45 protein-coding genes (1 of these 45 running past the window's edge) are annotated in these 56,279 nt (G+C 62.5%); 11 read left to right on the top strand and 34 right to left on the bottom strand.

The window, feature by feature from the left end:
• Positions 1-127: 127 nt before the first annotated feature.
• On the bottom strand, positions 128-667 hold the full coding sequence (locus tag C5J26_RS27315; protein ID WP_105404618.1) for a DUF2937 family protein: 540 nt from the start codon (positions 665-667) through the stop codon (positions 128-130).
• 39 nt (positions 668-706) lie between these two features.
• Positions 707-1,936, bottom strand: a complete 1,230-nt coding sequence (locus C5J26_RS27310) for an FAD-dependent oxidoreductase (protein WP_245441294.1) — start codon at positions 1,934-1,936, stop codon at positions 707-709.
• Between the two features lie 133 nt (positions 1,937-2,069).
• Here C5J26_RS27310 and dxr point away from each other — a divergent pair, with 133 nt between their 5' ends.
• Positions 2,070-3,257, top strand: a complete 1,188-nt coding sequence (dxr, locus tag C5J26_RS27305; protein ID WP_105404616.1) for a 1-deoxy-D-xylulose-5-phosphate reductoisomerase — start codon at positions 2,070-2,072, stop codon at positions 3,255-3,257.
• A gap of 241 nt (positions 3,258-3,498) precedes the next feature.
• On the opposite strand, the gene hemA is transcribed toward dxr, so the two are convergent.
• The 4 genes from hemA to C5J26_RS27285 form a co-directional block, all read right to left on the bottom strand.
• A complete protein-coding gene (gene hemA, locus C5J26_RS27300; protein ID WP_046637191.1) occupies positions 3,499-4,713 on the bottom strand; it encodes a 5-aminolevulinate synthase in 1,215 nt (404 codons plus the stop codon).
• A 226-nt stretch (positions 4,714-4,939) separates the two neighbouring features.
• The gene (locus C5J26_RS27295; protein WP_105404615.1) at positions 4,940-5,737 is read right to left on the bottom strand and encodes a xanthine dehydrogenase family protein subunit M; all 798 of its coding nucleotides are present in this window, start codon (positions 5,735-5,737) and stop codon (positions 4,940-4,942) included.
• Between the two features lie 11 nt (positions 5,738-5,748).
• Positions 5,749-8,094 (bottom strand): xanthine dehydrogenase family protein molybdopterin-binding subunit, encoded by a 2,346-nt coding sequence (locus C5J26_RS27290; protein ID WP_105404614.1) that lies wholly within the window; start codon positions 8,092-8,094, stop codon positions 5,749-5,751.
• A 120-nt stretch (positions 8,095-8,214) separates the two neighbouring features.
• Complete coding sequence (locus C5J26_RS27285; RefSeq protein WP_105404613.1) at positions 8,215-8,703, bottom strand: (2Fe-2S)-binding protein; 489 nt, start codon at positions 8,701-8,703, stop codon at positions 8,215-8,217.
• Between the two features lie 313 nt (positions 8,704-9,016).
• Here C5J26_RS27285 and C5J26_RS27280 point away from each other — a divergent pair, with 313 nt between their 5' ends.
• The 6 genes from C5J26_RS27280 to C5J26_RS27255 all read left to right on the top strand — a co-directional run bounded on the left by C5J26_RS27280 (position 9,017) and on the right by C5J26_RS27255 (position 19,435).
• Positions 9,017-9,280 (top strand): glycine zipper domain-containing protein, encoded by a 264-nt coding sequence (locus tag C5J26_RS27280; RefSeq protein WP_007759184.1) that lies wholly within the window; start codon positions 9,017-9,019, stop codon positions 9,278-9,280.
• A gap of 168 nt (positions 9,281-9,448) precedes the next feature.
• Positions 9,449-11,374: an autotransporter assembly complex family protein gene (locus tag C5J26_RS27275; protein WP_371681956.1), complete on the top strand. Its 1,926-nt coding sequence runs from the start codon at positions 9,449-9,451 to the stop codon at positions 11,372-11,374.
• 27 nt (positions 11,375-11,401) lie between these two features.
• Entirely contained in the window at positions 11,402-15,901 is a 4,500-nt protein-coding gene (locus C5J26_RS27270) for a translocation/assembly module TamB domain-containing protein (RefSeq protein WP_105404611.1), read from the top strand.
• Positions 15,902-15,945: 44 nt separating this feature from the next.
• Positions 15,946-16,875, top strand: a complete 930-nt coding sequence (gene rocF, locus C5J26_RS27265; protein WP_105404610.1) for an arginase — start codon at positions 15,946-15,948, stop codon at positions 16,873-16,875.
• Between the two features lie 293 nt (positions 16,876-17,168).
• Entirely contained in the window at positions 17,169-18,956 is a 1,788-nt protein-coding gene (locus tag C5J26_RS27260) for a methyl-accepting chemotaxis protein (protein WP_105404609.1), read from the top strand.
• On the top strand, positions 18,956-19,435 hold the full coding sequence (locus C5J26_RS27255) for a chemotaxis protein CheW (protein ID WP_105404608.1): 480 nt from the start codon (positions 18,956-18,958) through the stop codon (positions 19,433-19,435). The genes C5J26_RS27260 and C5J26_RS27255 overlap by 1 nt, the downstream gene beginning before the upstream one ends.
• Positions 19,436-19,567: 132 nt before the next feature.
• On the opposite strand, the gene C5J26_RS27250 is transcribed toward C5J26_RS27255, so the two are convergent.
• The 14 genes from C5J26_RS27250 to C5J26_RS27175 all read right to left on the bottom strand — a co-directional run bounded on the left by C5J26_RS27250 (position 19,568) and on the right by C5J26_RS27175 (position 36,059).
• Positions 19,568-20,617, bottom strand: coding sequence for an aldo/keto reductase (locus C5J26_RS27250; protein ID WP_105404607.1), 1,050 nt, complete (start codon positions 20,615-20,617; stop codon positions 19,568-19,570).
• Positions 20,618-20,855: 238 nt separating this feature from the next.
• Positions 20,856-22,514: an OFA family MFS transporter gene (locus C5J26_RS27245; protein WP_105404606.1), complete on the bottom strand. Its 1,659-nt coding sequence runs from the start codon at positions 22,512-22,514 to the stop codon at positions 20,856-20,858.
• A 72-nt stretch (positions 22,515-22,586) separates the two neighbouring features.
• Positions 22,587-22,946 (bottom strand): formate dehydrogenase subunit delta, encoded by a 360-nt coding sequence (locus C5J26_RS27240; RefSeq protein ID WP_105404605.1) that lies wholly within the window; start codon positions 22,944-22,946, stop codon positions 22,587-22,589.
• Positions 22,936-23,763 (bottom strand): formate dehydrogenase accessory sulfurtransferase FdhD, encoded by an 828-nt coding sequence (gene fdhD, locus C5J26_RS27235; protein WP_105404604.1) that lies wholly within the window; start codon positions 23,761-23,763, stop codon positions 22,936-22,938. Before fdhD ends, C5J26_RS27240 begins: the two co-directional genes overlap by 11 nt.
• Before the next feature lie 223 nt (positions 23,764-23,986).
• Positions 23,987-26,866, bottom strand: a complete 2,880-nt coding sequence (gene fdhF / locus C5J26_RS27225; RefSeq protein WP_105404603.1) for a formate dehydrogenase subunit alpha — start codon at positions 26,864-26,866, stop codon at positions 23,987-23,989.
• A gap of 249 nt (positions 26,867-27,115) precedes the next feature.
• Positions 27,116-28,672 (bottom strand): NADH-quinone oxidoreductase subunit NuoF, encoded by a 1,557-nt coding sequence (locus tag C5J26_RS27215; RefSeq protein ID WP_105404602.1) that lies wholly within the window; start codon positions 28,670-28,672, stop codon positions 27,116-27,118.
• Complete coding sequence (locus C5J26_RS27210; RefSeq protein ID WP_105404601.1) at positions 28,669-29,148, bottom strand: formate dehydrogenase subunit gamma; 480 nt, start codon at positions 29,146-29,148, stop codon at positions 28,669-28,671. Before C5J26_RS27210 ends, C5J26_RS27215 begins: the two co-directional genes overlap by 4 nt.
• Before the next feature lie 183 nt (positions 29,149-29,331).
• Positions 29,332-30,225 (bottom strand): LysR family transcriptional regulator, encoded by an 894-nt coding sequence (locus C5J26_RS27205; RefSeq protein ID WP_105404600.1) that lies wholly within the window; start codon positions 30,223-30,225, stop codon positions 29,332-29,334.
• Positions 30,226-30,376: 151 nt separating this feature from the next.
• On the bottom strand, positions 30,377-30,784 hold the full coding sequence (locus tag C5J26_RS27200; protein ID WP_105404599.1) for a F0F1 ATP synthase subunit epsilon: 408 nt from the start codon (positions 30,782-30,784) through the stop codon (positions 30,377-30,379).
• Between the two features lie 171 nt (positions 30,785-30,955).
• Complete coding sequence (atpD, locus tag C5J26_RS27195; RefSeq protein WP_038590763.1) at positions 30,956-32,386, bottom strand: F0F1 ATP synthase subunit beta; 1,431 nt, start codon at positions 32,384-32,386, stop codon at positions 30,956-30,958.
• A 23-nt stretch (positions 32,387-32,409) separates the two neighbouring features.
• On the bottom strand, positions 32,410-33,288 hold the full coding sequence (locus C5J26_RS27190; RefSeq protein WP_038590766.1) for a F0F1 ATP synthase subunit gamma: 879 nt from the start codon (positions 33,286-33,288) through the stop codon (positions 32,410-32,412).
• 30 nt (positions 33,289-33,318) lie between these two features.
• Positions 33,319-34,848, bottom strand: a complete 1,530-nt coding sequence (atpA, locus tag C5J26_RS27185) for a F0F1 ATP synthase subunit alpha (RefSeq protein WP_105404598.1) — start codon at positions 34,846-34,848, stop codon at positions 33,319-33,321.
• Positions 34,848-35,414, bottom strand: a complete 567-nt coding sequence (locus tag C5J26_RS27180) for a F0F1 ATP synthase subunit delta (RefSeq protein ID WP_080955209.1) — start codon at positions 35,412-35,414, stop codon at positions 34,848-34,850. Before C5J26_RS27180 ends, atpA begins: the two co-directional genes overlap by 1 nt.
• A 261-nt stretch (positions 35,415-35,675) precedes the next feature.
• The gene (locus tag C5J26_RS27175) at positions 35,676-36,059 is read right to left on the bottom strand and encodes a DUF4345 domain-containing protein (protein WP_105404597.1); all 384 of its coding nucleotides are present in this window, start codon (positions 36,057-36,059) and stop codon (positions 35,676-35,678) included.
• 341 nt (positions 36,060-36,400) lie between these two features.
• Between C5J26_RS27175 and C5J26_RS27170 the strand changes: the two genes are divergently transcribed.
• A complete protein-coding gene (locus C5J26_RS27170; protein ID WP_245441293.1) occupies positions 36,401-37,327 on the top strand; it encodes a nucleotidyltransferase domain-containing protein in 927 nt (308 codons plus the stop codon).
• A 34-nt stretch (positions 37,328-37,361) separates the two neighbouring features.
• Here the strand turns inward: C5J26_RS27170 and C5J26_RS27165 are convergent, their stop codons facing one another.
• From C5J26_RS27165 to C5J26_RS27150, 4 genes are read right to left on the bottom strand one after another with little or no spacing between them, the layout of a single operon-like run.
• A complete protein-coding gene (locus C5J26_RS27165) occupies positions 37,362-39,584 on the bottom strand; it encodes a primosomal protein N' (RefSeq protein WP_105404595.1) in 2,223 nt (740 codons plus the stop codon).
• Positions 39,585-39,632: 48 nt separating this feature from the next.
• Positions 39,633-40,769, bottom strand: coding sequence for an AAA family ATPase (locus C5J26_RS27160; protein WP_105404594.1), 1,137 nt, complete (start codon positions 40,767-40,769; stop codon positions 39,633-39,635).
• A gap of 41 nt (positions 40,770-40,810) precedes the next feature.
• On the bottom strand, positions 40,811-41,248 hold the full coding sequence (locus C5J26_RS27155) for a GNAT family N-acetyltransferase (RefSeq protein ID WP_105404593.1): 438 nt from the start codon (positions 41,246-41,248) through the stop codon (positions 40,811-40,813).
• Between the two features lie 35 nt (positions 41,249-41,283).
• Positions 41,284-42,213 carry a GNAT family N-acetyltransferase gene (locus tag C5J26_RS27150; RefSeq protein ID WP_105404592.1) on the bottom strand — a complete coding sequence of 310 codons (930 nt, stop codon included), beginning with the start codon at positions 42,211-42,213 and terminating at the stop codon, positions 41,284-41,286.
• Positions 42,214-42,365: 152 nt separating this feature from the next.
• On the opposite strand from C5J26_RS27150, the gene C5J26_RS27145 reads away from it, so the two are divergent.
• Both C5J26_RS27145 and C5J26_RS27140 read left to right on the top strand, forming a co-directional pair.
• Positions 42,366-43,301: a tyrosine recombinase XerC gene (locus tag C5J26_RS27145; protein ID WP_046605268.1), complete on the top strand. Its 936-nt coding sequence runs from the start codon at positions 42,366-42,368 to the stop codon at positions 43,299-43,301.
• Between the two features lie 97 nt (positions 43,302-43,398).
• On the top strand, positions 43,399-44,478 hold the full coding sequence (locus C5J26_RS27140; protein WP_105404591.1) for a TraB/GumN family protein: 1,080 nt from the start codon (positions 43,399-43,401) through the stop codon (positions 44,476-44,478).
• Positions 44,479-44,491: 13 nt separating this feature from the next.
• On the opposite strand, the gene C5J26_RS27135 is transcribed toward C5J26_RS27140, so the two are convergent.
• Positions 44,492-44,983: a cytochrome b gene (locus C5J26_RS27135; RefSeq protein ID WP_105404590.1), complete on the bottom strand. Its 492-nt coding sequence runs from the start codon at positions 44,981-44,983 to the stop codon at positions 44,492-44,494.
• A 235-nt stretch (positions 44,984-45,218) separates the two neighbouring features.
• On the opposite strand from C5J26_RS27135, the gene C5J26_RS27130 reads away from it, so the two are divergent.
• Positions 45,219-45,611: a GFA family protein gene (locus tag C5J26_RS27130; protein ID WP_105404589.1), complete on the top strand. Its 393-nt coding sequence runs from the start codon at positions 45,219-45,221 to the stop codon at positions 45,609-45,611.
• Between the two features lie 76 nt (positions 45,612-45,687).
• Here the strand turns inward: C5J26_RS27130 and lpdA are convergent, their stop codons facing one another.
• From lpdA to mdh, 9 genes are all read right to left on the bottom strand, one after another.
• A complete protein-coding gene (gene lpdA, locus C5J26_RS27125) occupies positions 45,688-47,094 on the bottom strand; it encodes a dihydrolipoyl dehydrogenase (RefSeq protein ID WP_105404588.1) in 1,407 nt (468 codons plus the stop codon).
• Between the two features lie 25 nt (positions 47,095-47,119).
• Positions 47,120-47,872 carry an SDR family oxidoreductase gene (locus C5J26_RS27120; RefSeq protein WP_105404626.1) on the bottom strand — a complete coding sequence of 251 codons (753 nt, stop codon included), beginning with the start codon at positions 47,870-47,872 and terminating at the stop codon, positions 47,120-47,122.
• A complete protein-coding gene (locus C5J26_RS27115) occupies positions 47,869-48,312 on the bottom strand; it encodes a hypothetical protein (protein WP_172746107.1) in 444 nt (147 codons plus the stop codon). Before C5J26_RS27115 ends, C5J26_RS27120 begins: the two co-directional genes overlap by 4 nt.
• A 61-nt stretch (positions 48,313-48,373) precedes the next feature.
• Positions 48,374-48,790: an MAPEG family protein gene (locus C5J26_RS27110; RefSeq protein ID WP_105404586.1), complete on the bottom strand. Its 417-nt coding sequence runs from the start codon at positions 48,788-48,790 to the stop codon at positions 48,374-48,376.
• Between the two features lie 15 nt (positions 48,791-48,805).
• Positions 48,806-50,062 (bottom strand): 2-oxoglutarate dehydrogenase complex dihydrolipoyllysine-residue succinyltransferase, encoded by a 1,257-nt coding sequence (gene odhB / locus C5J26_RS27105; RefSeq protein ID WP_105404585.1) that lies wholly within the window; start codon positions 50,060-50,062, stop codon positions 48,806-48,808.
• A gap of 57 nt (positions 50,063-50,119) precedes the next feature.
• Positions 50,120-53,116 carry a 2-oxoglutarate dehydrogenase E1 component gene (locus C5J26_RS27100; RefSeq protein ID WP_105404625.1) on the bottom strand — a complete coding sequence of 999 codons (2,997 nt, stop codon included), beginning with the start codon at positions 53,114-53,116 and terminating at the stop codon, positions 50,120-50,122.
• A 238-nt stretch (positions 53,117-53,354) separates the two neighbouring features.
• On the bottom strand, positions 53,355-54,260 hold the full coding sequence (gene sucD / locus C5J26_RS27095; protein WP_105404584.1) for a succinate--CoA ligase subunit alpha: 906 nt from the start codon (positions 54,258-54,260) through the stop codon (positions 53,355-53,357).
• Between the two features lie 19 nt (positions 54,261-54,279).
• Positions 54,280-55,473: an ADP-forming succinate--CoA ligase subunit beta gene (gene sucC / locus C5J26_RS27090; RefSeq protein WP_046665079.1), complete on the bottom strand. Its 1,194-nt coding sequence runs from the start codon at positions 55,471-55,473 to the stop codon at positions 54,280-54,282.
• A gap of 36 nt (positions 55,474-55,509) precedes the next feature.
• Positions 55,510-56,279 carry the 3' portion of a malate dehydrogenase gene (mdh, locus tag C5J26_RS27085; RefSeq protein ID WP_007757753.1) on the bottom strand. It continues 193 nt past the right edge of the window, so only the last 770 of its 963 coding nucleotides appear in the window; its start codon lies beyond the right edge, outside the window — the gene reads right to left on this strand; it ends in the stop codon at positions 55,510-55,512.

Here is a 56,279-nt window from a genome sequence, read left to right as displayed (position 1 = left end):
CGCAACGAACTTGAGACGCTCGTCCATACGGTTGCACTCCTGCCAAGGCACCTTCGCTCTCCTCGCAAAGGCAAAAAGTGTAACCATGTCTCCGGTATGAAATGTCACCCTTCTCTCGGGAAGGGCATTATCGGGCAATCGTCGACGTCTGGTCCATCCGTTTCGGCCGCCTTACCGTGCGAACGACGCCGCGGCGGGCTGCTCCTAGCAGCGCTGCAATCAGCCAGCCGCAGAAGAGCCCACCTGCGGCCCAGGTGAGGCCTGCGAAATCGACCGGCACACCCGGCACGAAATCGCGCCAGGCATTCGCAAACGTCGTCGAATCGGGATTGCGCATCACCACGAACGGCTTGGTGAACGGCGGCGCCAGGGTCAGCTCTTTCTGTTGCTCGGCGAGCATCTCGTAACGCGAAAAGGTCCGCCGCATCGCTTCGCCCTGATTGCGCAGGAAGGGCTGCGGCGAGGCGGAATAGATGTTGAGCGCCTCCTGGCGGTCGAGGCCGTTGTGATTGGCCTGGGCGTCGAATTCCGAGATCATGATCTTGAGCTCGTCGAGCGCGCCGCCGATCCGCTGGCGGTATTGCTGCGCGAATTCCGGTGCCTGGGAAAAGAAGACCCCGCCCAGCAGCGCCATTGCCATCGTCAGCATTCTTCCGAGCATGAGCATGGCAAACCTCTTGTTTTGCCGATCAACGACGCCGGGTCGTCAAAGGTTGCCTTGTCTTGCCCGCACATGCTCCATGCGGAAACCGAGCCCGATCAGCCGGCCGGCCAGATGGGCGAGCAGCGGAAAGCGGGCAATGCCCCGGATGAAGACCGGCGGCCCCTTGCGCTTCCGGTCGTCTCCCTCATCGGTGCGACGGCTGCTCCTCATCATCAGCTGCAGCTTCTGCGTCGCCCTGGTCGGAAACCCGCGGCGCTTTTCGACGGCGGCGAGGTCCGCGTCGTTCAGACGCTGCTCAAGCAGCGGTGCGGCGAGGATATTGGCGGCCGCCACCGCATCCTGGATCGCCAGGTTGACGCCGACGCCGCCGATCGGCGACATCGCATGCGCCGCGTCGCCGATGCAGATCAACCCCGTCCGCCACCACTGCTTCAGCCGGTCGATGCGCACCGTCAGCAGGTTGGTGTCGTCGAAACTGCGGATCTCCTGCATGCGCTCGGCCGGCAGCGGTGAAACGCCGATCACCATCTGCCGAAAAGCCTCGATACCCTTCTTGCGGATGTCGGCGAATGTGGTGCGGCGGATCACATACCCGCATTGCCAATAGTCGCCGCGGTCGATCAGCACGAAACCCTGCCGCGGTCCGGCATGGCCCATCACCTCGTTCGGATCGCCCTTCTGTTTCGACAGCTTCATCCAGACGACTTCGCTCGGCATGCCGAAACTCTCGACATCGAGACCGGCCTTTTCCCGCACGATCGAATTGCGGCCGTCGGCACCGACGACAAGCGTCGAGCGGATGGCGAGCTCTCCTTCCGGCGTCTCCAGCAGGAGACCAGAGATTACCCCTTGATCCTCCAACACGTCCGTGACCTGCGCCTGCATGATCAGCCGGAAATTCGGATAATTTTGCGCCTTTTCAGCGAGAAAGCTCAGAAAGTCCCATTGCGGCATGAAAGCGATGAAGCGGTGCCTGACCGGCAGCCGCGAAAAATCCGCGATGGTAATCGTCTTCCCGCCCATTTCGGCCGAAAGCCTTGCCGCCCGCGTGTGCGGCAGCTTCAGAAATTCGTCGATCAGGCCGAGCTCGTGCATCACCTCCAGCGTCGAGGGATGGATCGTGTCGCCGCGGAAATCGCGCAGAAAATCGGCGTGCTTCTCGACGACGATGACATCTATGCCGGCGCGCGCCAGCAGGAGGCCGAGCATCAGCCCCGCCGGGCCGGCGCCGGCGATCACGCAAGTCGTCTGGATTTCACGGTGTTCGCTCATCGTCCCACTTCGCGCAAAGATCATCCGTCGTGCAAGCTGCACTTGGTCGCAGCCGGGCCGAATTCAAGCCCGCTCTTGTGAGCCGTGGCTTTCGCTTGTAGACCAACGGCAGCTTTAGGAAATGGAAGACAGCATGGCCGAAACCGGCAAGCGCCGCATCAGCATCCTCGGTTCCACCGGCTCGATCGGCGTCAATACGTTGGATGTGGTGAACCAGCTCGGCGGCCGCGAAGCCTTCGAGGTCGTCGCCATCACCGGCAACAGCAATATCGCGCTTCTGGCAGACCAGGCGAAGGCATGCGGTGCAAAACTGGCCGTCACCGCCGATGACCGCCAGTATGCGGCACTGAAAGACGCGCTTTCTGGCAGCGGCATCGAGGTCGCCGCCGGCCGCGAGGCGCTGATCGAGGCGGGTGCGCGTCCGTCCGACTGGGTCATGGCGGCGATCGTCGGCACCGCCGGGCTTGCCCCGACGCTGGCCGCCGCCGAACGTGGCGCCGATATCGCGCTCGCCAACAAGGAATGCCTGGTCTCGGCCGGCGAACTGTTCGTCAGGGCGGTCACCGAGGGCGGCGGGCGGCTGATCCCGGTCGACAGCGAACACAGCGCCATCTTCCAGTCGCTCGAAGACGACCAGCACCACGCGGTCGAGCGCATCGTGCTCACCGCCTCCGGTGGTCCTTTCCGCACCTGGACTCGCGAGCAGATGGCCGGCGTTACCGCGGATATCGCGCGCGCCCATCCCAACTGGTCGATGGGCCTGAAAATCTCGATCGGCAGCGCCTCGATGTTCAACAAGGCGCTGGAGATGATCGAGGCGAAACATCTCTTTAATCTGCGGCCGGACCAGATCGAGGTGATCGTCCATCCGCAATCGGTCATTCATTCCATGGTCGGGTACAGGGACGGGTCGGTGCTGGCGCAGCTCGGCTGTCCCGACATGCGCACCGCGATCGGTTATGCGCTGACCTATCCGAACCGTCCGGAGCTCGATGTCGAGCGGCTGGATTTCGCAAAGCTCGCAAGGCTGGATTTCGAGGCCCCTGACGAGGTCCGTTTCCCGGCGCTGAGGCTGGCGCGCACGGCTCTTGAACGCGGCGGGGTACAGGGCGCCGTGATGAACGCTGCCGAAGAGATCGCCTTCCACGCCTTCTGCGCCGGCCGCATCGGTTTTCTCAACATGGCGGATATCGCCGAAAAGGTAATGGACGACATGGCGGGCCATCCGCCCGCAGCGACGATGGATGAGGTTTTCGCGGCGGATGCCGAGGCAAGGCGTCGTGCCGGAGAGATTATTGCTCAGAGGGAAATGGCTGCTTAGGGCGGTATTGGGCTTGGTTGCCCACGAACATCCCCTCACTTGCGATTTCTAACACTTAGCTTCGCTAAGATGTTGAAATCACTTTCTCTCCCGCAGGGGGAGAGATAAGGGTGCCGCGCCGCCGCAGCCTGCCTCTCCCCTTGCGGGAGAGGTTACAAAATCACGATCTTAGTGAAGCTAAGTCGTAGATTTTGTTGGTGAGGGGGTAGGCCGCCTCTTCAGGTGATGGGGCAAGCCGTCGTCAAGCCACGTGCCGCGCCAGCGCGCAGCGCGACCAGAGCTGGTGCAGCGAGCCGACTAGGTGTTCGATGTCCGCATCGCTATGCAGCGGCGTCGGGGTGATACGCAGGCGTTCGGTCTTGCGCGGCACGGTCGGATAGTTGATCGGCTGCACATAGACACCGCAGGTATCGAGCAGGATATCCGAGATCCATTTGCACTTGGCCGCATCGCCGACCATGACCGGCACGATATGGCTCGGGTTGTGCATGTGCGGAATACCCTGTTGATCCAGCATCGTGCGCAGCTTGCGGACACGGTCCTGATGGCGGACCCGCTCGAAAGGGCTTGCCTTCAGGTGCCGGATCGAGGCGATCGCCCCGGCTGCCAGCGTCGGCGGCAGTGCCGTCGTGAAGATGAAGCCCGAGGCAAAGGAACGGATGAAATCACAGAGCGCGGTCGACGCGGCGATATAACCGCCCATCACGCCGAAGGACTTGCCGAGCGTGCCTTCGATGATCGTCAGACGGTCCATCAGGCCTTCGCGTTCGGCGATGCCACCGCCCCGCGGGCCGTACATGCCGACCGCATGCACTTCATCGAGATAGGTCATCGCGCCGTATTTGTCGGCGAGGTCGCAGATTTCCTTGATCGGCGAAATGTCGCCGTCCATCGAATAGATGCTCTCGAAGGCGATCAGCTTCGGCGCGTTCGGATCGGCTGCCGCCAGCTTTGCCTCGAGGTCGTTGAGGTCGTTGTGCTTCCAGATCACCCGTTCGCACTTGGCATAACGAATGCCCTCGATCATCGAGGCGTGGTTCAGCGCGTCGGAGAAAATGATCAAGCCGGGGATCTTCTGGCCAAGCGTACCGAGCGTTGCCCAGTTCGACATATAGCCGGAATTGAAGATCAGCGCCGCTTCCTTGCCGTGCAGGTCCGCGAGTTCCTGCTCGAGAACCACGTGGTAGTGCGTCGTGCCAGAAATATTCCGGGTGCCTCCCGCACCCGCGCCACAGTGATCGATGGCTTCTTTCATTGCCTCGATCACGGCGGGGTGCTGCCCCATGCCGAGATAGTCGTTCGAACACCAGACGGTCACTTCCTTCGGGCCATCGGGAGTATGGCGCGTGGCGCGGGGAAAATTGCCGCGATGCCTCTCCAGATCGGCGAACACCCGGTACCGGCCTTCGCCGTGAAGACCGTCCAGTTCGCTCTTGAAAAATGCCTCGAAGTCCATGCTCACACTCCAGAACCTGCCTTGGTTTTGATTTCAGCCGCGCTTTTCGTCAACCCCGGACAAAGCGAATAGAACCAACCTGCGGCAAAAGGCCCCCTTTTTTTGAATTATTCCAATAAAAAGGTAAGCGATATCGAAAATGTGAGAATTGATCCAAGTCAAGCAGCAGGAAAGAAGAGCGGCCCTCGCCGCTCTTCCCGGCCTTTTCCGGTGATCCCGATTCGCCTCAGCCCGCAGAGATGACCGCCCTTTTCGCCATGACCTTGACCAGATTGGCGCGGTATTCCGCGTTCGCGTGCATGTCCGACATCAGGTTGGAGGCATCGACCGCGACACTGCCCAGCGCATCCGCCGACCAGTTGGAGGCCAGCGCCTGCTCGAAGCCGGGATGGCGGAAGACGCCGGATGAGCCGGCGCCGGTCACGGCCACGCGCACGCCGCCGGCGGTCTTGGCCACGAACACGCCGGTCATCGCAAAACGCGAGGCCGGGTTGTTGAACTTGGCATAGCCCGCCTTTTCCGGCGCCTCGAAGGTCACTGACGTCACCATCTCGCCCTCCTCCAGCACGGTCTCGAAAAGACCGGTGAAGAAATCATCCGCCGTGATCGAACGCCGGTCGGTGACGATGGTCGCGCCGAGCCCGAGTAGGCCGGCGGGATAATCCGCCGCCGGGTCGTTATTGGCGATCGAACCGCCGATCGTGCCCATGTGGCGCACATGCGGGTCACCGATATGTCCGGCGAGCTTGCAGATCGCCGGACATATGGCGGCAAGCTCCCGCGAAGCCGCCACATCCGCATGCGGCGTGGCAGCCCCGATCGTCACCTTGTGTCCGTCGATCGAAATCCCGCGCAGCATCGGGATATGGCGAAGGTCGATCAGGTCGCTCGGTGCGGCGAGCCGCTGTTTCATGGTCGCAATCAAGGTCATGCCGCCGGAAAGGTATTTGCCCTCCTCGTTGGCGGACTTGAGCTTGACGGCATCTTCCACCGAGGATGCACGATGATAGCTGGTAGCATACATGTCTTTTCTCCTCAGTGAGCCGCGTGCAATGCCTGCCAGACCTTCATCGGGGTCGCCGGCATGGTGAGCTTGTTATGGCCGATCGCATCGGTGATGGCGTTGATGAGCGCCGGCGGCGAACCGATGGCACCTGCCTCGCCGCAGCCCTTGATCCCGAGCGGATTGCTCGGGCAAGGCGTGTTCTGATGCGAAAGTTTAAACGAGGGCAGGTCGTCGGCGCGCGGCATGGCATAGTCCATATAGCTTGCCGTCAGCAGTTGGCCGTTCGCATCATATTGCACGTTCTCGAGCAGCGCCTGGCCGATGCCTTGGGCAATGCCGCCATGCACCTGGCCCTCGACGATCATCGGGTTGATGATGTTGCCGAAATCGTCGGCCGCGACAAACTGGACGATGTCCGTCTCGCCGGTATCCGGATCGATCTCCACCTCGGCAATGTAGCAGCCGGCCGGAAAGGTGAAGTTGGAAGGGTCGTAGAAGGCGGTTTCCTTCAAACCCGGCTCCATGCCCGAAGGCAGGTTGTGGGCGGTGTAGGAGGCGAGCGCCACCTGGAACCACGGCACCGACTTGTCGGTGCCTGCGACCTTCAGCTCGCCGTTCTCGATGACGATATCCTCCTCGGAGGCTTCCATCAGATGCGCGGCGATCTTCTTCGCCTTGGCCTCGACCTTGTCGAGCGCCTTGACGACCGCCGACATGCCGACCGCGCCGGAGCGCGAGCCGTAGGTGCCCATGCCCATCTGCACCTTGTCGGTATCGCCATGGACGATGCTGATGCTTTCGATCGGCACGCCGAGACGGCCGGCGACAAGCTGCGCGAAGGTCGTTTCATGGCCCTGGCCATGGCTGTGCGATCCGGTCAGCACTTCGATCGTCCCGACCGCGTTGACCCGCACTTCGGCGGATTCCCAGAGGCCAACGCCGGCGCCAAGCGAACCGACCGCAGCCGACGGCGCGATACCGCAGGCCTCGATATAGCAGCTCATGCCGATGCCGCGTTTCTTGCCCCTGGCTTCCGATTGCGACCGCCGGGCGGCAAAACCTGCCCAGTCGGCGGCCTGCATCGCCGCATTCAGCGAAGCTTCGTAATCGCCCGCGTCGTAATTCATGATGACGGGCGTCTGGTAGGGGAAGGAGCGGATGAAATTCGTCCGGCGCAGTTCCGCCGGCGAGACGCCGAGTTCGCGGGCCGCCGTCTCCATTGTCCGTTCCAGCAGATAGGTCGCTTCCGGACGGCCGGCGCCGCGATAGGCGTCAACCGGCACCGTATTGGTATAGACGGTGCGGACATTGGCGTGGATCGCCGGGATCGCATACTGGCCGGACAGCAGCGTCGCATAGAGATAGGTCGGCACGGCCGAGGAGAACAGCGACATATAGGCGCCAAGGTTGGCGATCGTATCGACCTTCAACGCCGTGATGCGGTTATTCGCGTCGAAGGCCATCTTCACCTTCGAGACATGGTCGCGGCCATGCGCGTCGGTGAGGAAGGCCTCGGTGCGGTCCGATGTCCATTTCACCGGCACACCGGTCTTCTTCGAGGCCCAGAGACAGATGATCTCTTCCGGGTAGATATAGATTTTCGAGCCGAAGCCACCGCCGACATCCGGCGCGATGACGCGCAGCTTGTTTTCCGGCGCGACATTATAGAAGGCGCTCATCACCAGTCGCGCCACATGCGGGTTCTGGCTGGTCGTGTAGCAGGTATAGTGATCTTCCGCCGTGTCGTAGATGCCAAGCGTGGCGCGCGGCTCCATCGGGTTCGGCGACAGGCGGTTGTTGAGGATCTCGATTTCGGTGACATGCGCAGCCGCCGCAATCGCCTTGTCCACGGCGTCAGGTTCGCCGATCTGCCAATCGAAGATCAGGTTGCCGGGCGCTTCCGGATGGATTTGCGGCGCGCCGGAGGCGAGTGCTGCAACGGCCTCGGTCACCACCGGGAGCTGTTCGTAATCGATGACCACGGCTTCCGCAGCATCGCGGGCCTCGCCGGAGGTATCGGCGACGACGATGGCGATCGCGTCGCCCACATAACGCACGGTATCGACCGCGAGTGGATGCCAGGCGCCCATCTTCATCGGCGACCCGTCCTTGGAATGGATCATCCAGCCGCAGATGAGATTGCCGATGCCGTCCGCCTGAAGCTGCTTGCCGTCGAGCACGTCGATGACGCCCGGCATGGCCTTCGCCGCGGTCGCGTCGATATCGCCGATTTTCGCATGCGCATAGGGACTGCGGACGAAACAGGCATATTTCATGCCCGGTACGGTCATGTCGTCCGTGTAACGGCCCTTGCCGGTCAAGAAGCGTTTGTCTTCCTTGCGGGTAACGCGTGCACCGATTCCTTCAACACCCATGTTCATCTCCTCCCGAGATGGTGATTAAGTGAGTAGTGATTAGGAATTAGTCGGTAGTAAGGAGTTCAAAACCAAAGCGGCGCGTGAACCACTGCTCACTAACGACTACTCACTACTCACCTATTCAGCGGCCTGACGGCCCGTTGCCATTTCGGCATCGGCGGCAAGGATCGCCTTGACGATGTTGTGGTAGCCGGTGCACCGACAGATATTGCCCTCGAGCCCGGCGCGGACCGTCTCTTCGGTCAGCGTCCCGCCTTCGCGGTTGATCAGGTCAACGGCCGTCATCACCATGCCGGGCGTACAGAAGCCGCATTGCAGGCCATGATGCTCCTTGAATGCGGCTTGAACCGGATGCAATTCGCCCTGGCCGGCGAGGCCCTCGATCGTCGTGATCGACGAACCGGATGCCTGCACCGCCAGGATCGAACAGCTCTTCACCGAATGGCCGTCCATATGAACGACGCAGGCGCCGCACTGGGTCGTATCGCAGCCGACATGCGTTCCCGTCAGACCAAGTTTTTCGCGGATGAAATGCACGAGCAGGGTGCGGTCCTCGCACTCGCCGCTCATAGCGCGGCCGTTCACGGTCAGCGTCACTTTCGTCATATGATCCTCCTCGTATCCCTCCCGGACACGCCCATCATCATTTGCTTTTTTACCTAAGGGATCAACCGCTACTTTCTAGGGAAACGGCAATATTTTGGTCGGCAGCCAGACGAGCGGCCGCCCTTCGCTTCCGTCGAATACCGAGTAACTATCGGCAAACCAAAACAAAAATCGGTGCCCAAAATATTGAGCTCATATGGACTCTTGTTCGCCGCGACCTATTGTTCCCATTGATGGCTGTTGAATTGACCCGCGGAAACGTTCGGAGTCTGCGAGACAGCCGGGCAAGATGAAGAACAAATAGGAGGATCTCATGAAGAAGGCCTTGGTGCTTTTGATGGTTGGCGCTTCGCTCGCGAGCTGCACGGCAACTGAACAGGGCGCCGGCATCGGCGCAGCATCCGGCGCCGTGATCGGCGGCCTGGCTACCGGCAACGTCCGCGGCGCCGCCGTTGGCGCTGCGATCGGCGGCGTTTCCGGTGCCTTGATCGGCTCCGTCGCCGAACAGCCGGGACAGTGCTACTACCGCGACCGTTATGGCCGCCGCTATATCGACAGCTGCCCGCGCCGTTACTGATAAACGCGTGGATTGCAGGAAAAACTGTGGCCCCGGAGCACACTCCGGGGCTTTTTCTTTCATGAAATCATCACGAAGGGGTACCCGGCTTCCTCTTTTGCAGTTAGATAGTCCGCTTCGTCGGATGCTATGAAGGCTTCCAGCCGGGGGATCCACAGCAGTTTGCGTATGCGGAACGAAAACACTGGGCGGACAGAAAAGCGGAGGTTGAGGGGGGCAGGCACGGCCACGATGCTCGCCGCTGCACTTCTCGTTTCCCCGCCGCTTTCCGGCAACGCCTACGCTTTCAAACTCTTCGGCATTACCCTGTTCGGCGACGACGAAGACAAGGTCGAGATCATCGATCCCGTCCGTTACGACGCGACGCTCGAAGCCGGCAATGCGGACAAGGACCTCAAGAAGCGTCTCGAATCCGCCGCCTCCCTGATCACCGACGAAAAGCAGCCGGTCTCCGGCGATCTCGGCGTCATCATCAAGGCGCGCGAAGACCGCGACCGGCTCGTCGCCGTGCTCTACGAAGAGGCCCGTTACGGCGGCACCGTGCATATCTCCGTCGCCGGAACCGATATCGACCGCCTGCCGCCCAACCCTGCATTCGACCACGCGGCACCCGTGCCGGTCACGGTCCGCGTCGATCCCGGTCCGGTTTTCAAACTCGGCTCGGTCCGTTTCGAGGGGGACGCCGTCGGCCGCGATCCGGAAAAATACGATCTCGTCGCCGGCGGCGCGGCGGGTTCGCGGCTGATCCTGAAGGCCAGCCAGCAGCTTCTCGTCGATTTGAAGGACGAGGGCCGCCCGCTCGCAAAGCTGACGGAGCGGCAGGTGACGGCCGATCACCGCACCAACACGATCAACGTGGTGCTCGGTGCGATCGGCGGCCCTGTTGCCCCGTTCGGAGCTGTCGCGGTGAAGGGATCGCGCACCGTCGATGCCACCTTCATCAGCCGTTATTCGCGGCTCGACAAACATGGACAATATTCGCCCGGACAATTGAAGAAGGCGAACGACCGCCTGCGCGAACTCGGGGTCTTCTCGAGCGTGACGATCCACGAGGCGGACAAGCTGGCACCGGACGGTTCGTTGCCGCTGACGATCGAGGTGTCGGAAGGCAAGCATCGCTATTTCGGCTTCGGCGCCGAATATTCCTCGATCGATGGCGCCGGCCTCGAAGGATACTGGGGCCACCGCAACCTCTTCGGGGAAGCCGAATCGCTTCGGATCGAAGGCAAAGTGTCCGGTATCGGCGCCACCACCGACGTCACCACGTTCGATTATTCCGCCGGGATCATCTTTACCAAGCCTGGCGCTTTTGTGCCCGAAGCGACCTTCGAATCCCGTCTGGAGGCGAAGAGTGAAACGCCTGACGTCTACGAGGCGCAAACCATCATCTATTCGGCCGGCATCACCTACGAGCTGAACGAGACGGACAAGCTCAAGGGCGGCGGAGAGATCGCCTATATCGACGCCGACGATGCGTTCGGCAACAACCAGTACCTCACGCTCAGCCTGCCGGTCAGCTTCGAGCGCGATGCGCGGGACAACAAGCTCGACCCGACCAAGGGATATTACGCGACCCTATCCGCCAAGCCGAGCTACGAACTGATGGACGGCACGATCTTCTCGTCGTTCGAGGGCTCGATCTCCGGTTATCTCGGCCTCGGGCAGGAGGACAACATCGTCCTCGCCGCCCGTCTGGCCGCCGGAACGCTGGTCGGCGGAAGCGACCTTGAAAGAATCCCGGCGACACGCAGATTCTTCGCCGGCGGCGGCGGATCGGTGCGCGGTTACGCCTATCGGGAAATCTCGCCCTATAACAGCGCCGATGAAGCCACGGGCGGGCGCTCTTATACGCTGGGATCTTTCGAAGTGAGGGTAAAAGTGTCAGAAAACATAGGCATTGTACCTTTCGTCGACATTGGTACGGTATCGACCGGAATCGTGCCCGATTTTTCTGATATACGTGCTGGTGCAGGGATTGGCGTGCGATATGCCACGCCTTTTGGACCGCTCAGACTGGACGTTGCAATTCCCTTGCAGCGCTATGACGGCGGTAGCCAGTACGGTATCTATGCGGGCATAGGACAGGCATTCTGAAAGGCAGTGAAGGGTAGCGTTTAAGGCATGATGCTGATGGTACGCCTGTTGAAATGGGTCTTGAAGGCTGCGCTTGGCGTGGTCGCGATCCTGTTCGTCATGGCCTTGGGCGTCTTCCTTTTCGTCGCCCTCACCCCGGTCGGCGGACGCGTCGCCGCGGACCGCATTTCCGCCATCGTCTCCACGCCTGACCGCGGCATCTCCTTCACGCGCCCGGAAGGCCTTCTGACCGGCGACCTGCGTATCGATGCCCTTACGCTGTCCGACGATGCAGGCCCCTATGCCCAGATCGGCGGCATCAAGATCGACTGGTCGCCGACATCCCTGGTGACCGGGGTCTTCCGCGCCGAGCACATTTCGGCCGACACCGTCAATTTCATCCGTGCGCCGCGGCCGCCGAAAGCGCCCGCCCCGACACAGACGGCATCGACGGGCTCCTCCGGATCGCCCTTGCCGGTCGGCATCCGCGTTGCGCAGATCGACCTGCCGGACATCAATCTCTCCCAGGCATTTTCGGGACGGGACTTCTCCCTTTCGGTGAAGGGATCGATCGACGCGACCGGACCCGACATTTCGCTCGACCTGCAGGCGACCCGCAAGGACGAGCCGGATGCCAGGGCATCTGCCGATGTGGTCTACGCTCCGTCCGAAAATCGCCTGACCCTCAAGGCTGCCGTGTCCGAGCCGCAGGGCGGCCTGCTCGCCCGCCTTTTGCGTCTGCCCGGCACTCCGGCAGTCGAACTGGCGCTCGATGGCGAAGGACCTCTGTCCGATTGGGCCGGCAAGTTGCAGGGCAGCGTCGGCGGCACTCCCGTGATCGCGGTCAACGGCAAACACCTGCTGGTCGAAAACGGCAGGCACAGGGTGGAGGTGACCGGCGGCGGCCAGCTGTCGACGCTTCTTCCGCCCGCCTTTCGTCCGCTGTTCGGCGGCACGACGGATATCAACATCGCCGCGATCTATGCGCCCTCCGGCCGCGTGGATATCGAACGCGGCGATCTCACCTCCGGCGCCGTGAAGATTGCCGCCAAGGGGGCATGGGACCCGACGGGCGACAACAGCCTCACCGCCAGCCTCAACGGCGTGAAGGGCCCCGTCGACTTCGTCTGGCCGATCAGCGGTCAGAAGAGCCGCTTCTCCTTCGAAAGCATCAATTTCACGCTGACCGGAGCATCCACCTCGGCGCGCTTCAACGCGACGGCGGCACTCAGCGCCGCCGAACTGCCGCAGGGGCGCTTCGGCCAGATCCGTCTGCAGGCGGAAAGCGAAGATCTCAACCTCATCAGCCGCTCGGGCAGCATCCGCAGCCGTTTCACCGTCGCCCGCACGGATTTCGCCAATGACGATCTCGACCGGGTGATCCGCGGGCCGGTGACCTTGGATGCGCCGCTTAGGCTCGCACCACCGGCGATCGGCCTGGATGCGGCGACCTTCGACAGCGGCAACGTCAACGGTACGCTTTCCGGCGCCTATGACATGTCCAAACAGGCGGTCACCGGCAATTTCCGGGTTTTCGCCAATCCCGCCGTCCTGCCGCCAGGACTGGTTTCGAAGTTCGAGGGCAAGCTTTCCGCCGAAGGCTACGTCAACATGGTGAACGGCGGTCGCGTCAGCCTCGAGAACTTCGTGATGCGCTCGAACGCCATCGAAGCGCACGGCAACATGCTGCTCGACAATCGGACCGTCACCGGGCGCCTGGCCGGCCGCGTGCCGGATCTGAAGCGTTGGCTGCCGGAAGCCGAGGGGGCTGCCGGTTTCGACATCTCCGCCAAGGGGCCGCTCGCCGCAATGGGCGTCAGGGCGGTGCTCAATTCCGCCGACGCGCGACTGGTCGGCCGCAAGCTCCAGGACATGAGCTTCATCCTGGAAGGCACCGCCGATCCGAACGCACCCAAGGGCAAGCTGACCGGCACCGGTTCGCTCGACGGCCAGCCGATCCGTGTCAATGCCGACGTCGCCTCCGTCCAGGGCCGCACCAGCGCGCCGGCGATCACCGCCCAGATCGGCCCGAACAAGTTGACCGGCGCCTTGAACTTCTCTCCCGCCTTCCTGCCGGAAGGCCAGCTCACGTTCGATTTCCCGGATGTCTCCCTGCTTGCAGCACTTGCGGCCCAGCAGGCCCAGGGCGACCTGAAGGGGACAGTGATGTTCAGCAATACCGGCGGCAAGGCCGGCGCCGTGATCCGGGCTTCCGGCAAGGCGCTTCGCCGCGGAACGATCGAGATCGCCCAGCCGAATATCGATCTCGCCATTGCCGACATCAAGGCGATTGCGGCCGAGGGTACGGTCCGCGCCACGCGCATCGGCGCCGGCTCGGTCGGCATCAACGACGTCAACCTCGGCGTCAGCCAGGGCGGCAACCGGACCAACTTCAATCTCGCCGCCCAGTATGACAACGCCCCCCTCACGGCGGTCGGCGATATCCAGGCCGGCGCCGATATCTCGGTCGGCATCGAGAGCTTCGCAGCGGCACCGCGCAGCATCCCGGTCCGGCTTGCTGCCCCGACCCGCGTCGCGGTCGCCAATGGCGGTGCGCGTCTTGCCGACCTCACCATCGCAACCGGGTCCGGCAGCGTCACCGTCAACGGCACGGCTGGCTCGGCGCTGGACTTGACCGCCAATATCAGGGCGCTGCCCGCCAATCTCATCAACGCGTTCGTCCCCGCGATCAACGCTGCCGGCATGATATCCGGCACGATCAACGCCACCGGCGCCGCGTCTGCCCCTGCCATACGTTACGATTTAGAATGGAGTGATGCACAGCTTCGCCAGTCGCGCGATGCTGGCATCAGTCCGTTTCGAGTCCAAGCAAGCGGCAGCTTCGCCAACGGAACAGTCACGTTAGACAAGACCCGCCTGACGGGCTCCGGCGGCCTCGATCTCTCGGCTGCCGGCAAGGTCATCCTGAAGGACGGCATTCCCGCCCTCGATATCAACGCCCGCGCCAATGCCGTGCCCGCCAGCCTGGTCAACGCGTTTGCGCCGAGCCTCGGCGCCCGCGGCACGATTTCCGGCACGGTTACCGCGACGGGAACGCCGCAAGCCCCCGCTGTCCGTTATGATCTGCGCTGGGCCGATGCAGGCGTTGCGCAGACCGCCTCCGCCGGGGTCGCGGCTTTCAACATCACCGCCGGTGGCACGTTTCAGAACGGCACCGTCACCCTCGACACCCGCCTTTCGGGCGGCGGCGGCGTCTCGTTGTCCGGCGGCGGCTCCATCTCGCTTGCAGGCGAAAAGCCGCTCAATCTGAAATTCAGCGGGAAACTGCCCTTCTCGATCCTCGCCGGACAGATGGCCGCGCAAGGCTTCGTCCTGGAAGGCACCGGCAATGTCGACCTCGCGATCGGCGGCACGGCGGCAGCGCCGGCGATCACCGGCACGGCATCCTCGTCCGGCGCGAGGCTGGTGGATGTCCGTCGTAATCTCGCCCTGACGGACCTTGCCGCCAATGTCGCCTTCGATGGCAAAAGCGCCAATATCTCCAGGCTTACGGGCAAGCTCTCGGGTGGTGGCACGGTTTCGGTCCAGGGCTCGGTCGGCATCACGCCGGGCTCCGGCTTCCCGGCCGACCTCAGGATCACTCTGGCTCAGGCAGCCTATGCCGATGGCGCGCTTTTCGCCGCTACCGCCGACGGCGCCCTGACCATCACCGGCCCTCTGACCTCAGGCCCCGTCCTCGGAGGCCGCGTAACACTGACCAAGGCGGCGATCACCGTGCCCGCCCGCCTGCCGACATCGCTTTCCGCCATCGATATCCGCCACCGCAACGCACCACCCGACGTGCTGCGGCAGATGGAAAAGATGCGGCCGAAGAGCGCCAGCGGCGCCTCGAACCCGATCGCGCTCAACCTTCAGATCAGCGCACCGAACGGCATCTTCGTTCGCGGGCGAGGCATCGACGCCGAACTCGGCGGCGAGCTGACCGTGACGGGCACGGCGATCGCACCGGTCGTCGCCGGCGGCTTCGAGATGCGCCGCGGCCGTATCGTGATCCTCGCCAAACGGATGGATTTCACCGATGGCGACATAACCTTCGGCGGCGGCCTGATCCCGGTTCTCAACATGGAGGCGAACACGACCTCCGCCGCCACGACGATCACCGTGAAAGTCACGGGCGTCGCCAACGATCCGACGATCGCCTTCTCCTCCTCGCCCGCCCTGCCCCAGGACGAGGTTCTGGCGCGGCTGATCTTCGGCCAGTCGATGTCGCGGCTGTCGCCGCTGCAGATCGCCCAGCTGGCCGACGCCGTCGCCCAGCTCGCAGGCGGGGGCTCCACATCGCTGCTTGAAACGCTGCGCAACAATCTCGGTGTCGACGATCTCGACATCAACACCGATGCGACCGGCCAGACCACCGTGTCGGTCGGCCGCTATATCAACAACCGCACCTATATCCAGGTCGAGCAGGGCGGCGAGAGCGGCGCGGAAGCGACGATCAACCTCGATGTCGGCCGCGGTGTGAAGCTCAAGGCCGGCGCCGGCACCGAAGGTGGCAAAGCCGGCATCTTTTATGAGCGCGAATACTGATCTCGCATATTTCGTTTCATTCCTGCTTGCTCGGGAGAAAAAGCATGACCTCCAAAGACATCACATTGATCGGCGTTCCTCTGGAAGAGGGCTCCGGTCGCGGCGGCTGCGCGATGGGTCCGGCGGCCTTCAGGCTTGCCGGCATCGTCAAGGCGCTGGAGGGCCTCGGTTTCCGGGTCGTCGACAATGGCGACCTGCGCCCGGAACCGGCAGCTGACCTGCCGGAGAGAAACGACGCGAAGAACCTGCCGATCGTCGCTGCGTTCACGCGCGCTCTCGAAACCCGGACCTATGAAATGGCCAAGGCCGGCACCATTCCGGTGATCATGGGCGGCGACCACGCCCTTTCCATGGGCAGCGTGCCTGGCATGGCGCGTTACGCTGCCGAGATCGGCCGGCCGCTCTTCGTTCTCTGGCTCGATGCCCATACGGATTTCAACACGCCCGAGACATCGCCCTCCGGCAACATCCATGGCATGCCGGTCGCCTTCTTTACCGGCCAGGCGGAATTTGCACCTATCCTCGACAGCGCCCGGCCTAAGGTCGATCCCAAAAACGTCTTCCAGATCGGCATCCGCTCGGTCGACGAGATCGAGCGGAAGCTCATCGCCGATCACGGCGTCAACGTCTTCGACATGCGCGCCATAGACGAGCACGGGATCGCCGCGATCATGCGCCAGGTGATCGCGGCGGTGAACGCCGCCAATGGCCTCCTGCATGTGAGCCTCGACGTCGATTTCCTGGACCCGGACATAGCGCCGGGCGTCGGTACCACCGTGCCCGGCGGCGCGACCTTCCGCGAGGCGCACCTGATCATGGAAATGCTCCACGATACCGGGCTCGTCGCGTCGCTCGATCTCGTCGAGCTTAATCCGTTCCTCGACGATCGCGGCAAGAGCGCCCGGATCATGGTGGAACTGGCGGCAAGCCTTTTCGGCCGGCGTGTTCTGGATCGTCCAACTCGCTCTGCATAATCAGAGGCAAGTCTACATCTGAAATAAATCAGACAGTTACTCGCGACAAATCTCAATATAAGTTTTTAGTATAGAAAATAAACGAAGATCTACTTACCGCTGAGAAATTTGACAATAGACAAGTGGATACGTATTTTCCACAATTTTGCGAGAACAGAACTATTGACCTTCCGTTAATTCCTCAATGCTATTTTTAGCAAGACTCAGTGTCCCGGCGGCGAGATGGTTATCTCGTTAGGCTGTTGGCAAATTGAGCCAGTTCGGGAACCTACAGACGGGGGCACGCAAGCCAGATGTCCATACTTTCACTTCCAGGCGCTGACGCGAAAGCAGTACTTGCTGCACTCAGCAAGTCGCAGGCCATTATCGAGTTTGATCTATCCGGAAAGGTTCTCACGGCCAACGAGAACTTCTGCAAGACGCTTGGCTACACTCTTTCCGAAATCGTCGGCAAGCATCACAGCATGTTTTGCGACCCGGATTACGTGAAGTCGCAAGCCTACAGGGATTTCTGGGCGAACCTCGGCAGCGGCAAATTTGATGCTGCCGCCTACAAGCGCATTGGCAAGGGTGGCCGCGAGATCTGGATCCAGGCCTCCTACAATCCGGTGACTTCAGGCGGCAAGCCTTACAAGGTGGTCAAGTTCGCAACTGACATCACCGCCGCAAAGCTCAAATCCGCCGATGACGAAGGCAAGATCAACGCCATCTCGCGCACTCAGGCCATCATCGAGTTCACGCCCGGTGGCGACGTCCTGACCGCCAACGAAAATTTCCTCGCCTGCCTCGGTTATCAGCTTTCGGAAATCACCGGCAAACATCACAGCATGTTCTGCGAACCGTCGTTCCGTGACAGCGCCGAATACCCGCAATTCTGGAAGAAGCTTGCCGGCGGCGAAGCGATTGCCGCCGAGTTCAAGCGCATCGGCAAGGGCGGCAAGGCAGTCTGGATCCAGGCCTCCTACAATCCGATCTTCGACGCCGACGGCCGGGTCTTCAAGGTGGTCAAGTTTGCAACCGACATCACCGAACGTGTCCGCGCCGTCGATGACATCGCCGATGGCCTGACGTCTCTTTCGAACGGCGACCTGACGTTCCGGATCGAAGTGCCCTTCATTTCGACACTCGAACAGATCCGCGTCGATTTCAACGAAGCCATCGGAAAACTGGCCGGGGCCATGCGCACCGTCGGCGAGAACGCCGAGGGGATTGCAGGAGGCTCCAACGAGATCCGCCAGGCTTCCGACAGCCTTGCCAAACGCACCGAGCAGCAGGCGGCGGCAGTCGAGGAGACCGCCGCGGCGCTTGAAGAGATCAGCCGTACCGTCATCGACAGCGCCAAGCGCGCGGAAGAAGCCGGTGGTCTGGTCTCGCATGCGAAAAAAAGCGCCGAACATTCCGGCGCCGTGGTCCGCAACGCGGTAAACGCGATGGGCCAGATCGAGACGTCATCCCGGGAAATCTCCAATATCATCGGCGTGATTGACGAGATCGCCTTCCAGACGAACCTGCTGGCGCTGAATGCGGGTGTCGAGGCGGCACGCGCCGGCGAAGCGGGCAAGGGCTTTGCGGTCGTCGCCCAGGAAGTCCGCGAACTGGCGCAACGTTCCGCCAGTGCGGCCAAGGAGATCAAGACGCTGATCTCGACCTCCTCCGAACAGGTCAAGCGTGGCGTCGCGCTCGTCGGCGAAACCGGCAAGGCGCTCGATGAGATCATGTCCCAGGTGGACGAGATCAACGGCAATGTCGCAGCGATCGTCGAGGCTGCCCGCGAGCAATCCACGGGAATCAAGGAGATCAGCAAGGCCGTGAACTCGATGGACCAGAACACGCAGCAGAATGCTGCGATGGTCGAGGAAACAAGCGCCGCCAGCCACAACCTGGCACGCGAAGCCGAAACACTGCGCGATCTCCTGTCACGATTTAGATTTGCGCAACATTCTTCGCATAAGATTGCAATAGCGCGACCTGATGCACGACCCGTTGCATCGCCGGCACGCAAACTCATGGCAACGGTCGCGCGGACCACAACGGGTGCCGCCGCTGCCGCTCAGGCAACGGATAGTTGGGAAGAATTCTGATGGCTACGACGATCAACTCCACAAGCTACAGCGGCGAAACGCTGGAAATCATCGCCTTCCGTCTTCATGACCAGGAGTTCTGCGTCAAGACGACGACGATCCGCGAAATCCGCGGATGGGCGCCTTCGACGCCGATCCCGCACGCTCCGGCCGACGTCATCGGCGTCATGAACCTTCGCGGTTCGGTAATCCCGATCATCGACCTTGCCTACAAGCTTGGCATGAAGAGCACGGTTGCCAACGAGCGCAGTGCCATCGTCGTCGCCGAAGTCCACAACATGGTCATCGGCATGCTCGTTGACCGCGTCTCGGACATCCTGACGATTCCCTCGAGCCAGGTTCAGCCGGTTCCGGAAATCTCCGCGTCCTTCGACAAGTCCTTCTCCGAAGGCATCATCGCCAACGAGAACGGCATGATCTGCTTCCTGAACCTCGCCAAGATGTTCAAGGGCACCGAAGCCGACGAGCTGGCTGCCTGATTTGCGATAGCGCAGGCCAAGAAAGACCTGCGCATCCGACCTCAAGGCCAAGGCGGTTGGCTGGAAAGACCACTAAGCCGCTATTCGATTATGAAGCCCGCAGCGTTGAATCGCCGCGGGCTTTTTTCATGATTATTCCTTTGGCTCGAACGGAGCCGGACGGCGCCCGGCACCTTGACGGACGAGCATCCAACCCGGATATTCCGGAGCAAGTGCGCTGACCTCGTCGAGTTTTGCCATGTCCTCGGTGTCGAGCTTCAGCTTCACGGCCTTCAGATTTTCCTCGAGCTGCTCCAACCGCTTGGCGCCGATGATGACGCTCGTCACGAACGGTTTGGCGAGGATATAGGCCAGCGCCACTTCCGCGACGCTCGCACCGTGCCTGGCGCCGACCTCGCGCATGGCCGCGACGCAGGCCCAGGCGCGATCCTTGTCGACCGGCGGGAAATCGAAGTTGGCGCGGCGGCCTTCCCCGCTGCCCGGAGCGCCCGGACCGTATTTGCCGGAAAGCAGCCCGCCGGCGAGCGGCGACCAGACCATCAGGCCGAGCTTCTCTTCCTGCATCAGCGGCACGATATCGCGCTCGAGGTCGCGGCCGGCGATCGAATAATAGGCCTGCACCGTCTCGAAGCGGGCATAACCCTTGCGTTCGGAAATCCCGAGCGCCTTCGCCATCCGCCAGGCAGCCCAGTTGGAGAGCCCGATGTAACGCACCAGGCCGCGCGATACGAGATCGTCGAGCGCCCGCAACGTCTCGTCGATCGGCGTTACCGTGTCGGTGCCATGGATCTGGTAGAGATCGATATGGTCCATCTGCAGTCGTTCGAGGCTCTGCTCGACGGAATCCATGATGTGGCCGCGGGAGGCGCCGCGGTCGTTCGGCTTGTCGCCCATCTGGCCATAAAATTTCGTGGCGATGACCACGTCCTTGCGCGGCACGCCGACATTCTTGATCGCCTGGCCGAGGATGCGCTCGGATCTACCCTCGGAATAGACATTGGCGGTATCTATGAAATTGACACCCGCGGCCAGCGAGCGCTCGACGATCTTGTCGGCGGCGTCCTGATCGAGACCGGCGACGGCACTCCAGACGGCGCCCGTCTGGTTCTCGCCGAAGGTCATCGTGCCGAGGCAGAGTTCGGAGACGAAAAGACCGGTATTGCCCAATTGATTGTAGCGCATGGAGAGCTCCCGTGTGCACTGAAGATATGAAGCGATATAAGCAGTCGTTCGGAGCCGGATCGGGCACGCGGGCGCGTGCGTCCCGCAAGAGAAAGCGGCTTCGGGCTCCGCAACGCAATCTAGTCCGGATTCCCACGACGTCAATCGGAGCCGCCTCCGTTTTTATCCTCACATTTCCGTGCGAGACAAAAAAAAGGGCGGCACCGCCGCCCTCCGTTAGTCATTCCTGTCGACTATGTCAGCCGAACAGAACCAGACTGCTCCTCAGCGTCACCCAGACGCCCCAGAGAAGCGGGATGCCGACCACGGCCCAGGCGACCGCCGCCTTGGCGTCGAGACCGCCCGTGCCGATGCCGAAGGAACCCGTCGGACCGGCATTCGCGGCGGCTGTCTTTGCCTGCAGCGAAGCGACTTCATGGTCCGACATGAACCACTTGTCGGCAAGCGGACGCACCAGCGCGTTGGCGATCAGACCCAGCACCAGCATGCCGGCGAGGATGTACATCGTGCCGGTATAGAGCGCCGGCCCGGCCGGCACGCCGGCGGTGAGCTGGGCTTCGCGGATATAGTTGACCACGACGGGACCGAGAATGCCGGCCGTCGCCCAGGCCGTCAGAAGACGACCGTGGATCGCACCGACGAACTGGGTGCCGAAGATATCCGCGAGATAGGCAGGGATGGTCGCAAAACCACCTCCATACATGGACAGGATGATGCCGAAGGCGAGCACGAAGAGCGCCTTGTTGCCCATGTCGGCAAGCGTCGGAGCGAGTGCGTAGAGCACGATGCCGAGCACGAAGAACGTATAGTATGTGTTCTTGCGGCCGATCTTGTCGGAGAGCGACGCCCAGAAGAAACGCCCGCCGATATTGAAGAGCGACAGGAGACCCGCAAAACCGGCGGCGATCGTGGCGATCTGTCCCTTCTGGCCCGCATCGAGCTGCGAGAAGGTCAGGTTCGGCAGGCCGATCAGCGATCCGGCGAAGATTTCCTGCAGCATTGGCGAGGCCATGCCGATAACCCCGATGCCAGCCGAAACGTTCAGGCAAAGCACCGCCCAGATCAGCCAGAACTGCTTGGTCTTGTGTGCGTCGCGCAGGTGGACGTGCTTGGTGGTGATCATTGTCGTCTTGGAGACCGGGGGTGTCCAGCCTTCCGGACGCCAGCCGGCCGGCGGAATGCGGTAGCCGAAGGCGCCGCCCATCATGAAGCCGAAATAGATCACCGCCATACAGATGAAGGTCTGCCACACGCCGACCGAAGTATCGGTCTTGAAATAGTTCATCAACAGGTTGGCGAGCGGGGCACCGATCATCGCACCTCCGCCGAAGCCCATGATGGCCATGCCCGTCGCCATGCCGCGGCGGTCGGGGAACCATTTGATCAGCGTCGAGACCGGCGAAATATAGCCGAGGCCGAGGCCGACACCGCCAATCACGCCGGCGCCGATCCACATCAGCCACAGCTGGTGGGTCATGACGCCGATTGCCGCGACGATAATGCCGCCGCACCAGCAGCAGGCCGAGACGAAGCCGGCCTTGCGCGGGCCGACCCGTTCCAGCCAGCCGCCCCAGATTGCCGCCGAGCAACCAAGCAGCACGAAAAACAGCGTGTAGATCCAGCCGAGGTCCGCGACACGCCAGTTGCAGCTTGTCGTGAACAGAGCCGAGATGAGGTTGAGGCTGGTGCAGGACGGGTCCTGAGTGGTACCCAAGGCACGGGACAGCGGCAGCCAGAAGACGCTGAAGCCGTAAGCCATGCCGATGCAAAGATGAATGGCCAAAGCTGCCGGCGGCACGAGCCAGCGATTGAAACCTGGTTTTGCGATAATACGTTCCCTATCGAGGAGCCCGACATTGCCTGTCAGGCCCTCGTCCGTCGTTCCTGCAATTGCCATTTAAAATATCCTCCCTCGGATGATGGCTAGGCTCTATTCCTCCTCCGGCCCCTCACCTGCCGGATGGATGAATCATGCGGCGCTTTCCGGAACGCTCGGTTCCGACAACGATTCTCCTTCGGCGGGACCTTTGCCGCCCGGCGCCCCCTGCCTCGCATCCTGGCCAACACCAACGCCCGATCCAACCTTGGCTTCCGGCCGGCGGATCAGCGTCGAGGCCTCGACGACGAGCGGCAGCAATCTCGCTCCGCCATTGTCGAGATGCTCGAAAAGGTGGCGCCGCATGCGGGGCTCCCAGAACTTGTTGATATGCGTCGCGACGCCCTCGGCGCGTACCTTTTCCGGCTGCGACAGGAAGAAGGTGGCGATCTGGTTGGCCATCCGGACCAGTTTGTCGAGCACGAGTTGCTCGGGGCTTTGGTCATGCGACATCGGCGACAACTCCAGTGACTATGCGATCGGTACGCGTAAAGATTTCGAAATCCTCGCCGCGGGTCAGCGCGATCAAGGTCATGCCCGCCGTTTCCGCCGTGCGGATTGCAAGTGCCGTCGGCGCGGAAATGGCGATCAGCACCGAACTTCCGAGGATCGCCGTCTTCTGCACCATCTCGACGGAGATGCGGCTGGTGACGACCACGACGCCCTCAGAACCCTTGAGGCCCTTGGCGATGACCGCTCCGGCGAGCTTGTCGAGCGCATTGTGGCGGCCGACATCCTCGCGGACGGCAACCAGCCCCTTGCCTGGGACGACAAAGCCGGCGCCATGAACCGCATGGGTTTGCCGATGCAGCGGCTGCGCACTGTTGAGCGCCGCGACGGCTTCACTCACTTCTTTGGCGCTGAGAGCCATCGTCACCGCGGAAACATCCGGCACCGGGCGCATGGCCTGCTCGATCGACTCGATTCCGCAAAGCCCGCAGCCGACCGGCCCCGCCATATGCCGCCGGCGGGCGCGCAGCGCATCTTCCTTATCCTCGGCAAGCGTCACCTGCACATCGAGACCGGCACCCTCCTCGACGACGGCGATACTCTCGATCTCCACCATCGAGGTTATGATGCCTTCCGTCAGGCTGAAGCCTACCGCGAAATCCTCGAGATCGGCAGGCGTGCCCATCATCACCGCATGAGTGGAACCGCCATAGGAAAAGGCGATCGGCACCTCCTCCGGCACCACCCGCGAGCCGGCGCGGACCACGCCGTTGCGGCGGGCGATCTCGGGGGCTGTGGCGGTGGTGTTGAATAAGGTCATCGGACGTCGGGGCAGGAACACCCCCCTCTGCCCTGCCGGGCATCTCCCCCACAAGGGGGGAGATCGGATGTGGCGATGCCCAGCCCACCATCAACGTAATCGAGTGAGCAAACGTATTTCCAATGCTGAAGAATACCGGCGGCGCGTCTTGCCGATCTCCCCCCTTGTGGGGGAGATGCCGGCAGGCAGAGGGGGGTAACGCGAAGCACGCCAGGCAATTGCATCACTCAGCCGCCTCCAGCTTCCCCGCAATCCGCCGAGACCGTCGCGACAGTTCGTCATAGTCGCTCTGCCACTCGGTCGGGCCGTTGGAGGGCGATACCTGCACCGCCGTCACCTTGTATTCCGGGCAGTTGGTCGCCCAGTCGGAGAAGTCGGTGGTGATGACGTTCGCCTGCGTGTTCGGGTGGTGGAAGGTCGTATAGACCACGCCCGGCGCGACGCGATCGGTGATCAGCGCGCGCAGCGTCGTATCGCCCGAACGGCTGGCGAGCTTGATCCAGTCGCCTTCCTTGATGCCGCGCTGTTCGGCATCGTGCGGATGGATTTCCAGCCGGTCTTCCGCATGCCATGTGACGTTCTCGGTACGCCGCGTCTGGGCACCGACATTGTATTGGGAAAGGATGCGGCCGGTGGTGAGCAATAGCGGGAACCGCGGGCCGGTGCGTTCGTCGGTCGCGACATATTCGGTGCGGATGAACTTGCCCTTGCCGCGCACGAAACCGTCGACATGCATGATCGGCGAGCCCACCGGATGCGCCTCGTTGCAAGGCCACTGAACCGAACCCATCTTGTCGAGATAGTCGTAGGAAACCAGAGCGAAGCTCGGCGTCGACACGGCGATCTCATCCATGATCTGAGATGGATGCGCATAGTTCCAGGCAAGCCCCATCGCCTGGGCGAGCTTCTGGGTGACTTCCCAGTCGGCATAACCGTTCTTCGGGCTCATCACCTTGCGGACGCGGTTGATGCGGCGCTCGGCATTGGTGAACGTGCCGTCCTTTTCGAGGAAAGTCGAACCCGGCAGGAAGACATGCGCGTAATTGGCAGTTTCGTTCAGGAAGAGATCGTGGACGACGACGCATTCCATCGCAGCGAGGCCGGCAGAAACATGCTTGGTGTCCGGGTCGGACTGGAGAATATCCTCGCCCTGGATGTAGATGCCCTTGAACGTGCCCTCGACGGCCGCATCCAGCATGTTCGGGATGCGCAGGCCCGGTTCGTTGTTGAGCGTCACACCCCACAGTTTTTCGAACGTGTCGCGGGTCGCATCGTCCGAGATATGGCGATAGCCCGGCAGTTCGTGCGGGAACGAACCCATGTCGCAGGCGCCCTGGACATTGTTCTGACCGCGCAGCGGGTTCACGCCAACGCCCGGACGACCGAGATTGCCGGTCACCATCGCAAGGTTGGCGATCGCCATGACCGTGGTCGAACCCTGGCTGTGCTCGGTGACGCCGAGACCGTAATAGATCGCCCCGTTGCTACCCTTGGCGTAAAGCCGGGCAGCACCGCGCACGAGATCCGCCGGCACGCCGGTATATTTCTCGGTCGCCTCCGGGCTGTGTGCGTTTTCCGAAACGAAACCGGCCCAGTCCTCGAACTCGGACCAGTCGCAGCGCTCGCGGATGAACTTTTCGTCGAACAGGCCTTCGGTGACGATGACATGCGCCAGCGCCGTCAGCACGGCTACGTTGGTGCCCGGCTGCAGCGGCAGGTGATAGTCAGCCTCCACATGCGGCGTGCGGACGAGATCGATGCGGCGCGGATCGATGACGATCAGTTTTGCACCCTGGCGCAAGCGCTTCTTCAAGCGCGAACCGAACACCGGATGGCCGTCGGTCGGGTTGGCGCCGATGACGATGACGACATCCGTATGCTCGACCGAGTCGAAATTCTGGGTGCCGGCCGAGGTGCCGAAGGCCTGGCCGAGGCCGTAACCGGTCGGCGAGTGGCAGACGCGGGCGCAGGTATCGACATTGTTGTTGCCGAAACCGGCGCGGATCAGCTTCTGGACGAGGAAAGTCTCCTCGTTGGTGCAGCGCGACGAGGTGATGCCGCCGATTGATTCACGACCGTACTGATACTGGATGCGCCGGAACTCGGAGGCAACGTGCGAAAAGGCCTCTTCCCAGGTCACTTCCCGCCACGGATCGGAGATTTTCTCGCGGATCATCGGGTTGAGGATGCGATCCTTGTGGGTTGCATAGCCATAGGCAAAACGGCCCTTGACGCAGGAATGGCCACGGTTCGCCTGCCCGTCCTTCCAGGGCACCATGCGCACAAGCTCTTCGCCGCGCATTTCCGCCTTGAAGGAGCAGCCGACGCCGCAATAGGCGCAGGTGGTGACTTCCGAATGTTCCGGCTGGCCGATCGCGATCACCGACTTTTCGGTGAGCGTCGCCGTCGGGCAGGCCTGCACGCAGGCGCCGCAGGAAACGCATTCGGAATCGAGGAAAAGTTCATGGGCACCGGGCGAAACCCGGCTTTCGAACCCGCGGCCCTCGATCGTCAGCGCGAACGTGCCCTGCACTTCTTCGCAGGCACGGACGCAGCGCGAGCAGACGATGCATTTCGACGGGTCGTAGGTGAAATAAGGGTTCGACTCGTCCTTCGGCATCCACTTGGCGTTGATCGCACCATCGTTGCGAGCCTTGACGTGATTGTCGCCCTCGTAGCCGTAACGCACATCGCGAAGGCCCACTGCGCCGGCCATGTCCTGCAATTCGCAGTCACCGTTGGCGGCGCAGGTGAGACAGTCGAGCGGGTGGTCAGAGATATAGAGCTCCATGACCCCCTTGCGGATGTCCTTCAGCCGGCCGGTCTGCGTGTGCACGACCATGCCCGGCATGACCGGCGTGGTGCACGAGGCAGGTGTTCCATTGCGGCCTTCGATCTCCACGAGGCACAGGCGGCAGGAGCCGAAGGCGTCGACCATGTCGGTGGCGCAGAGTTTCGGAACCTTGATGCCGGCCTCCATCGAGGCGCGCATGATCGAGGTGCCCTCCGGCACAGTGATGGCTCGGCCGTCGATCGTCAGGGTGACCTGCGCTTCCGAGCGCGAGGCCGGCGTGCCGTAGTCGATTTCATGAACGAGGGACATCGTGTGTCTCCTTGCTAGAAAGAATAAATGTAGGAGCAAGATCGCCCCCCTCTGGCCTGCCGGCCATCTCCCCCACGGGTGGGGAGATTACAAAAGGCAGAACCGTCGCTCCAAAAGAACCGGAGCAGAGGATGTGACGCACAACTGAAAGCGGTGAGCGCGCGCCCAGCCGATCTCCCCACCTGTGGGGGAGATGGCCGGCAGGCCAGAGGGGGGCGACTTGCGCCGACGCAAAGATAGGAGCGTCCATCATTCCGCCGCCTCCACCATCGGTGCCGGAGAAAAGTCCTCCGGAAAGTGGTTCATCGCGCTCATCACCGGATAGGGCGTAAACCCGCCGAGCGCGCAGAGGGAGCCGAACTTCATCGTGTTGCAGAGGTCGGCGAGCAGCACCTTGTTCTTCTCCGGCTCGATGCCCTGGGCGATCTTGTCGGCCGTTTCGACGCCGCGGGTCGAACCGATGCGGCAGGGCGTGCACTTGCCGCAGCTTTCGATGGCGCAGAACTCCATCGCGAACCGCGCCTGCTTCAGCATGTCGGCGCTATCGTCGAACACGGTGATGCCAGCATGGCCGATCAGACCGTCCCGGGCCGCGAAGGCTTCGTAGTCGAACGGCGTATCGAACAGCGCGCGCGGGAAATAGGCGCCAAGCGGCCCGCCCACCTGAACCGCCTTCACCGGCCGGCCGGTTGCCGTGCCGCCGCCGATATGATCGACGATCTCGCCGAGCGACAGGCCGAAGGCCGTCTCGTACAGCCCGCCGTATTTGACATTGCCGGCAATCTGGATCGGGATCGTCCCGCGCGACCGGCCCATGCCGAAGTTTTTGTAGAACTCGGCGCCGCGATCCATGATCACAGGCACGGACGCAAGCGAGATGACGTTGTTGACGACCGTCGGGCGGCCGAGAAAACCCTGCAGCGCCGGCAGCGGCGGCTTGGCGCGCACGATGCCGCGCTTGCCTTCGAGCGAATTCAGCAGCGAGGTCTCCTCGCCGCAGACATAGGCGCCGGCGCCGGAGCGAATCTCCATGTCGAAGGCATGCGCCGAGCCCAACACCGACGGCCCGAGGATGCCGGCGGCGCGGGCGATCTCGACGGCTTCCCTCATCGTCGCGATGGCGTGCGGATATTCCGAGCGGGTATAGACATAACCCTTGGTGGCGCCCGTCGCGATGCCGGCAATGATCATGCCTTCGATCAGCACGAAGGGATCGCCTTCCATGATCATCCGGTCCGCAAACGTGGCGCTGTCGCCCTCATCCGCATTGCAGACGATGTATTTTTGGCTGGCCTCCGCATCCATCACCGTCTTCCACTTGATGCCGGTCGGGAAGCCGGCGCCGCCGCGGCCGCGAAGACCACTGTCGGTGACCTGAGCGACGATCTCGGCCCGGCTCATGGCGATCGCGTTCTCAAGACCCTTCAGACCCTGATGGTGGCGATAGTCGTCGAGCGACAGCGGATCGGTGACGCCGCAACGGGAGAAGGTCAGCCGCGTCTGCTGGCGCAGGAATGGAATGTCCTCGGTCGGCCCGAGATGCAAAGCATGCTGTCCACCGTCTACAAAGCCGGCATCGAACAATCCCTTCACGTCGCCGGCCTTGACCGGCCCATAGGCGATACGCCCGTGTTCGGTACTCACCTCGACCAATGGCTCCAGCCACAACATGCCGCGCGAGCCGTTGCGCACGACTTTCGCATCGAGGCCGCGGGCTGCGATCTCCTGGGTAATCGCGTTTGCCACCTTTTCGGCTCCGAGAGCGAGCGCTGCGGCATCGCGCGGCACGTAGATCGTCACCGTCATCGGCTTAGCCCCGCAACGATTTCGGAAAGACAGTGTTCGTCGACGCGGCCGTAGACCTCGCCGTCAAGCATCGCGGCCGGCGCGCAGGCACAGAGCCCGAGACAGTACACGGCTTCCAGCGTCACCGCGCCGTCGAGCGTCGTCTGGTGGAAGTCGATCCCGAGAAGCTGCCGGGCGCGGTCCGCAATGCGGTCGCTGCCCATCGACTGGCAGGCTTCGGCGCGACAGAGCTTTAGCACATGCCGGCCGGCCGGGTGGTCGCGGAATTCGTGATAGAAGGTGACGACGCCATGTACTTCGGCGCGCGACAGGTTGAGTTCGCTGGCGATAACCGGCTTCACCTCCTCCGGCACATAACCGAACTCCGCCTGGATCGCATGCAGGATCGGCAGCATCGGCCCTTCCAGATGCTTCAGATCCCTGATGATCTGAAGCGACCGCTCGGTGAGCTCACCGGCGGAAATTCGCATATTCATAGTCTGTAGCCTCCCAGCTGATCCGTTTCCGTTTTCGGGGCATCGACGCCGCTACGGCCGTATTGGGATCAGAAAGCCGACGAAGTTGTCCGACAATCGTACTTCGCCTACTGGGAATGGAATGTCGCAACCAGTGTCGCAACCGTCAATAAAGGAGATCGGTTACGCGATAGAAAAAAGCTATCAAGCCATGGCAGCGGGAGTGAGGCTGCGAGCCTCGTGCAGCAGGGCCGACACCAGCGGCGTAAACGGCTCGCGGTGTGTCGCAACAAGCCCGACGATATGTGTGGCTTCCGGATCAACGATCGGGATCGTCCTGATTTCTTTTGTAAAGCCGAATGAACGCGCCACGTTGCGCGGCATGATGCTCGCCCAGCGCCCGGTCCCCACATGCGATAGAAGCACAACCATCGAGTTCGATTCGAGCATCGGCTTCACAGTCACCCCCGCTTCCGCGAGGTGCTGGTTGATGATCCGGCGGTTCTGCATGTCCGGCGTCAATAGACAGAGCCTAAGATCGGCCATCTCTTTCCAGGTAACGCTTTCCCGGTCCGCATAGGGCGCCCCTTCGGCGGTCACCAGATTGTAGCGCTCCGCATAGAGCGGCACGCTCGTCACCCGCCCCAGCGGCTCGTTGTCGAGATAGGTAATGCCCGCGTCGATTTCGAAATTGTCGAGCTGCGAAAGCACCTGCAGCGAATTGCGCGAAACGACGGAAAACGTGACCTCCGGATGCTTGGCCTGGAAGGGTTCCGTCAATCTGGGGATCATCGCCAGTGCCGTCGGGATCGACGCCAGTCTTATATGGCCGACAAGACCCTTGCGGGCGGCGCGCATTTCCTCGCGCATGGTGCGCGCATCGCCAACGATGCGTTTTGCCCATTCCAGCACCCGCTGGCCCTCCGGCGTCAGGCCCTGATAGCGGGAGCCGCGCACCACGAGCTGCACGCCGAGGCTCTCCTCGAGCTGGCGGATGGCGGCCGAAAGCGATGGCTGCGAGATGCCGCATTCCTCCGCCGCCCGGCCGAAATGGCCTTCTCGCGCCAGGGCAATGAAAAATTCCAGCTTGTCGATCATCGCGTTCCTCCGCCGACAAGGGCTAACAAGATGGCGCGGGACATACAAGCAGTCATCCGGCCATGACGATAACCAGGGGGGGCCGACCACCGTCCAAAGAAAAAGGCGGCCTTTCGGACCGCCTCGATCTTTCGCAGAGAATTTTGGAAACTCAGGCCGGATTGACGACGCCGTTGAGATGGGTCAATTCCGCCAGGAACTGCTCGAGCTTGGTCTTGTGCTCGTCGTTCTGCGCATGGTTGATCTCGGACTGCGTCGTCTCGATCCGCTTCTGCAGCGTCGCGTGGGTCAGCTCGCTCGCCGGAACCGCAGATTCGGCAAGCAGCGTGCAGCCGGTCGGCAGGATGTCGGCAAAACCGCCGAACACGACGTATTTGGTGACCTGGCCCGAGGCAAGCTTCACCGAAACCACACCCGGCTTGATGGTCGTCATCGTCGGCGCGTGATTGGCAAGCACCGTCATTTCGCCAAGCGTCGCCGGGATCACCACTTCGGTGACCTTTTCCGAGACGAGCAGGCGCTCGGGCGAAACCAGTTCAAAGTTGAAAGCCTCGGCCATGAAGGTCCACTTCCTCAAAGCAATTCCAGCAAAAGTGCAGAGCGGTTTTGCGTCCGGGATTGCGAAAAACTAAATCACCAGGGCATCGAGGCAATTCCTTGCCGAGAAGCCCGCGTGTTTTATGCGGGAAAGGCGCGCCGGAGAAGTTCCCGCGCGCCATCTCGTTCAGGATCAGGCGGCTTCGGCCAGCTTCTTGGCCTTTTCGACGGCTTCTTCGATCGAGCCGACCATGTAGAAGGCAGCTTCCGGAAGATGGTCGTAGTCGCCGTTGACGAGGCCCTTGAAGCCCTTGATCGTGTCTTCGAGTGCGACCAGCTTGCCCGGCGAACCGGTGAAGACTTCTGCGACGAAGAACGGCTGGGACAGGAAGCGCTCGATCTTGCGGGCGCGCTGGACGGTCATCTTGTCCTCTTCGGACAGTTCGTCCATGCCGAGGATGGCGATGATGTCCTGCAGCGACTTGTAGCGCTGCAGGGTCGTCTGCACCTTGCGGGCGATATCATAGTGCTCTTCGCCGACGACCAGCGGGTCGAGCATGCGCGAGGTGGAGTCGAGCGGGTCGACGGCCGGGTAGATGCCCTTTTCGGCGATCGAACGCGACAGAACGGTCGTTGCGTCCAAGTGGGCGAACGAGGTTGCCGGCGCCGGGTCGGTCAAGTCGTCGGCGGGAACGTAGATAGCCTGAACCGAGGTGATCGAGCCCTTGGTCGTGGTGGTGATGCGTTCCTGCATCTGGCCCATGTCGGTGGCAAGCGTCGGCTGATAGCCCACGGCCGAAGGGATGCGGCCGAGCAGAGCCGACACTTCCGAACCTGCCTGGGTAAAGCGGAAGATGTTGTCGACGAAGAACAGAACGTCCTGGCCCTTGTCGCGGAAATCTTCAGCGATGGTGAGACCGGTCAGAGCCACGCGAGCGCGGGCGCCCGGCGGTTCGTTCATCTGGCCGTAGACGAGCGCGGCCTTGGAGCCTTCGCCGCCGCCATGCTTGTTGACGCCCGATTCGATCATTTCGTGGTAAAGGTCGTTGCCTTCGCGGGTACGCTCACCGACGCCTGCGAACACGGAGTAACCGCCGTGTGCCTTCGCGACGTTGTTGATGAGTTCCATGATCAGAACCGTCTTGCCGACGCCTGCACCGCCGAAGAGGCCGATCTTGCCGCCCTTTGCGTAAGGCGCGAGAAGGTCGACGACCTTGATGCCGGTGACCAGGATCTGGCCTTCGGTCGACTGATCGACGTAGGAAGGCGCTTCCTGGTGGATGGCGCGCTTGCCGGAGGTGACCAGCGGACCGGCTTCGTCCACCGGCTCGCCGATGACGTTCATGATGCGGCCGAGCGTTTCCGGACCGACCGGAACGGTAATCGGGGCGCCGGTATCCGTGACGTGCTGACCACGAACCAGACCTTCGGTCGAGTCCATTGCAATGGTGCGGACGGCGCTTTCGCCGAGGTGCTGCGCGACTTCGAGAACGAGGCGGTTGCCGTTGTTGTCGGTTTCAAGCGCGTTCAGGATCGCCGGCAGTTCGCCGTCGAAAGTGACGTCGACGACAGCGCCGATAACCTGGGTCACCTTGCCGAGGGACGTGCCCGTTGCGGTAGCCATGATTCTTACCCTCTTTCTTTACCTCAGAGCGCTTCCGCGCCCGAAATGATTTCGATAAGTTCCTTGGTGATCTGTGCCTGGCGCTGACGGTTGTAGGAGAGCGTCAGCTTGTTGATCATGTCACCGGCATTGCGCGTCGCGTTGTCCATTGCGGACATCTGCGCGCCATAGAAGGAAGCGTTGTTTTCGAGCAGAGCCCGGAAGATCTGGACTGCGACGTTCTTCGGCAGCAGGTCTTCGAGGATTTCCTCTTCGCTCGGCTCGTATTCGTAGAGCGCCGAGGAGGCATCAGCAGCCTGCGTCGCATCGAACTTGGCCGGGATGATCTGCGAGGCGGTCGCCACCTGCGAGATCACCGACTGGAAGCGTGCGTAGAACAGCGTCGCGATGTCGAATTCGCCGGCATTGTAGAGCGCGAGCACCTTGTGTGCCACCTCGTCGGCCTGGGCGAAACCGAGCTGCTTGATTTCGCGGAACGTCACGTAGTCGACGATGTTGTCCTTGAACGTGCGGCGCAGGATGTCGTTGCCCTTGCGGCCGACGGTGATGATCTTCACCGTCTTGCCCTGGGCAAGCAGCTTCAGCGCGTGATCGCGGGCGAGACGGATGATCGAGGAGTTGAAGCCCCCGGCCAGACCGCGTTCGCCAGTCGCGACGATCAGCAGATGAACCTGATCCTTGCCCGTGCCCGAAAGCAGGAGCGGCGCTTCCGCATTGCCGGCATTGGCGGCCGAAAGGCCGGCCAGCACCTTGGTCATGCGTTCCGCGTAGGGACGAGCGGCCTCGGCCGCCTCCTGAGCACGGCGCAGCTTCGCCGCGGCGACCATTTTCATCGCCTTGGTGATCTTCTGCGTCGCCTTGACGGAGGCGATCCGGTTTTTCAGATCCTTAAGTGAAGGCATCCGTTATCGGTCCTCGAGCTTGATCTGTTCTCAGGCGAAAGACTTGGCGTAGCTGTCGAGAGACGCCTTCAGCTTCGCACGCGTGTCGTCGGAAAGCTGCTTCTCGGTGCGGATCGCATCGAGGATAGCCTTGCCTTCGGAACGAAGGTACGAGAGGAAGCCCTGCTCGAATTTGCCGACCTGGGCGACCGAGATCTTGTCGAGGTAGCCGTTGACGCCGGCGAAGATCACCGCGACCTGCTCTTCCGTCTTCAGCGGCGAGAACTGCGGCTGCTTCAGGAGTTCCGTCAGGCGTGCACCACGGTTCAAAAGGCGCTGCGTCGAGGCGTCGAGGTCGGAACCGAACTGGGCGAAGGCGGCCATTTCGCGATACTGGGCGAGTTCGCCCTTGATCGAGCCGGCAACCTGCTTCATCGCCTTGACCTGCGCGGCCGAGCCGACGCGGGAAACCGACAGACCGACGTTAACGGCCGGACGGATGCCCTGGTAGAACAGGTCGGTTTCAAGGAAGATCTGGCCGTCGGTGATCGAGATCACGTTGGTCGGAATGAAGGCCGAAACGTCGTTACCCTGGGTTTCGATGACCGGCAGAGCCGTCAGCGAACCATTGCCGCGCTCGTCGGACAGCTTTGCAGCGCGCTCGAGAAGGCGGGAATGCAGATAGAAGACGTCACCCGGATAGGCTTCGCGGCCCGGCGGGCGGCGCAGCAGAAGCGACATCTGACGATAGGCGACGGCCTGCTTGGAAAGGTCGTCGTAGCCGATCAGGGCATGCATGCCGTTATCGCGGAAGTATTCGCCCATGGCGCAGCCGGCGAACGGTGCGAGATACTGCATCGGAGCCGGATCGGAAGCCGTCGCGGCAACGATGATCGAGTACGGCAGAGCGCCGCGCTCTTCGAGGACCTTCACGAACTGGGCAACCGTCGAGCGCTTCTGGCCGATAGCGACGTAGACGCAGAACAGCTTTTCCGAGTCCGGACCGTTGTCGTGAATGGCCTTCTGGTTGAGGATCGTGTCGAGAATGATCGCGGTCTTGCCGGTCTGGCGGTCGCCGATGACCAGCTCGCGCTGGCCGCGGCCGACCGGGATGAGCGCGTCGATGGCCTTGAGGCCGGTCGACATCGGCTCATGAACCGACTTGCGCGGAATGATGCCCGGAGCCTTGACGTCGACGCGCGAACGGCGGGTCGCATTGATCGGGCCCTTGCCGTCGATCGGGTTGCCGAGCGCGTCGACGACGCGGCCGAGCAGTTCCGGACCAACCGGAACGTCGACGATGGCGCCGGTCCGCTTGACGATGTCGCCTTCCTTGATCGCACGGTCGGAACCGAAGATGACGACGCCGACATTGTCGGCTTCGAGGTTCAGCGCCATACCACGGATGCCGCCCGGGAATTCGACCATCTCACCGGCCTGGACGTTGTCCAGACCGTAGACGCGGGCAATGCCGTCGCCAACGGACAGAACCTGTCCGACTTCGGAAACCTCAGCCTCCTGGCCGAAGTTCTTGATCTGGTCTTTCAGAATTGCGGAAATTTCCGCGGCGCGGATATCCATCAGCCAACCTCTTTCAGTGCAAGCTTAAGGGTGGAAAGTTTGGTGCGAAGGGAAGTATCGATCTGACGAGAACCGACCTTGACGATCAGGCCGCCGAGGATCGACGGGTCGATGGTCACGGCGATTGCCACGTCCTTGCCGGTTACGCCCTTCAGCGCCGACTTGAGTTCGTTTTCCTGCGCCTGGGAAAGCGCATGCGCCGAGGTGACCTCGGCAGTGATTTCACCGCGATGCTCTGCGGCAATCTGGCGGAAGGCGCGGATCATGCCGGGCATCGCGAAAAGACGACGATTGCCGGCGACCACCTTCAGGAAATTGGCGACGAGACCGGAAATGCCAGCTCGCTCGGCAACGGCGAGCACGGCCTTCTGCTGATCTTCGGCGGAAAATACCGGGCTTGCGACCAGGCGTCGCAGGTCTTCACTCTCATCCAGCAGCGCCTGAAAACGATCAAGATCGGCACCGACCTTGTCGATCGAACCAGCCTCGAGGGACAGTTCGAAAAGCGAGGAAGCATAACGCTCCGCTACACCGGAAATAAGCTGGGACGTGTCAGCCACGGGCACAGTTTCCCTGTATTGCCATCCAAGCGCCAGACCCTACGGGAGAGGTGAAGCAAGAGCTTGAAATCGTTTGATTTTTTCTCAGAACCTGCAGAGCTTGCGCCCTACCCTTTCCGACTTTCGCGGTCCGTCTAGCATAGGCTGTAAGGACTCGCAACACGCCTGATAACGGAAAAAGCCGGACACGCAAGGGCTGAGAGCGATTTTATACCGGAAGCGGAAGGATTTTCGGCAGGCAACCGCCTGCAATCTTCGAATTATGCGTCAGATATAGCCGAAGACATAGGCGAGCGGCCCGCCGGCAAGCGCAACCTGAAGTAGGGAAAATGCTGTATTTCTGGGGGTGAGGCCTCGATCCAGGGCACAGGACAGCAGCCGCCCCAGAGCGGCAAATCCGAGCGCAATGCCAAGCGTCATGTAGATCCAGTCCTGGGCCAGCATGATCGCCGCCAGACCGAAGCCCAGATGATGGGCGCCGGCGGAGCGGACCGCGGCATAACCTTCCGGCCGCACCTCGCCGATCTGGAATGCGGTCAGGCGCAGGACGACGGCGGGAAACAGGAAGACGAGGAGACCGAGCGCAGCCGTTGCCGCCGCACAGACGAAAGCCACCTGCTCGCCGAGTTCAGTGGGAAAATAGAGTTCCATGTCGCCTCCGCCGCGTTGAGATTCGCAAGATATGCCACAACGTATCCTGAGCCGGAAGGGCCGGATGAGCCGGCCATGCAGACACGTCGCGGAGCAAGTGCCATTGAAATTTAACAATTTATCCCTATTATTGGGAAAATACGCCAAGCAGGGATAAAATCACGGGACGAGGCGTCGATTCGATTTATCCCTTTGCCGTCTACTCGGGAAGAAAAAGGGATAATATGTTCGAAATCAGCGTTTTAAGCGGAGAACAATCCCGTCAGATTATCGATACCGAACAAGCCTTTTCGGCATGGAAAGCCGCATCGGCGGAATTGAAAAGCCGGTATTCAGGTTCCATGGCCTTCAAGACCGTCGCTGGCCGCGACTACCTCTACCGCAAGACCGGCACGATATGGAAATCGCTAGGCCCGCGGAATAACGATGCCGAACTAACCCATCAGCGATTCCACCAGGGTCGGGAGCGATTGAGGGAGAGGACTGCCGCGCTCACTCGACGCCTGGACGAACTGGCCGCCGTCAACCGCGCGATGCGGCTCGGGCGTCTCCCGCTGATCGCAGCACGCGTCCTGCGCGCCCTCGGTTCCTCGTCTCTGATGGGCAGCGCCGTCGATGTGGTCGGGACCCATTGCATTTTCGCCTATGAGCGGATGGTGGGTGTGAGGGTGGATAGCCAGCTCGTCGCGACGGGCGATATCGATCTGCTCTTCGACGCCCGCACCAGTCTGAGACTGCTCGGCAAGAGCCTCCCCGAAAACGGCTGGCTCGGCCTTCTGCAGCAGGTGGATCACTCCTTCCACCTCCTCGCGAAAGGCGATTTTCGGGCCGCCAACGACGAGGGTTTTCTGGTCGATCTCATCACACCCACCGGACCGGACCCCATACGGTCGAAGCGCAGGCCCCCCGCCAAGGGCGCAGGCGACCTGACGGCTGTCGAGATCGAAGGGCTCGTCTGGCTGGTCAACAGTCCGAAAGTCGAAATCGTGGTGCTCGATGCACGTGGCTATCCCGTCATCATGTCCGTGCCGGATCCCCGCAGCTTCGCGCTTCATAAACTCTGGGTATCGGAACGGGACGATCGCGATGCGATCAAGAAAAGGCGGGACAGGGACCAGGCCGATCTCGTGGCGCGGCTGCTCGCCGAACATATGCCGCATCTGCGCTTCGATGATCCGGCGCTGCAGGCGCTCCCTTCCGAACTTCGCCAGTTGGCGGCCAGATTTGCGGACAAACCGGAACCGGCTTCGCTGGAACCCGGCTGGTAGCCGACACGGCCGGAAAACAGGGCCATCGCGTAGGCTAGAGAAAACTCTGCGGGTCGATATCGAGCTGGATCTGCACCGAGCCGCGCTGTTTCGGGCCGTTTTCCATCATCGCCCGCAAAAACGCCTGCATGTCGGAATTGCGCCGTCCATGCACCAAAAGCCGGAAGCGATGCCGGCCGCGCACCAGCGCCAGCGGCGCTTCCGCCGGACCGAGCACCGAGATGCCGGTGACCTTTGGCGCGGCGGCCCTGAGGCCTCGCGCATGGGTTTCCGCATCCGCCCGGGTATCGGCGGAGACGATCAGCGAGGCAAGCCGGCCGAACGGCGGCAGGATCGCCTTCTCGCGCTCGGCGATCTCCCGCTCGTAGAAAGCGCCGGCATCGCCGGAAACGATCGCCTGCATCACCGGATGCTGCGGCTGGAAGGTCTGCAGCAGGCCGTGGCTCTTGAGGCCGGTTCGCCCGGCACGCCCCGTCACCTGGGAGAGAAGCTGGAAGGTGCGCTCGGCGGCGCGCGGATCGCCATTCGAAAGCCCGAGATCGGAATCGACGATGCCGACCAGCGTCATTAGCGGAAAGTTGTGGCCCTTGGCGACGAGCTGGGTGCCGATGACGATATCCGCCTCGCCCTTGGCGATCGCCTCCAGCTCCAGCCGCATGCGCTTGACGCCGCCGAGCAGGTCCGACGACATGACGATCGTCCGCGCCTCCGGAAAATGCTTTTCGACCTCCTCGGCAATCCGCTCGACGCCCGGTCCGCAGGCGACGAGGTGGTCGAACGTGCCGCATTCGGGGCAGGCTTCAGGCGTGCGCTCCGAATAGCCGCATTGATGGCACTGGATCTGACTCTTGAACCGGTGCTCCACCAGCCAGCTCGAACATTGCGGGCACTGGAAACGGTGGCCGCAGACGCGGCAGAGCGTCAGCGGCGCATATCCACGCCGGTTGAGGAACAGCAGCGACTGCTCCTTCCGTTCAAGGGTTTTCTTCATGGCCCGCAAAAGCACCGGCGACAGGAAGCCGCCGCGCTCCGGCGGGTGGCGCCGCATGTCGACGAGATGCAGGTCCGGCATCGCTGCGTCGCCGAAACGGGTCGGCAGGTGCACCGTGTTGTAGCGGCCGGCCAGGCCGTTGACCTGGCTCTCCACAGAGGGCGTCGCGGAAACGAGCACGATCGGAAAATCGCCGATCCGGGCCCGCACAACCGCCATGTCGCGGGCATTGTAGAAGACCCGGTCTTCCTGCTTGTAGGCCGGGTCGTGCTCTTCGTCGACGATGATCAGGCCGAGGTCTTCGAAGGGCAGGAACAGCGCCGAGCGCGCGCCGGCCACCACCTTCACCTCGCCGGTCACCACGCCGCGCCAGACCTTTTCGCGCATGCGGGGGGCAAGGTCCGAATGCCACTCGCCGGGCTTGGCGCCGAACCGCTCCTGAAAGCGCTCGAGGAAGCTCGAGGTCAGCGCGATTTCCGGCAGCAGGATCAGCACCTGGCGACCCTGCCTCAAGGTTTCGGCGATCGCCTCGAAATAGACCTCCGTCTTGCCCGAACCGGTGACGCCGTCGATCAGCGAGGCGGAGAACCCGCCGGCCCGGATCGATTCCAGGATGTCCACTGACGCCTGTTTCTGCGGCCCCTCGATGCGCGGGCTGATATAGTCCGGATCGGGCCGCGCGACGACCGGCGGCGGAGGCAGGAAGACAGTCTCGAATATGCCCTGGGCCGTCAGCCCGTCGACGACGCTCATCGAGACGCCGGCGGCATGCGCCAGCCCGCTGCGCGTCCACGGAATCTCCTCCTCGCCGGCGAGATCGAGCACCCGGGCGCGCGCCGGCGTCAGCCGCTCCGGCTGGCCGCCGAGATAGCGCAGGCCTTCGACCATCGGCTCCGGGTCGAGCGCTGCCGGCGCGCGGATCGCCATGCGCGCCACGAGGCCCGGCGGCGACAGCGTATAGCTTGCCACCCAGTCGACGAAATCGCGCATTTCCTTGGAAAGCGGCGGGCAATCGAAGACCAGCGTGATCGGCCTCAGCTTCTTCGGATCGAGCCTGTCGTCGTTCTCACCGTCCCAGACGACGCCGATCAGCTGCCGCGGGCCAACCGGCACCTGCACGACCGAACCGGGCTCCACATGCACCCCTTCCGGCACGGCATAGCTATAGGCGCCCGGCACCGGCAGCGGCACCAGGACCGGCACCACCCTTGCCAATGACGGCGCTTCAAACAGTGAACCGAAGAGATCGGACGAATCTATGCCCATGGGCGGGACCATGCCCAAACGCGGAACAAAAGTGAACCCTAAACAGGATTAGTCATCTTCGTCATCGATGGCGCCGGTCAGCCGCATGCCCTGGATCCAGGTCGCACCATCCTTTCGTATCACCCGCCGCGGCCGCGTGCCGCAACGCTCCTCGACCGCGGCAGCAAGCGGTTCCGAATGGGTAACGATCCAGATCTGGCTGTGGCGAGCGGCCTGGGCGATCATGTCTGCCAGCGGCGCCAGCATATCCGGATGCAGGCTCGCCTCCGGCTCGTTGAGCGCGATCAGCGGCGGCTGGCGATAGGACAACAGCGCCGCAGCGAGCCCCAGGAAGCGGATCTGCCCATCGGAAAGCTCACGCGGCTGAAACACCCGTTTGGGAAAATCCGGGAAGGTCAGGCCGAATTCCGCATATTCGCCGGGCTCAGGCACATGCAGTTTCGCCCCGCCAAGAGCCGCAGCAACGGCGCGGTCGAGTTCCACCGTGTCCCCGCGGGTGTGGACGAGTGTTGCGAACACCGCCGCCATGTTACCGCCGTCCTGATCCAGTAGCGGCGAGGTAACAGCAAGGCAGGGCTGCCGCAGGGCAGAATCCCGATCCGTTCGAAAACCATGGAAGAACCGCCAGCCGTCGATCAATCGCCGAAAAGCGCCGGCTTCCGGATAATGGCCGGCATCGCCGAGCAGCGCGATTGCCGTTTCCGAGGTCATCGCCTTTTCGGGATACTCCTCCATCCGACCGCTTGTCCCGCGCACCATGATCCCAGGCCCGGTGCGTTTTATCATTGTCACGGGCCGCGAACCGGTTTCAACGACAAGCTCCTCCTCCTTCACCTGCGGCTCGAAGGCAAAGCCCGCCGCATCGATAGGCGGACGAAGCCCCGCCTCGACGCGGTAGCGGAACGTCACCGCCCGCTCTTCATCAAGAACCTCGACCTCGAGCTTGATGCGGAAATTCTTCTCTTGCCGGCGCTGGCCGGACCAGAGCGCCGAGGCCATCCCGCCTTCGGCCGCGATCTCATAGGCCAGATTGCCGCGAACCGCCGCCTGCACCAGCTGCAGGGCGCGGTAAAGGTTGGACTTTCCGACACCGTTCTCGCCGATGAACAGGTTAACACCGGCCAGATCCATGCGGATCGAGCGCAGCGAGCGATAATTGGCGGCAAACATCGAGCGAAGCAGCATTTTCCATTCCTAGCCGAACAACGGGATGAAAAAAATGCTGCTCAGGTCAGGCGCAAAGTATGCGTATAACTCTCGCCCGTCAGCGGCTGAAAGCCCATGGCCTGCCAGAAACTGATGGCATCGTCGCTGCCGGCATGGACCGTGACGACCGATGTGCAAGAGCGGGCGTGTTCGAGCAGGTGTTCGGCAAGGCGCCTGCCGATGCCCCTACCTCGGTATTGCCGCGATACATAAAAGCGACGCATCCGCAGCCAGTCGGGCCGCGTTGGCTCGAGCGTCATCCCACCGACGGCGATCAACTGTCCCTGATCATGGGCGCCGAGCAGGCTTTCGCCGCGTCGCTCGAAGCGATTGATTCCGGAAGACCATTCCTCGGCGATCCGGAGGATGTGACTATAACCTTCCTGCCTGGCGACCTCGGCGAGCGGCATGACGCCTCCGGCCAGCGGGTCCCTGAGCGGAGTAATCACCACACTCATGCCTAAGGGAGCGATATCCACGGGACACATCTCTTTCATGCCGCCGAAGCCGTCTGCGATTTCTCGGCAGGCTTGAACATCGCATCGCCATCCGCGGCGAGCTCGAACACCGTGTGCTGTTCCAGCGCCTTGGTGACCTCCGTCATGTCGCCATCAAGCGCGCTCGGCGGGATCATCTGGCCAACGGTGAAATCGAAATGGTCGCCCTTCTTGTTCAGGAGTTCGTAGAACACCGTCATGTCCCGCAGTTCCGTCGACCATTTGGCGAACCAGTAGAACAGGCCGGAATTGCGCGCCCGCATGTGGATCGGCAGGATCGGCAGATTGTATTTGCGGGCGAGACTGACGGCGGACGTTTTCCACGGCCGTTCGTTGAGCTTGCCCTCCGCCCAGTAGGCGATGCGCCCCGAGGGAAACAGCACCATGACCTTGCCGTCCTCGATGGTCTTGTTGGTCAGAACCAGCGTCTCGCGCGCCTTCAGCTTGGTCTTGTATTCCTCCCGCCATTCGACGGGGATGATCATCTCGGAAAAACGGGGATTGACGCGCACCGCGTCACGGTTGGCGAACACCATCATGTCCGGCCGGCGCGACTTCAGGAGGTCGAAGATGGCAACCCCGTCGGCGATACCGGTCGGATGGTTGCTGACGAGAATGAAGCCTCCCTTTTCGGGAATGCGCTCCGCATTGGCGACCGTCACATCCAGCTTCAGGAGGTCGCTCATGTATTCGAAGCACTGGAAACCGCTGAGCGTTGAGATGTCGTTGGCGAACCTGATCGCCCGTCCATAACGCAGCAGCGTGTAGAGAAATGGCCGCATCACCGGCCAGAGCGGATTCTGGACGATCCGCTGGCCGCGCTCGGCAATCAATGTGTCGACGATGTGACCGGGTCTGCCTTGTGAAACGAGGGCGATTGTTTCCGCGAACTGTCCAAAAGTGGTCGTAGAATCACGGCGCGCCATAGAAACTCCCGCAGGCAGGACCTGCTTGGTATGGCAGCCCCGTATGATCGAACGATGACATCGTTACCCACGACTAAGGCGGTCTTAGGGATTTTGTAACGCCGTCCAGAGCAATCTGGGGCGCAACCAATCCAAATTCAACGGGGCCGACAGTGAATGAGCTGCTGATTATCGCCGCACCCGATCTCGTGGAAAAACGTCGCGAATGGCTGGAGAGCCTGGCAAACGAACGCCGGCTGTCGGACAACACGCTCGATGCCTATGAACGCGATACGCGGCAGTTTTTGACGTTTCTGACCCGACATCTGGCAGGTCCGGCGAAAATTTCCGATATCCACACCCTGCGCCCGGCCGACCTGCGTGCTTTCCTGGCTGCGCGCCGCCGAGACGGTTCCGGAGCAAGGTCGCTCGGCCGGCATCTCGCCGGGCTCCGTTCATTTCTTCGTTATCTCGAGCGAAAGGGCCTGGTGAACGCTGCAGCCGCCGGCGCCATCCGGGCGCCGAAGCAGCCGAAATCCCTGCCGAAACCGCTGACCGACCGCCAGGCGCTCAACCTCGTCACGACAGGCGCCCAGCTGCAGGAGGAGCCGTGGATCGCCGCCCGGGATGCGGCCGTGCTGGCCCTGCTCTACGGCTGCGGCCTGCGCATCTCCGAGGCCTTGGGTCTCAGACCAACAGACCTGACGCCGGGCGCGACAACCCTGCGGATCACCGGCAAGGGCGGCAAGACCCGTCTCGTACCGCTGCTGCAGGCCGTGTTCGATGCCGTCGCCACCTATAGGAAACTCTGCCCCTACCATCTGGAAGCCGAAAAGCCGCTGTTTCGCGGCGCCCGCGGCGGGCCGCTGCAGCCGGCGATCATCCAGCGAGAAATGCAGAAACTAAGAAGCGCCTTCGGGCTGCCGGAGACGGCAACCCCGCATGCGCTGCGGCATTCCTTCGCCACCCATCTGCTCGCCGGCGGCGGCGATCTGCGCACCATTCAGGAACTGCTCGGCCATGCCAGCCTTTCAACGACCCAGGTCTATACCGGCGTCGATTCCTCAAGGCTGCTGGAAGTTTACGACCGCGCTCACCCCCGTGCTTAGCCCCTAAATCTGCCTGAACGAAGTTTTAACCAACTGCGTTAAGCGCTTGTGCAGCCGCCATCGCTAACATGTCGGCAACTTTCAGACGGATGACATGATGACTCCCGCCTTTGCCTCCTCCACCGGCGCTTTGATCAAGCGCGCCCAAGGTTTCGTGCTGTGGCTGATCGCGGCTGCCCACGTCGTGGCGCTTGCCTCTTTGCTTCTCGTGCTCGGCTCACTGTCCCCGGCACGGGCGGAAACGCCCGCCTGCGACGGCCGGAACCTCCTCGAAGAGATGAAGGCCGAGAAGTCGGCGCTCTACGAGCAGATCGTCACTGAAGCCGCCAAGGTGCCGAACGGCAAGGGCATTTTCTGGAAGATCGAGAAGGACGGGCTTCAACCCTCCTATCTGCTCGGCACCATGCATGTGTCCGATCCGCGGGTTCTGAAAATGCCGTTCGGCGCCGCCGAAGCCCATTCCAAGGCGAAAACGATCATCATCGAATCCGACGAGGTCATTGACGAGAAGAAGGCGATGGCCAAGATGCTGGCCAAACCGGAACTGATGATGCTGACGGACGGAAGCACGATCGATTCGCTGTTGCCGAAGGACGATGTCACGCTGCTCGAAACCGGCCTGAAGGCCCGCGGAGTGCCGCTCTCGGCCGTCTCGCGCATGCGGCCATGGATGCTAATGGCGCTCGTTTCCGTGCCGGCCTGCGAGCTTGCCCGCAAGGCCCAGAACGTCGCCTTCCTCGACAAGAAGATCGCCGAACAGGCAACGGCCGAGGGCAAGCCCGTCAAGGGCCTGGAAACGCTCGAAGAGCAGGCAGCGGCACTGAATGCCATCCCGATCGATCTGCACCTCAAGTCGCTGATCGAAACCATCAAGCTCGGCAAGCGCGTCGACGATGTCTTCGAGACGCTGACGGAAGTCTATCTTTCCGGCGAGATCGGCCTTGCCATGCCGATGCTGAAAGCCGTGGCACCTGATGGCACCGAGGACGAGGCCGGTTATGGCGACTTCGAAAACCTGGTGGTCAGCAAACGCAACCATGTGATGGCCGATCGGGCAGCCCCGATCCTCGATCAGGGCGGTGCCTTCATGGCCGTCGGCGCTCTTCACCTGCCGGGCGAGGAAGGCCTTGTCGAACTCTTCCGGAAGAAGGGCTTCAAGGTGACGGCGGTCAATTGACGCCGCCCATCCTTCATCGACCACTCGTCATCCGCTTCAGCACATCGGTCTTCCAGTAGAACTGATGCACCAGCACGCCGCCGATATGGGCGACGATCAACGCCCACATCAAAAGTTTCAGCGGTCCCGAATGGACGAAGCCGGCTGTCGTGTTGGCGAAGAACCAGGCGCCGATGCCGGCGAACGGCATGGCGACAAAGAGCGCGTAAAAAGCCCAGTGGCTGATCTTCGCCACCACCCGCAGGAACGGCGGCTCCTGCCTCGGCTCCGGCGGCACGCCCTGCACCAGCCGCAGACAGAGCCGGATCAGGCCGAGAACCAGCACGCTGATACCGACATAGGCGTGGATGTTGGCCGCACTCACCTGTTCCGGCGTCAGCGCCTGGCCGCGGAACATCAGCCGCGCGGCAGTCTCCATCGCATCGGCGAAAAGCAGGTTGAAGAGGATCAGCGCCGCCATCAGCCAATGCAGGATACGCTGCGGCAAGGTGAACGAGAGAGCCATTTCTCGGCCTTTTCAGAACGTTGGAACAATGGCATCCAGTCTATGGCCGTTTCCCGGAGGCTCAAGCGAAAGCGGCAAGCCTGTCCAAGATTTAATCCTGGAATTGACCAATCGTAATTCCGGGGCGGTGTGTTCGGCTGGTAGCGATGACCACTATCGTCCGCTGCGAACAATTGCGCCGAAGGCGCTGATCGGTGTAAAAATTCCGGCCGTTTGATCTTGGAGGAGATGCAACATGGATCGATTTACCGGCGGTTGCCTGTGCGGCAACGTGCGATTTGTGGCGTCGGGACTGCCGTACCGGGTCGGCCTCTGTCACTGTCTCGACTGCCGCAAGCACCATGGAGCGCTTTTCCACGCTTCCGCGATATTTCCGCAGGATGCGGTGACGGTCGATGGTGAGACACGCGAGTACGCCGGGCGGTTTTTCTGTCCCCGCTGTGGTTCCTCGGTTTTCGCACGCACCGCGGACGAGATCGAAGTCAACCTCGGATCCCTGGACACCCCCGACCAGCTGACGCCAACCTACGAAAGCTGGATCATCCGCCGCGAGTCCTGGTTGCCGCCGTTTCCGCTCACCAGGCGATACGAGCGCGATCGCGACGCCACGGGCCGCTTCGAGGGATAGGGAGCGCGCACAGCGAAAAGGGCGGGACAATGTCCCACCCTTCCTGATCGAACCCGCATGAAAGCGCTGGACGCGCTCACATATGGATCGGCTTGAAGAAGGTCGCGAGCGCGGCTTCCTTGACCGCTTCCGACATGGTCGGATGGGCATGGCAGGTGCGGCCGAGGTCTTCCGACGAACCACCGAATTCCATCAGCACGGCGATCTCGTGGATCATTTCGCCGGCGCCGAAACCGACGATATGGCCGCCGAGAACCCGGTCGGTATCCTTGTCGGCGAGGATCTTCACGAAGCCGTCCGTCGCCAGCATCGCGCGGGCGCGGCCGTTGGCGGTGAACGGGAACTTGCCGACCTTGTAGGCGACGCCCGCAGCCTTCAGCTCTTCCTCAGTCTTGCCGACGGAGGCCACTTCCGGCTGGGTGTAGACGACGCCGGGGATGACGTCGTAGTTCACATGGCCATGCTGGCCGGCGATGATCTCGGCGATCGCAACGCCTTCGTCTTCCGCCTTGTGGGCGAGCATCGGGCCGCGAACGACGTCGCCGATCGCGTAGATGCCTTCGACATTGGTCTTGAAGTGGCCGTCGATCTCGACGCGGCCGCGGTTGTCGAGCTTGACGCCCGCTTCTTCCAGACCGAGACCCGCCGTATAGGGCTTGCGGCCGGTGGCGATCAGCACGACGTCGGCTTCGAGCGTCTGGGCGTCGCCGCCCTTGACCGGCTCATAGGTGACCTTGGCGCCATTGGCGGTCTTTTCGACACCGGTGACCTTGGCATCCGTACGGATGTCCATGCCCTGCTTCGCCATCATGCGCTGGAACTGCTTGGAAACGTCGCCGTCCATGCCGCCGAGCAGCTTGTCGAGATATTCGACGACGGTCACCTTGGCGCCGAGGCGCGACCAGACCGAACCGAGCTCCATGCCGATGACGCCGCCGCCGACCACGATCAGGTGCGCCGGCACCTTTTCGAGTGCGATGCCGCCGGTGGACGAGATGATCACCTTCTCGTCGATCTCGACATTGACGCCAGGAATGCCGGCAACGTCGGAGCCAGTGGCGATGACGATGTTCTTGGCTTCGAGTTCCTGGACCTTGCCGTCGTCGCCGGCCACGGAGACCTTACCGGCGGAAACGATCTTACCGGTGCCGATGAAGCCGTCGATCTTGTTCTTCTTGAACAGGAAGGAGACGCCGTCGACGTTCGACTTAACGGTCGCGTCCTTGTGGGCCATCATCTTTTCAAGATTGAGTTTCGGAGCCGAGACCTCGACGCCGAGCGCATCCATGCCATGGGCGGCGTGGGCGAACATTTCGGAAGCGTGCAGCAGTGCCTTGGAAGGGATACAGCCGATGTTGAGGCAGGTCCCGCCATAGGTGGCACGCTTTTCCACGACCGCGACCTTGAGGCCGAGCTGGGCAGCCTTCACCGCGCAGACGTAACCGCCGGGGCCGCTTCCGATGACGACGAGATCATATGCCATAGTACTTTTTCCTTCTCTTCATCTCTTAGCGCCCGCCGCTCACGTCGAGTATGGCGCCGGTTACATAGGAGGCCGCTGGCGACAGAAAATAGAGGACGGCATCCGCCACCTCTTCCGCCCTGCCCGGCCGTTGCATGGGAACGCTGGGCGCCATGTCGCGCGCCCGGTCCGGCAAGCCGCCGGACGCGTGGATGTCCGTGTCGATAATGCCCGGGCGGATCGCGTTGACGCGCACGCCTTCGGTCGCAACTTCGCGCGCCAGGCCGATGGTCAGCGTGTCGATCGCCGCCTTCGAAGCGGCGTAATCGACATATTGCCCCGGAGAACCAAGCTTGGCGGCCATGGACGAGATATTGACGATCGCGCCACCCTTGCCGCCATGTCTCGTCGACATGCGGCGCACCGCTTCCCCGGCGCAGAGGATCGAACCGGTGACATTGATCCGCATCATCCGCTCGATGCGTTCCGCACTCATCTCGTCGATGCGCTGCGGCATGTCGACGATCCCGGCATTATTGACCAGCCCGTCCAGGCGCCCGAAATGTCGGTCGATCGCCTCAAACATCGCGACGATCTCGGCGGCATTGCCGACATCCGCCCGGACCGCGATCGCCTCGCCGCCGGCCGTCTCGATTTCCGAAACCACCTTTTCGGCAGCCTCCTGATTGGAGGCGTAGTTCATCGCCACCCGCCAGCCACGGCTGGCGGCTAGGAGCGAGACCGCCGCACCGATGCCGCGGCTTCCGCCGGTCACCAGGAGAACAGGGTTTTCGCTCATGCCTTGCATTCCTTGAACTCGTACAGGTCCCAGGGAACCTGTTTCAGGCCGCTCTTGCCCCACAGCGTCGAATGGCGGACCGCCGGGCCGAAGCCCGGCATCAGGATCGCGTCCGGCGCCTGGGTATTCGCGGCGCCCAATATGTCGATATGGCCGGTCGCCACATCAAGGGCATAGGGCACGCCGGTCCAGACGGTGCAGGCCCGAAGTTCCGCGCCTGTCGCATCGCCCTGCGGGCAGTTGTTCGTCACCATGCCGCCGGGACGCTTGGACTCGTCGTCATACATGATGTTGCCGTCGAGTTTCAGCTTGCCCCCGGTGATCGTGAAGAGATGGCTGACCACTGCCGCATCCGAACCGACCGGCTTGAACGCAAGCACGGTCCCAGCAGTCGCCTCGACGAACACCGCCTTCTCGATCGCGCACCGTTCGGCAGCCATGGCGATCCCCGGCACCAGGCAGAATATCGGAATCCATGTTTTCAAGGATGCGATCATGGCGTCACCGGAAGAGCGCGATGGTCATGGCGAGAAGCCCAATCAGGCTCACCGTCCAGACGAGGGACCGGATATAGGGCACGCCGCCCATGTAGAGCGGGATATAGACGACCCGGGAGACCAGCCAGATCCAGCCGCCGATCAGCCCCCAGCCGGACGCGTCATCTCCCGCAAAGGCAACGCCGAGCAGCAGGCCGACGAACGCCGGATAGGTCTCCTGGAAATTCTTCGAGGCGCGTTCGGCGCGCCCCGCGAACCGGCCCCTCGGCGCCAGTCCCTGGTCCCGCGGGCCGGCGTTCCATTCACTACCAAGCTCGCGGGTGGAGAGCGTGCCCTGCAGCAGAATGTGGAACACCAGAAGGACAACGCTCAAGGCCAGCAGCGTCATGTATGGCGTTGCGGTAACCCCGAGCGTTTCCATGGGTCCATTCCCGTCTTAGAGATCGAGAACCAGGCGTTCCGGATCCTCCAGGCTTTCCTTGACGCGCACGAGGAAGGTCACGGCTTCCTTGCCGTCCACCATGCGGTGGTCGTAGGAGAGCGCGAGATACATCATCGGGCGGATGACGATCTGGCCGCCGACGACGACCGGGCGGTCCTGGATCTTGTGCATGCCGAGAATGCCGGACTGCGGAGCGTTGAGGATCGGCGAGGACATCAGCGAGCCGTAGACGCCGCCGTTGGAGATGGTGAACGTGCCGCCCTGCATGTCTGCCATGGAGAGCTGTCCGTCGCGGGCGAGCTTGCCAAGGCGGCCGATATCCTTCTCGATTTCGGCGATGGACATCTGATCGGCATTGCGCACGACCGGAACCACGAGGCCCTTGTCGGTGCCGACGGCGACGCCGACATGGCAATACTGCTTGTAGATGATGTCGGTACCGTCGATCTCGGCGTTGACGGCCGGCAGTTCCTTCAGCGCGTGGGTCACGGCCTTGGTGAAGAAGCCCATGAAGCCCAGCTTGACGCCATGCTTCTTCTCGAACACGTCCTTGTAGCGGTTGCGCAGGTCCATGACCGCTTTCATGTCCACCTCGTTATAGGTGGTCAGCATGGCGGCGGTGTTCTGCGCGTCCTTGAGGCGGCGGGCGATCGTCTGGCGCAGGCGCGTCATCTTCACGCGCTCTTCGCGGGATGCGTCGTCGGCCGAGGAAACCGGACGCGGTGCCGCCGGAGCAGCAGGCGCCTGGGCCGGAGCGGAAATGCCCTTGGCGACGGCGGCGATCACGTCGCCCTTCAGAACCTGGCCACGCTTGCCCGAACCATCGATATCGGCAGTCGAGATGTTGTTGTCCGCAGCGATCTTTGCGGCAGCCGGAGCCGGCGGCATCGAGGTGGCAGCAGCAGAGGCGCTGGCGGCGGCAGCGACCGGAGCCGGAGCAGCCGGTTCGGCAGCCTTGGCCGGTGCGGCTTCAGCAGGCTTTGCAGCCGGAGCGGCGGTCGCGGTGCCGGCAGCAGCTGCATCGATCTGGCCGAGCAGGGCGCCGAGGCCGACGGTCTCACCGTTTGCGGCGACGATTTCGGTGAGAACGCCAGCGGCCGGCGACGGAACTTCTACGGTCACCTTGTCCGTTTCGAGCTCGAGGAGCGGCTCGTCGGCCTTGACCGTGTCGCCGACCTTCTTGAACCAGGTGCCGACGGTTGCCTCGCTGACGGATTCTCCGAGGGTTGGGACGCGGATTTCGGTGGCCATGATCTGTTTCCGTGTTTGTCAGGTTGTGTCTGTGAAAAGTGGAGAAGCGGCTGGGAATCAGCCGCCGAGCGCGTCTTCGAGGAAGGCTTCGAGCTGTGCGAGATGCTTCGACATCTGGCCCGTCGCAGGCGAAGCCGCTGCCGGCCGGCCCGTGTAACGAACGCGCTGATACTTCGCATCGATATGCGCCAGAACCCATTCCAGATACGGGTCGATGAACGACCACGCACCCATGTTCTTCGGCTCTTCCTGGCACCAGACCATCTCCGCGTTGCGGAAGCGGGAAAGCTCGTTGATCAGGGCCTTGGCCGGGAACGGATAAAGCTGTTCGATGCGCAGCAGGTAGATGTCGTCGATGCCGCGCTTTTCGCGCTCCTCGAGAAGGTCGTAATAGACCTTGCCGGTGCAGAGCACGACGCGACGGATCTTGGCATCCTTCTGCAGCTTGATCGGGCCGTCCTTGATGACCTCCGCATCGTCCCAGAGCAGGCGATGGAAGGAGGATTCGCCGGCCATTTCGGCAAGCGTCGAGGTAGCCCGCTTGTGGCGCAGCAGGGACTTCGGCGTCATCAGGATCAGCGGCTTGCGGAAGTCGCGCTTGGTCTGCCGGCGCAGGATGTGGAAATAGTTGGCCGGCGTCGTGACGTTGGCGACCTGCATGTTGTCTTCTGCGCACATCTGCAGCCAGCGCTCCAGGCGTGCCGAGGAGTGTTCCGGACCCTGTCCCTCATAACCGTGCGGCAGAAGGCAAACGAGACCGGACATGCGCAGCCACTTGCGTTCGCCTGACGAGATGAACTGGTCGAACACGACCTGCGCACCGTTGGCGAAGTCGCCGAACTGGGCTTCCCAGAGGGTCAGCGCATTCGGGCGGGCAAGCGAATAGCCGTATTCGAAGCCGAGGACCGCCTCTTCCGAAAGCATCGAGTTGATGACTTCGTAACGGGCCTGGGTCGGCGCCAGGTTGGCGAGCGGAATGTAGCGCTCTTCGGTGTCCTGATCGTAGAGAACTGAGTGGCGCTGCGAGAACGTGCCGCGTTCGCAATCCTGGCCGGACAGGCGGATCTTGGTGCCTTCGACAGCGAGCGAACCGAAGGCCAGGGCTTCCGCCATGGCCCAGTCGATGCCTTCGCCGGTTTCGACCATCTGGGCGCGGTTTTCCATGAACCGCTTGATGGTGCGGTGAGCGTTGAAGCCTTCCGGAATGGTCGACAGCTTGCGGCCGATCTCGCGCAGTTCCTTCATCGGCATCGCGGTCTTGCCGCGGCGCTGTTCGTCGGCATTGTCGGCCGAGCGCAGGCCCGACCACTGGCCGTCCAGCCAGTCGGCCTTGTTCGGCTTGTAGCTCTGGCCGGCCTCGAACTCGGTTTCGAGATTGGCGCGCCAGTCGGCCTTCATCTTCTCGAACTCGCCGTCGGTGAGGAGAGCTTCGGCGATCAGGCGGTCGGCATAGATCTGCGCGACGGTCTTGTGGGCGCGGATGACCTTGTACATCTTCGGCTGCGTGAACGCCGGCTCGTCGCCTTCGTTATGGCCGAAGCGGCGGTAGCAGAACATGTCGATGACCACCGGCTTGTGGAACTTCATCCGGTATTCGGTCGCGATCTTGGCGGCGTAGACGACCGCTTCCGGATCGTCGCCGTTGACGTGGAAGATCGGCGCCTCGATCATCTTGGCGACGTCGGACGGATAGGGCGACGAACGCGAGAAGGCCGGATTGGTGGTGAAGCCGATCTGGTTGTTGATGATGACGTGCATCGTGCCGGCGACGCGATGACCGCGCAGGCCCGAAAGGCCGAGGATTTCAGCCACAACGCCCTGGCCGGCGAAGGCCGCATCGCCGTGCAACAGCAGCGGCAGAACCTTGGAACGCTCCTTGAGGGGGATGATGTCGCCTTCCCAGACCTTGGCACGCATGTCCTGCTTGGCGCGCGCCTTGCCCATGACGACAGGGTTGACGATTTCCAGATGCGAAGGGTTGGCCGTAAGCGACAGGTGCACGGTGTTGCCGTCGAATTCGCGGTCAGAAGAAGCGCCGAGATGGTACTTCACGTCGCCCGAGCCTTCGACTTCGTCGGGCTTGAACGAACCGCCCTTGAACTCGTGGAACACTGCCCGGTGCGGCTTGCCCATGACGTTGGTCAGAACGTTCAGGCGACCGCGGTGGGCCATGCCGACGATGACTTCTTCCAGGCCGTCCTGGCCGCCGCGCTTGATGATCTGTTCGAGCGCCGGGATCAGCGATTCGCCGCCGTCGAGGCCGAAGCGCTTGGTGCCCTTGAAGCGTACGTCCAGGAACTGTTCGTAACCTTCCGCTTCCACCAGCTTCTGAAGGATCGCCTTCTTGCCGTTGGCGGTGAATTCGACGCCCTTGCCGGGGCCTTCGATGCGCTCCTGGATCCAGGATTTCTCTTCCGGATTGGAGATATGCATGAACTCGACGCCGAGCGTCGAGCAATAGGTGCGCTCAAGGATCTCGATCATCTCGCGGAGCGTCGCGTATTCGAGGCCGAGCACGTTGTCGATGAAGATCTTGCGGTCGTAGTCCGCTTCCGTGAAGCCGTAAGCCGTCGGCGAAAGCTCGTTATAATCCTCGACCGCGCTGGCAATGCCGAGCGGATCGAGCTTGGCATGCAGGTGGCCCCGCATGCGATAGGCGCGGATCATCATGATGGCGCGCACGGAATCCCGCGTCGCCTGCAGCACATCGGTTTCGTTGACCGGCTTGCCGGTCGCAGCAGCAGTCGCTTCCGCCTTTGCCTTCACCTTGGTTTCGATCGCCTTTTCGACGATCGGCCAGTTGCCGTCGAGCGCCGAGACCAGCTCGCCATTGGCCGTGATCGGCCAGTTCTTGCGCTGCCAGGAGGCACCCTTCGCCGCCGCCTTCACGTCGTCCGGGTTATCGGCGAGTGCCTTGAAGAAGGCCTGCCATTCCGGCGCGACGGATGTCGGATCGTCCTCGTAACGAGCATGAAGCTGCTCGATATAGGCCGCGTTCTGTCCGTCGAGGAAAGAGGTGATGAGGAACTGCTCGTTGGCTTCTTGCCGTGCCATGGTTATCTGCGGGCGCCGCGCCCGCCTCCTGACGTAATCGGAGCCGGAATATATCTCCGGCCTCCGCATTTTCTTGGTCTTCGTCTTGGTACCGAACCGCGCTTGGCGGTCGCGCGTCTCCCGAAATTGAGAGACGCAAAACATGGACAGGCGAAACAATGTGGCGCTTCGCCTGTCCGAAGCTTGTCGGATCAATCGCCACCTATCTATCTAGGCGGCGAGTGTCCTTTATGTGGCGTCAGCCCTTGAGGACTTCAACCAAGGTCTTGCCGAGACGGGCCGGGGACGGCGACACCTTGATGCCTGCCGATTCCATTGCCGCAATCTTCGATTCCGCGTCACCCTTGCCGCCGGAAACCACTGCACCGGCATGGCCCATCGTGCGGCCCTTCGGAGCGGTGCGGCCCGCGATGAAGCCGGCCATGGGCTTGCTGCGGCCCTTCTTGGCTTCGTCCTTCAGGAACTGCGCCGCGTCTTCTTCCGCCGAGCCGCCGATTTCGCCGATCATGATGATCGAGGTCGTCGCGTCGTCAGCGAGGAACATTTCCAGGACGTCGATGAACTCGGTGCCCTTGACCGGGTCGCCGCCAATGCCGACAGCGGTGGTCTGGCCGAGGCCTTCATTCGAGGTCTGGAACACGGCCTCATAGGTCAGCGTGCCCGAGCGGGAAACGATGCCGACCGAGCCCTTGCGGAAGATCGAGCCCGGCATGATGCCGATCTTGCACTCTTCCGGCGTCAGGATGCCCGGGCAGTTGGGGCCGAGCAGTCGCGACTTGGAGCGGTCGAGGCGAGCCTTGACGCGGACCATGTCCATGACCGGAATGCCTTCGGTGATGCAGGTGATGAAGGGAACTTCGGCTTCGATCGCTTCGATGATCGCGTCCGCGGCGCCTGCCGGCGGAACGTAGATCACGGTCGCGTCGGCGCCGGTCCGTTCCCTGGCTTCGGCAACCGAGGTGAAGATCGGCAGCGCCGTACCGTCGACGCCGGACGACCACGATTCGCCGCCCTTCTTGGGATGAACGCCGCCCACCATCTTGGTGCCGTAGTAGCCGAGCGCCTGTTCCGTGTGGAAGGTGCCGGTCTTCCCGGTCAGGCCCTGGACGATGACCTTCGTGTCTTTGTTAACGAGAATAGACATTGATTCCGGTCCTTCCAGGTTAGGCTTCGATCGCCGCGACGATCTTCTTCGCCGCGTCGTCAAGATCGTCAGCCGCAGTGATCGCGAGACCGGACTCGTTGAGGATTTTCTTGCCGAGTTCGACATTGGTGCCTTCGAGGCGCACCACCAGCGGAACCTTCAAGCCGACTTCCTGAACCGCAGCGACAACGCCTTCGGCGATGACGTCGCAGCGCATGATGCCGCCGAAGATGTTGACGAGGATGCCCTCGACCTTCGGGTCCGCCGTGATGATCTTGAAGGCCGCAGCCACCTTCTCCTTGCCGGCGCCGCCGCCGACGTCGCAGAAGTTAGCCGGTTCCTTGCCGTAGAGCTTGATGATGTCCATCGTCGCCATGGCGAGACCGGCACCGTTGACCATGCAGCCGATATTGCCGTCGAGCGCGACATAGGCGAGATCCCACTTCGAGGCCTCGATTTCCTTGGCGTCTTCTTCGGTCTCGTCGCGCAGCGCCTTGACGTCGTCGTGGCGGAAGAGCGCGTTGCCGTCGAACGACATCTTCGCGTCGAGAACGCGCAGGTGGCCGTTCTTCATGACGATCAGCGGATTGATCTCGAGAAGGGCCATGTCCTTCTCGTTGAAGGCCTTGTAGAGCAGCGGGAAGAGCGACTTGGCATCTTCGCCGGCAGCGCCGTCGAGTTCCAGAGCCTTGGAGATCGCAGCGATGTCCGCAGCCGTCACGCCGGCTTCCGGATCGATGGCGATCGTCTGGATCTTTTCAGGCGTGTCGTGGGCAACGGCTTCGATGTCCATGCCGCCTTCGGTCGAAACCACGAATGCGACGCGGCCGACCGAGCGGTCCACCAGCAGCGAGCAATAGAGTTCGCGGGCAATGTCGGCGCCGTCTTCGATATAGAGGCGGTTGACCTGCTTGCCGGCTTCACCCGTTTGAGCGGTCACCAGCGTGTTGCCGAGCATTTCCTTGGCATGCGCCTTGGCTTCTTCGATCGAGAAAGCCAGGCGAACGCCGCCCTTGGCGTCGGGGCCGAGTTCCTTGAACTTGCCCTTGCCGCGGCCGCCCGCATGGATCTGGCTCTTGACGACGTAAAGCGGACCCGGCAGCGACTTCGCAGCAGCCTCGGCCTCGTCAGCCTTGAGGATCGCGACGCCTTCCGCAACCGGCGCGCCATAGCCCTTGAGCAGAGCCTTGGCCTGATATTCATGAATGTTCATGGGTTTATCCCTGTTTCGATGACTTCAGCGCGTCAATTACTTGAGAGCCGGGGCGATGTTGATGCAGGCTTCGCAGAGGCCGGCAACGGCGCCGACGGACTTCTGGAAGGCAGCTTCTTCGTCCTTGTTGAACTCGACCTCGATGATGCGCTCGACGCCACCGGCGCCGATGATCGTCGGAACGCCGACATACATGTCCTTGACGCCGTACTGGCCGGAGAGATAGGCGGCGGCCGGCAGAACGCGCTTCTTGTCCTTGAGGAAGGATTCGGCCATTTCGATCGCCGAGGCGGCCGGCGCGTAATAGGCCGAACCGGTCTTCAGCAGGCCGACGATTTCGGCGCCGCCGTCACGGGTGCGCTGGATGATTTCTTCGAGACGTTCCTTGGTGACCCAGCCCATCTTGACGAGGTCTGTGAGCGGTACGCCGCCGACGGTCGAGTAACGGGCGAGCGGCACCATCGTGTCGCCATGGCCGCCGAGAACGAAGGCGGTGACGTCCTGGACGGAAACGTTGAATTCTTCGGAAAGGAAGAGGCGGAAGCGGGCGCTATCGAGCACGCCGGCCATGCCGACGACCATGTTCTTCGGCAGGCCCGAGAACTTCTGGAGAGCCCAGACCATCGCGTCGAGCGGGTTGGTGATGCAGATCACGAAGGCGTTCGGGGCATATTTCTTGATGCCGGCGCCAACCTGTTCCATGACCTTCAAGTTGATGCCGAGCAGGTCGTCGCGGCTCATGCCCGGCTTGCGGGCGACGCCGGCGGTGACGATGCAGACATCGGCGCCTTCGATCGCCGCGTAGT

The organism is Neorhizobium sp. T7_12 (genome assembly GCF_002968535.1).
GTDB classification, from domain to species: Bacteria; Pseudomonadota; Alphaproteobacteria; order Rhizobiales; family Rhizobiaceae; genus Neorhizobium; species Neorhizobium tomejilense.
This window is presented reverse-complemented; position numbering and strand designations above follow the sequence as displayed.

Excerpts from the sequence above, each read along its gene's own strand:
- C5J26_RS27315 (WP_105404618.1), bottom strand. The coding sequence starts at position 667 with ATGCTCATGCTCGGAAGAATGCTGACGATGGCAATGGCGCTGCTGGGC.
- C5J26_RS27310 (WP_245441294.1), bottom strand. The coding sequence starts at position 1,936 with ATGAGCGAACACCGTGAAATCCAGACGACTTGCGTGATCGCCGGCGCC.
- dxr (WP_105404616.1), top strand. The coding sequence starts at position 2,070 with ATGGCCGAAACCGGCAAGCGCCGCATCAGCATCCTCGGTTCCACCGGC.
- hemA (WP_046637191.1), bottom strand. The coding sequence starts at position 4,713 with ATGGACTTCGAGGCATTTTTCAAGAGCGAACTGGACGGTCTTCACGGC.
- C5J26_RS27295 (WP_105404615.1), bottom strand. The coding sequence starts at position 5,737 with ATGTATGCTACCAGCTATCATCGTGCATCCTCGGTGGAAGATGCCGTC.
- C5J26_RS27290 (WP_105404614.1), bottom strand. The coding sequence starts at position 8,094 with ATGGGTGTTGAAGGAATCGGTGCACGCGTTACCCGCAAGGAAGACAAA.
- C5J26_RS27285 (WP_105404613.1), bottom strand. The coding sequence starts at position 8,703 with ATGACGAAAGTGACGCTGACCGTGAACGGCCGCGCTATGAGCGGCGAG.
- C5J26_RS27280 (WP_007759184.1), top strand. The coding sequence starts at position 9,017 with ATGAAGAAGGCCTTGGTGCTTTTGATGGTTGGCGCTTCGCTCGCGAGC.
- C5J26_RS27275 (WP_371681956.1), top strand. The coding sequence starts at position 9,449 with ATGCGGAACGAAAACACTGGGCGGACAGAAAAGCGGAGGTTGAGGGGG.
- C5J26_RS27270 (WP_105404611.1), top strand. The coding sequence starts at position 11,402 with ATGATGCTGATGGTACGCCTGTTGAAATGGGTCTTGAAGGCTGCGCTT.
- rocF (WP_105404610.1), top strand. The coding sequence starts at position 15,946 with ATGACCTCCAAAGACATCACATTGATCGGCGTTCCTCTGGAAGAGGGC.
- C5J26_RS27260 (WP_105404609.1), top strand. The coding sequence starts at position 17,169 with ATGTCCATACTTTCACTTCCAGGCGCTGACGCGAAAGCAGTACTTGCT.
- C5J26_RS27255 (WP_105404608.1), top strand. The coding sequence starts at position 18,956 with ATGGCTACGACGATCAACTCCACAAGCTACAGCGGCGAAACGCTGGAA.
- C5J26_RS27250 (WP_105404607.1), bottom strand. The coding sequence starts at position 20,617 with ATGCGCTACAATCAATTGGGCAATACCGGTCTTTTCGTCTCCGAACTC.
- C5J26_RS27245 (WP_105404606.1), bottom strand. The coding sequence starts at position 22,514 with ATGGCAATTGCAGGAACGACGGACGAGGGCCTGACAGGCAATGTCGGG.
- C5J26_RS27240 (WP_105404605.1), bottom strand. The coding sequence starts at position 22,946 with ATGTCGCATGACCAAAGCCCCGAGCAACTCGTGCTCGACAAACTGGTC.
- fdhD (WP_105404604.1), bottom strand. The coding sequence starts at position 23,763 with ATGACCTTATTCAACACCACCGCCACAGCCCCCGAGATCGCCCGCCGC.
- fdhF (WP_105404603.1), bottom strand. The coding sequence starts at position 26,866 with ATGTCCCTCGTTCATGAAATCGACTACGGCACGCCGGCCTCGCGCTCG.
- C5J26_RS27215 (WP_105404602.1), bottom strand. The coding sequence starts at position 28,672 with ATGACGGTGACGATCTACGTGCCGCGCGATGCCGCAGCGCTCGCTCTC.
- C5J26_RS27210 (WP_105404601.1), bottom strand. The coding sequence starts at position 29,148 with ATGAATATGCGAATTTCCGCCGGTGAGCTCACCGAGCGGTCGCTTCAG.
- C5J26_RS27205 (WP_105404600.1), bottom strand. The coding sequence starts at position 30,225 with ATGATCGACAAGCTGGAATTTTTCATTGCCCTGGCGCGAGAAGGCCAT.
- C5J26_RS27200 (WP_105404599.1), bottom strand. The coding sequence starts at position 30,784 with ATGGCCGAGGCTTTCAACTTTGAACTGGTTTCGCCCGAGCGCCTGCTC.
- atpD (WP_038590763.1), bottom strand. The coding sequence starts at position 32,386 with ATGGCTACCGCAACGGGCACGTCCCTCGGCAAGGTGACCCAGGTTATC.
- C5J26_RS27190 (WP_038590766.1), bottom strand. The coding sequence starts at position 33,288 with ATGCCTTCACTTAAGGATCTGAAAAACCGGATCGCCTCCGTCAAGGCG.
- atpA (WP_105404598.1), bottom strand. The coding sequence starts at position 34,848 with ATGGATATCCGCGCCGCGGAAATTTCCGCAATTCTGAAAGACCAGATC.
- C5J26_RS27175 (WP_105404597.1), bottom strand. The coding sequence starts at position 36,059 with ATGGAACTCTATTTTCCCACTGAACTCGGCGAGCAGGTGGCTTTCGTC.
- C5J26_RS27170 (WP_245441293.1), top strand. The coding sequence starts at position 36,401 with ATGGCCTTCAAGACCGTCGCTGGCCGCGACTACCTCTACCGCAAGACC.
- C5J26_RS27165 (WP_105404595.1), bottom strand. The coding sequence starts at position 39,584 with ATGGGCATAGATTCGTCCGATCTCTTCGGTTCACTGTTTGAAGCGCCG.
- C5J26_RS27160 (WP_105404594.1), bottom strand. The coding sequence starts at position 40,769 with ATGCTGCTTCGCTCGATGTTTGCCGCCAATTATCGCTCGCTGCGCTCG.
- C5J26_RS27155 (WP_105404593.1), bottom strand. The coding sequence starts at position 41,248 with ATGAGTGTGGTGATTACTCCGCTCAGGGACCCGCTGGCCGGAGGCGTC.
- C5J26_RS27150 (WP_105404592.1), bottom strand. The coding sequence starts at position 42,213 with ATGGCGCGCCGTGATTCTACGACCACTTTTGGACAGTTCGCGGAAACA.
- C5J26_RS27140 (WP_105404591.1), top strand. The coding sequence starts at position 43,399 with ATGACTCCCGCCTTTGCCTCCTCCACCGGCGCTTTGATCAAGCGCGCC.
- C5J26_RS27135 (WP_105404590.1), bottom strand. The coding sequence starts at position 44,983 with ATGGCTCTCTCGTTCACCTTGCCGCAGCGTATCCTGCATTGGCTGATG.
- C5J26_RS27130 (WP_105404589.1), top strand. The coding sequence starts at position 45,219 with ATGGATCGATTTACCGGCGGTTGCCTGTGCGGCAACGTGCGATTTGTG.
- lpdA (WP_105404588.1), bottom strand. The coding sequence starts at position 47,094 with ATGGCATATGATCTCGTCGTCATCGGAAGCGGCCCCGGCGGTTACGTC.
- C5J26_RS27120 (WP_105404626.1), bottom strand. The coding sequence starts at position 47,872 with ATGAGCGAAAACCCTGTTCTCCTGGTGACCGGCGGAAGCCGCGGCATC.
- C5J26_RS27115 (WP_172746107.1), bottom strand. The coding sequence starts at position 48,312 with ATGGCTGCCGAACGGTGCGCGATCGAGAAGGCGGTGTTCGTCGAGGCG.
- C5J26_RS27110 (WP_105404586.1), bottom strand. The coding sequence starts at position 48,790 with ATGGAAACGCTCGGGGTTACCGCAACGCCATACATGACGCTGCTGGCC.
- odhB (WP_105404585.1), bottom strand. The coding sequence starts at position 50,062 with ATGGCCACCGAAATCCGCGTCCCAACCCTCGGAGAATCCGTCAGCGAG.
- C5J26_RS27100 (WP_105404625.1), bottom strand. The coding sequence starts at position 53,116 with ATGGCACGGCAAGAAGCCAACGAGCAGTTCCTCATCACCTCTTTCCTC.
- sucD (WP_105404584.1), bottom strand. The coding sequence starts at position 54,260 with ATGTCTATTCTCGTTAACAAAGACACGAAGGTCATCGTCCAGGGCCTG.
- sucC (WP_046665079.1), bottom strand. The coding sequence starts at position 55,473 with ATGAACATTCATGAATATCAGGCCAAGGCTCTGCTCAAGGGCTATGGC.